At 69.2% G+C, this 57671-nt stretch carries 49 protein-coding genes (2 of these 49 only partly in view); 33 read left to right on the top strand and 16 right to left on the bottom strand.

What is annotated here, in order from left to right; translation table 11 throughout:
* The 3 genes from IM787_RS11665 to dapC form a co-directional block, all read right to left on the bottom strand.
* Nucleotides 1-262 carry the 5' end (the start) of a PilT/PilU family type 4a pilus ATPase gene (locus tag IM787_RS11665; protein ID WP_193677116.1) on the bottom strand. The gene continues 902 nt to the left of window position 1, outside the view, so 262 of the gene's 1164 nt are visible here — the first part of the coding sequence; the start codon lies at nt 260-262; its stop codon lies off the left edge, out of view.
* Between the two features lie 90 nt (nt 263-352).
* Nucleotides 353-1177 (bottom strand): 2,3,4,5-tetrahydropyridine-2,6-dicarboxylate N-succinyltransferase, encoded by an 825-nt coding sequence (gene dapD / locus IM787_RS11670; RefSeq protein ID WP_193676811.1) that lies wholly within the window; start codon nt 1175-1177, stop codon nt 353-355.
* Entirely contained in the window at nt 1174-2385 is a 1212-nt protein-coding gene (gene dapC / locus IM787_RS11675; RefSeq protein ID WP_193676812.1) for a succinyldiaminopimelate transaminase, read from the bottom strand. Before dapC ends, dapD begins: the two co-directional genes overlap by 4 nt.
* Before the next feature lie 167 nt (nt 2386-2552).
* Between dapC and IM787_RS11680 the strand changes: the two genes are divergently transcribed.
* Nucleotides 2553-2978 carry a hypothetical protein gene (locus IM787_RS11680; RefSeq protein ID WP_193676813.1) on the top strand — a complete coding sequence of 142 codons (426 nt, stop codon included), beginning with the start codon at nt 2553-2555 and terminating at the stop codon, nt 2976-2978.
* Nucleotides 2979-2991: 13 nt separating this feature from the next.
* On the opposite strand, the gene IM787_RS11685 is transcribed toward IM787_RS11680, so the two are convergent.
* Genes IM787_RS11685 through IM787_RS11695 form a run of 3 tightly spaced genes read right to left on the bottom strand, consistent with a single transcriptional unit; the run spans nt 2992 to nt 5462 of the window.
* Nucleotides 2992-3750 carry a C40 family peptidase gene (locus IM787_RS11685; protein WP_193676814.1) on the bottom strand — a complete coding sequence of 253 codons (759 nt, stop codon included), beginning with the start codon at nt 3748-3750 and terminating at the stop codon, nt 2992-2994.
* Between the two features lie 9 nt (nt 3751-3759).
* Entirely contained in the window at nt 3760-4650 is an 891-nt protein-coding gene (locus tag IM787_RS11690) for a DUF72 domain-containing protein (protein WP_193676815.1), read from the bottom strand.
* Nucleotides 4651-4691: 41 nt separating this feature from the next.
* The gene (locus IM787_RS11695; RefSeq protein ID WP_193676816.1) at nt 4692-5462 is read right to left on the bottom strand and encodes an MHYT domain-containing protein; all 771 of its coding nucleotides are present in this window, start codon (nt 5460-5462) and stop codon (nt 4692-4694) included.
* 266 nt (nt 5463-5728) lie between these two features.
* Between IM787_RS11695 and smc the strand changes: the two genes are divergently transcribed.
* From smc to IM787_RS11720, 5 genes are all read left to right on the top strand, one after another.
* A complete protein-coding gene (gene smc, locus IM787_RS11700; protein WP_193676817.1) occupies nt 5729-9244 on the top strand; it encodes a chromosome segregation protein SMC in 3516 nt (1171 codons plus the stop codon).
* Between the two features lie 12 nt (nt 9245-9256).
* Entirely contained in the window at nt 9257-10276 is a 1020-nt protein-coding gene (locus tag IM787_RS11705) for a cell division protein ZipA C-terminal FtsZ-binding domain-containing protein (protein ID WP_193676818.1), read from the top strand.
* Entirely contained in the window at nt 10273-12318 is a 2046-nt protein-coding gene (gene ligA / locus IM787_RS11710; RefSeq protein ID WP_193676819.1) for an NAD-dependent DNA ligase LigA, read from the top strand. The genes IM787_RS11705 and ligA overlap by 4 nt, the downstream gene beginning before the upstream one ends.
* 124 nt (nt 12319-12442) lie before the next feature.
* Nucleotides 12443-13552, top strand: a complete 1110-nt coding sequence (locus IM787_RS11715) for an ABC transporter substrate-binding protein (RefSeq protein ID WP_193676820.1) — start codon at nt 12443-12445, stop codon at nt 13550-13552.
* A gap of 38 nt (nt 13553-13590) precedes the next feature.
* Nucleotides 13591-14592 carry a cytochrome-c peroxidase gene (locus IM787_RS11720; protein ID WP_193676821.1) on the top strand — a complete coding sequence of 334 codons (1002 nt, stop codon included), beginning with the start codon at nt 13591-13593 and terminating at the stop codon, nt 14590-14592.
* Nucleotides 14593-14623: 31 nt separating this feature from the next.
* On the opposite strand, the gene IM787_RS11725 is transcribed toward IM787_RS11720, so the two are convergent.
* Nucleotides 14624-15043 (bottom strand): YbaN family protein, encoded by a 420-nt coding sequence (locus IM787_RS11725; protein WP_193676822.1) that lies wholly within the window; start codon nt 15041-15043, stop codon nt 14624-14626.
* Between the two features lie 51 nt (nt 15044-15094).
* Here IM787_RS11725 and def point away from each other — a divergent pair, with 51 nt between their 5' ends.
* Together def and IM787_RS11735 are read left to right on the top strand one after the other, a co-directional pair.
* Nucleotides 15095-15634: a peptide deformylase gene (def, locus tag IM787_RS11730; RefSeq protein WP_193676823.1), complete on the top strand. Its 540-nt coding sequence runs from the start codon at nt 15095-15097 to the stop codon at nt 15632-15634.
* Between the two features lie 102 nt (nt 15635-15736).
* Nucleotides 15737-16036 carry a GlsB/YeaQ/YmgE family stress response membrane protein gene (locus tag IM787_RS11735; protein WP_227494278.1) on the top strand — a complete coding sequence of 100 codons (300 nt, stop codon included), beginning with the start codon at nt 15737-15739 and terminating at the stop codon, nt 16034-16036.
* 7 nt (nt 16037-16043) lie between these two features.
* Here IM787_RS11735 and IM787_RS11740 read toward each other — a convergent pair whose 3' ends face one another.
* Nucleotides 16044-18719: a [protein-PII] uridylyltransferase gene (locus tag IM787_RS11740; RefSeq protein WP_193676824.1), complete on the bottom strand. Its 2676-nt coding sequence runs from the start codon at nt 18717-18719 to the stop codon at nt 16044-16046.
* On the bottom strand, nt 18716-19519 hold the full coding sequence (gene map / locus IM787_RS11745) for a type I methionyl aminopeptidase (RefSeq protein WP_193676825.1): 804 nt from the start codon (nt 19517-19519) through the stop codon (nt 18716-18718). Before map ends, IM787_RS11740 begins: the two co-directional genes overlap by 4 nt.
* A 105-nt stretch (nt 19520-19624) precedes the next feature.
* Here map and purL point away from each other — a divergent pair, with 105 nt between their 5' ends.
* Genes purL through IM787_RS11760 form a run of 3 tightly spaced genes read left to right on the top strand, consistent with a single transcriptional unit; the run spans nt 19625 to nt 24986 of the window.
* Nucleotides 19625-23584, top strand: a complete 3960-nt coding sequence (gene purL, locus IM787_RS11750) for a phosphoribosylformylglycinamidine synthase (protein WP_193676826.1) — start codon at nt 19625-19627, stop codon at nt 23582-23584.
* Nucleotides 23584-24003 carry a chorismate mutase gene (locus tag IM787_RS11755; protein ID WP_193676827.1) on the top strand — a complete coding sequence of 140 codons (420 nt, stop codon included), beginning with the start codon at nt 23584-23586 and terminating at the stop codon, nt 24001-24003. Before purL ends, IM787_RS11755 begins: the two co-directional genes overlap by 1 nt.
* Complete coding sequence (locus IM787_RS11760; protein ID WP_354004401.1) at nt 24000-24986, top strand: Bug family tripartite tricarboxylate transporter substrate binding protein; 987 nt, start codon at nt 24000-24002, stop codon at nt 24984-24986. Before IM787_RS11755 ends, IM787_RS11760 begins: the two co-directional genes overlap by 4 nt.
* A 43-nt stretch (nt 24987-25029) precedes the next feature.
* Here IM787_RS11760 and IM787_RS11765 read toward each other — a convergent pair whose 3' ends face one another.
* Together IM787_RS11765 and IM787_RS11770 are read right to left on the bottom strand one after the other, a co-directional pair.
* Nucleotides 25030-27222 carry a gamma-glutamyltransferase family protein gene (locus tag IM787_RS11765; protein ID WP_193676828.1) on the bottom strand — a complete coding sequence of 731 codons (2193 nt, stop codon included), beginning with the start codon at nt 27220-27222 and terminating at the stop codon, nt 25030-25032.
* A 117-nt stretch (nt 27223-27339) separates the two neighbouring features.
* Nucleotides 27340-28227 (bottom strand): metal-dependent hydrolase, encoded by an 888-nt coding sequence (locus IM787_RS11770; protein WP_193676829.1) that lies wholly within the window; start codon nt 28225-28227, stop codon nt 27340-27342.
* A gap of 174 nt (nt 28228-28401) precedes the next feature.
* On the opposite strand from IM787_RS11770, the gene IM787_RS11775 reads away from it, so the two are divergent.
* The 3 genes from IM787_RS11775 (at nt 28402) to IM787_RS11785 (ending at nt 32094) form a co-directional block, all read left to right on the top strand.
* Nucleotides 28402-29076 (top strand): heparan-alpha-glucosaminide N-acetyltransferase, encoded by a 675-nt coding sequence (locus tag IM787_RS11775; protein ID WP_193677119.1) that lies wholly within the window; start codon nt 28402-28404, stop codon nt 29074-29076.
* A gap of 90 nt (nt 29077-29166) precedes the next feature.
* Nucleotides 29167-31608 (top strand): catalase, encoded by a 2442-nt coding sequence (locus IM787_RS11780; protein WP_193676830.1) that lies wholly within the window; start codon nt 29167-29169, stop codon nt 31606-31608.
* A 21-nt stretch (nt 31609-31629) separates the two neighbouring features.
* Entirely contained in the window at nt 31630-32094 is a 465-nt protein-coding gene (locus tag IM787_RS11785) for a hemerythrin domain-containing protein (protein ID WP_193676831.1), read from the top strand.
* 55 nt (nt 32095-32149) lie between these two features.
* Here the strand turns inward: IM787_RS11785 and IM787_RS11790 are convergent, their stop codons facing one another.
* The 5 genes from IM787_RS11790 to IM787_RS11810 are packed head-to-tail and all read right to left on the bottom strand — an operon-like array spanning nt 32150 to nt 35715.
* Complete coding sequence (locus tag IM787_RS11790; RefSeq protein WP_193676832.1) at nt 32150-32929, bottom strand: peptidylprolyl isomerase; 780 nt, start codon at nt 32927-32929, stop codon at nt 32150-32152.
* A 38-nt stretch (nt 32930-32967) separates the two neighbouring features.
* Entirely contained in the window at nt 32968-33252 is a 285-nt protein-coding gene (locus IM787_RS11795) for a BolA family protein (RefSeq protein ID WP_193676833.1), read from the bottom strand.
* Nucleotides 33249-33803, bottom strand: a complete 555-nt coding sequence (locus tag IM787_RS11800) for a septation protein A (protein WP_193676834.1) — start codon at nt 33801-33803, stop codon at nt 33249-33251. Before IM787_RS11800 ends, IM787_RS11795 begins: the two co-directional genes overlap by 4 nt.
* The gene (msrB, locus tag IM787_RS11805) at nt 33803-34228 is read right to left on the bottom strand and encodes a peptide-methionine (R)-S-oxide reductase MsrB (protein ID WP_193676835.1); all 426 of its coding nucleotides are present in this window, start codon (nt 34226-34228) and stop codon (nt 33803-33805) included. Before msrB ends, IM787_RS11800 begins: the two co-directional genes overlap by 1 nt.
* Nucleotides 34225-35715, bottom strand: coding sequence for a protein adenylyltransferase SelO (locus tag IM787_RS11810; RefSeq protein WP_193676836.1), 1491 nt, complete (start codon nt 35713-35715; stop codon nt 34225-34227). Before IM787_RS11810 ends, msrB begins: the two co-directional genes overlap by 4 nt.
* Nucleotides 35716-35847: 132 nt before the next feature.
* Here IM787_RS11810 and IM787_RS11815 point away from each other — a divergent pair, with 132 nt between their 5' ends.
* The 19 genes from IM787_RS11815 to IM787_RS11905 all read left to right on the top strand — a co-directional run.
* The gene (locus IM787_RS11815; protein WP_193676837.1) at nt 35848-36150 is read left to right on the top strand and encodes a hypothetical protein; all 303 of its coding nucleotides are present in this window, start codon (nt 35848-35850) and stop codon (nt 36148-36150) included.
* Between the two features lie 53 nt (nt 36151-36203).
* A complete protein-coding gene (locus IM787_RS11820; RefSeq protein ID WP_193676838.1) occupies nt 36204-36551 on the top strand; it encodes an N-acetyltransferase in 348 nt (115 codons plus the stop codon).
* Nucleotides 36545-39037, top strand: a complete 2493-nt coding sequence (locus tag IM787_RS11825; protein WP_193676839.1) for an ATP-binding response regulator — start codon at nt 36545-36547, stop codon at nt 39035-39037. Before IM787_RS11820 ends, IM787_RS11825 begins: the two co-directional genes overlap by 7 nt.
* A 9-nt stretch (nt 39038-39046) precedes the next feature.
* Nucleotides 39047-40219 carry a hybrid sensor histidine kinase/response regulator gene (locus IM787_RS11830; RefSeq protein WP_193676840.1) on the top strand — a complete coding sequence of 391 codons (1173 nt, stop codon included), beginning with the start codon at nt 39047-39049 and terminating at the stop codon, nt 40217-40219.
* Between the two features lie 66 nt (nt 40220-40285).
* Nucleotides 40286-41914, top strand: a complete 1629-nt coding sequence (locus IM787_RS11835) for a 3-(methylthio)propionyl-CoA ligase (protein ID WP_193676841.1) — start codon at nt 40286-40288, stop codon at nt 41912-41914.
* 108 nt (nt 41915-42022) lie between these two features.
* A complete protein-coding gene (locus tag IM787_RS11840; RefSeq protein WP_193676842.1) occupies nt 42023-43297 on the top strand; it encodes a branched-chain amino acid ABC transporter substrate-binding protein in 1275 nt (424 codons plus the stop codon).
* 99 nt (nt 43298-43396) lie between these two features.
* The gene (locus IM787_RS11845; protein ID WP_193676843.1) at nt 43397-44431 is read left to right on the top strand and encodes a branched-chain amino acid ABC transporter permease; all 1035 of its coding nucleotides are present in this window, start codon (nt 43397-43399) and stop codon (nt 44429-44431) included.
* Between the two features lie 70 nt (nt 44432-44501).
* Entirely contained in the window at nt 44502-45842 is a 1341-nt protein-coding gene (locus IM787_RS11850; RefSeq protein WP_193677120.1) for a branched-chain amino acid ABC transporter permease, read from the top strand.
* Nucleotides 45839-46612, top strand: coding sequence for an ABC transporter ATP-binding protein (locus IM787_RS11855; RefSeq protein ID WP_193676844.1), 774 nt, complete (start codon nt 45839-45841; stop codon nt 46610-46612). The genes IM787_RS11850 and IM787_RS11855 overlap by 4 nt, the downstream gene beginning before the upstream one ends.
* Entirely contained in the window at nt 46612-47307 is a 696-nt protein-coding gene (locus IM787_RS11860; protein ID WP_193676845.1) for an ABC transporter ATP-binding protein, read from the top strand. The genes IM787_RS11855 and IM787_RS11860 overlap by 1 nt, the downstream gene beginning before the upstream one ends.
* A 115-nt stretch (nt 47308-47422) precedes the next feature.
* A complete protein-coding gene (locus IM787_RS11865; RefSeq protein WP_193676846.1) occupies nt 47423-49522 on the top strand; it encodes a 3-hydroxyacyl-CoA dehydrogenase NAD-binding domain-containing protein in 2100 nt (699 codons plus the stop codon).
* A gap of 67 nt (nt 49523-49589) precedes the next feature.
* The gene (locus tag IM787_RS11870) at nt 49590-51065 is read left to right on the top strand and encodes a M20 family peptidase (protein WP_193676847.1); all 1476 of its coding nucleotides are present in this window, start codon (nt 49590-49592) and stop codon (nt 51063-51065) included.
* A gap of 28 nt (nt 51066-51093) precedes the next feature.
* Nucleotides 51094-52269 (top strand): acetyl-CoA C-acyltransferase, encoded by a 1176-nt coding sequence (locus IM787_RS11875; protein WP_193676848.1) that lies wholly within the window; start codon nt 51094-51096, stop codon nt 52267-52269.
* A 13-nt stretch (nt 52270-52282) separates the two neighbouring features.
* Nucleotides 52283-54109, top strand: a complete 1827-nt coding sequence (locus IM787_RS11880; RefSeq protein WP_193676849.1) for an acyl-CoA dehydrogenase — start codon at nt 52283-52285, stop codon at nt 54107-54109.
* Entirely contained in the window at nt 54109-54357 is a 249-nt protein-coding gene (locus IM787_RS11885) for a hypothetical protein (RefSeq protein WP_193676850.1), read from the top strand. Before IM787_RS11880 ends, IM787_RS11885 begins: the two co-directional genes overlap by 1 nt.
* Nucleotides 54354-55142 (top strand): SDR family oxidoreductase, encoded by a 789-nt coding sequence (locus IM787_RS11890; protein ID WP_193676851.1) that lies wholly within the window; start codon nt 54354-54356, stop codon nt 55140-55142. Before IM787_RS11885 ends, IM787_RS11890 begins: the two co-directional genes overlap by 4 nt.
* 5 nt (nt 55143-55147) lie before the next feature.
* On the top strand, nt 55148-55576 hold the full coding sequence (locus IM787_RS11895) for a PaaI family thioesterase (protein ID WP_193676852.1): 429 nt from the start codon (nt 55148-55150) through the stop codon (nt 55574-55576).
* A 9-nt stretch (nt 55577-55585) separates the two neighbouring features.
* A complete protein-coding gene (locus IM787_RS11900) occupies nt 55586-56602 on the top strand; it encodes an NADP-dependent oxidoreductase (RefSeq protein WP_193676853.1) in 1017 nt (338 codons plus the stop codon).
* 5 nt (nt 56603-56607) lie between these two features.
* Nucleotides 56608-57671, top strand: the 5' portion of a protein-coding gene (locus IM787_RS11905; protein WP_193676854.1) for an isovaleryl-CoA dehydrogenase. Its footprint extends 592 nt past the window's final position; 1064 of the gene's 1656 nt are visible here — the first part of the coding sequence; the start codon lies at nt 56608-56610; its stop codon lies beyond the right edge, outside the window.

The raw sequence follows: 57671 nt of genomic DNA on the forward strand, positions 1-57671 counted from the left end.
GCATGGCGGAGAAGCGGAAGTTGCCCGCGCCTTCCACCGCATGGGCCATGTTCAGCTCGCCGCTGGCATCGAGTTCGTCCATGCGGTGCGCCGGCAGCACTTCGGCCAGCAGCGTGCGCGTGGCGTCCGGCGGCAGCAGCTGGTTGTTGATCGGCAGCGTCTGCCCGTTGATCTTGATCATCGCCGGCGCGTGCGCCGACAGGTACACGTCCGATGCCTTCTTCTCGGCCATCAGGCGCAGGATCCGCTCCATCGTTCCCATTGCCATCCTCTACTCCTCGTTTCGTGTCATCCCCGCGGCGGCGGGGACCCGGGGCGTCCCGGATTTCCCCTGCGCCGGAACGACGGAATCTCAGTCCCGCAGCAGGTCGTTCAGGCTCGTCGTCGAGCGCGTCTTCGCGTCGACCTTCTTCACGATGATCGCCGCGTACAGGTTGTAGCGGCCGCCGTCCTTGGGCAGGCTGCCCGAGATCACCACCGAGCCCGCCGGCACGCGGCCGTAATGCGTCTCGCCCGTGGCGCGGTCGTAGATCGGCGTGCTCTGGCCGATGTACACGCCCATCGAGACGACCGAGTTCTCCTCGACGATCACGCCCTCGACGATCTCGGAGCGGGCGCCGATGAAGCAGTTGTCCTCGATGATCGTCGGGTTCGCCTGCAGCGGCTCCAGCACCCCGCCCAGGCCCACGCCGCCGGACAGGTGCACGTTCTTGCCGACCTGCGCGCAGGATCCCACGGTGGCCCAGGTGTCGACCATGGTCCCTTCGTCCACGTAGGCGCCGATGTTGACGTAGCTGGGCATCAGGATCGCGCCCTTGGCGACGAAGCTGCCGCGGCGCGCCACGGCAGGGGGCACGACGCGCACGCCGGTCGCGGCCATTTCCTCGGGCGTGAGGTGCGAGAACTTGGTGGGGACCTTGTCGAAGAAGGCGAGGTCCCCCGCCTTCATGACGACGTTGTCGTTCAGGCGGAACGACAGCAGCACCGCCTTCTTGATCCACTGGTGCACCGTCCACCGGCCCACGCCTTCGCGGCTGGCCACGCGCAGCTTGCCCGCGTTCAGTTCGGCGATCACGTGTTCCACCGCCTCGCGCACCTCTTTCGGCGCGGAGGTGGCGGAAAGGCTGGCGCGGTTGTCCCACGCGGTGTCGATGGTCTGCTGGAGCTGCTGGGTCATGGGGTCTGTTTCTGGTTGTCTCGAACGAACTGCACGATGCGCCGGGCCGCCTCGAGGCATTCGGCGGTGTCGGCCACGAGGGCCATGCGCACGCGCCCGGCGCCGGGATTCACGCCCTGCGCTTCGCGCGCGAGGTAGCTGCCCGGCAGCACCGTCACATTGTATTGAGCGAGCAGGTCGCGGGCGAACGCGGTGTCGCTTCCGCGCACGCCGGCCCACAGGTAGAAACTGGCGTCGGGCAGGCGAACGTCCAGGACGTCCCGCAGCAGCGGCGTGACTTCGGCGAACTTGCGACGGTACTGCTCGCGGTTCTCGACGACGTGCTGCTCGTCGTTCCACGCCGCCACGCTGGCCGCCTGGACGATCGGGCTCATCGCGCTGCCGTGGTAGGTGCGATAGAGCAGGAACTGCTTGAGCAGCCGCGCATCGCCGGCCACGAAGCCGCTGCGCATCCCCGGCACGTTGCTGCGCTTCGAAAGGCTGGTGAAGGCCACCAGGCCGGGAAAGCCGCTGCGTCCCAGCTTCACCGCCGCCTCCAGGCCGCCCAGCGGCGGCTCGTCGCGGAAGTAGATCTCGCTGTAGCACTCGTCCGAGGCGATCACGAAACCGTGGCGGTCCTGCAGCGCGAACAGCTTCTTCCACTCCTCCAGCGGCATCACGGCGCCCGTGGGGTTGCCCGGCGAGCAGACGAAGATCAACTGGGTCTTCGCCCACACCGCTGCCGGAACGCTGTCCCAGTCGACGGCGAAATTGCGCGCCGGATCACTGGGCGCGTACCAGGGCTCGGCCCCGGCCAGGAGGGCCGCGCCCTCGTAGATCTGGTAGAACGGATTGGGGCACACCACGACCGCCGGGCGCGTGGGGTCGATCACCGTCTGCGTGAAGGAGAACAGGGCTTCGCGCGAGCCCGTGACCGGGAGCACCTGCGTGGCCGGGTCCACCGGGAAGCCGTAGCGCCGCTCCAGCCAGCCCGCGCAGGCCTGCCGCAGTTCCGGCGTGCCCGCGGTGGGCGGATAGCCCGCCAGGTCGCTTCCCGGCGTCTCCATGGCCTGCGCGAGGGCTTGCTTGATGAAGGCCGGGGTGGGGTGCTTGGGTTCGCCGATGCCGAGGCTGATCGGGCGCATCTGCGGGTTCGGCGTGACGCCCGCGAACAGTTGCCGCAAGCGCTCGAAGGGGTAGGGTTGCAGCCGGGACAGCAGGGGATTCATGCGGCAATTATCGGGGCGACTTTTTCCCTCCTCTTCCGGGCTTGAAGTATCGTTTGGGTGAACCGACCGTACAGGGATTCGGCATTCGCGCAATAGATCGATACTGCGCGACCCCCCATGGGCACAGTCCGTCGCACAAGCATGTGCTTGGGCCTCCACCGATCTCCATGAAGATCTCTTCGCTTTCCGCCATCGCCTTCGCCACCTTTGCCTTGGCCGGCTGCTACGTCGTCCCGATGCAGCCCGCGCCGGCGACGACGACGGTCGTCGTGCCGTCCGCGCCTGCCGGGCCGGTGACCTTCAGTGCCAGGCTGTATCCGGCCAACGAACTCGCCAGCGGCTACGGCATGGTGGCGGCGGTGGTGACCAACGACCTGAACGGCCGCGGCCATTTCTCCACCGCCATCCAGGGCGAAAGCTTCACGGGCGAGGCCACGCGGGTGGCCGGTTCGGCGCGGGACGGCGTGGCCAACGGCGCCGGCAACCGCGGGAGCTACATCAGCTGCCGCTACACGATGAACAGCGCGACGCTGGGCACCGGCAGCTGCCGCATGTCCAACGGCGCCACCTTCACGATGCACGTGGGCAGCTGACGGAGCTGCCAGGTCACAGCACAACCGGCTGGAACTTGAGGTGCCCGACGTACTGCAGCGCCTGGTGGCTGCGGACGGAGGGCACGTCGCCTTCGCGCATGTGGAGCAGGTCCCCGGGCGTCAGCAGCCGCGGGTCCGCGGAAGTCAGCGGCAGGCCAGCCCGGTTGTACGCCTCGAGCACGAACTGCGAGCAGAAGAACCGGTCGTTGCGGCCCAGCCCCAGGTGCACGGCGCCCAGGCCCTGGACGCAGAAGTCGCGCACGAGCGAAGGCGCCAGCGGCAGCTCGCACAGCTTGCGGTCGATGGCGAAGGGCGCCTGCAGCATCACGCCGACCAGGTTGTATTTCTGCCCCACCGTTTCCTGCACGAAGGCCTGCATGCGCTCGACGTGCGCGCTTTCGACGCGGGGATGACGGAACGCCACCACGGTGGACTCTTCCTCCAGCACGCGGTCCATGCCGCGGCGCCGGATGCCTTCGCCGACCGCTTCGGCGACCTGCGCGTCGCCCACGTACAGCGCGGCGTGGCTGACCGGGGTCATCGTCGCCAGCCGGATGCCCAGGGAGGCCATGCCGTTGGTGGCGGACAGGATGATGTCGCCGGGCAGGAGCGCGCCGGCACCGACGGCCAGGCCACCGTTGTGCGGGTGGAGGCCGGGGTTCTGCACCTGCAGGCGCGGCGCGGAGGGCGGGCTGCCCTCGTCGTAGAAGCGGGTGGCGCACCCGGCCAGCAGGGCCAGCGGTGCGGCGGCAAGGAGTTGTCGGCGGTTCACGCGCCGATTCTAGGAGCCCGCCCCGGCGGCCACGCCCAGCATCGCCATCAGTTCGCGCGCGTTGTCGGGCGCATGCCGCTTGTCCGTGTTGTCGAAGTAACAGTAGACGTCGCGGCTGCCGCGGGGCCGCGCGCGCGTCGGGCAGATCAGGCGGGCGTCCGCCGGCTCGCGGCCGTGGCGCCAGTCGTCGATGAAGCGCGCCCAGCGTTCGAGCTCTTCCTGCGAGTAGCGGCTGTTGTACAGCTCGGTCGAGCCGTGCAGGCGCATGTAGATGAAGTCGGACGTGACGTCCTCGTACAGCGGCCACGGCTTGGGGGTGTCCGCCACCACCCACGCAATGCGGTACTTGCGCAGCAGCCGGATGAAGTCCGGGTCGACGAAGCTGTCGTGCCGCACTTCCACCGCGTGCCGGATCCGCCGGTTGCGGCCCGGCCGCAGCGCGGCCCGCCCTTCCAGCCGCTGGTCGTGCCGCTGGGCGATCTTCGCGGCCTCGTGCGTGCTGGAAGGCAGCATGCGGAAGAAGGCCTCGAACACTTCGGGGTGGAACCGCAGCATCGGCGGGAACTGCCACAGCACCGGCCCCAGCTTGTCGCCCAGTTCGAACAGCCCCGAGGCAAAGAAGTTGGCCAGCGCCACGTCGACGTTGCGCAGCTTCAGCATGTGCGTGATGTAGCGGCTGCCCTTGATCGCGAACACGAAGCCGGGCGGCGTGTCGCGGGCCCACATGGCGTAGCTGCTCGGGTGCTGCAGCGAATAGAAGGAGCCATTGAGTTCCAGCGAAGGGAACACCCGGGAAGCGTGCTGGAGCTCGCGCGCCTGCGCGAGCCCCGGCGGATAGAAGTGTCCGCGCCACGGGGTGTAGCGCCAGCCGGACACGCCGATCAGGACCTTGCCGCTCATGGCACCTTTGTGCCACGGGCGCAGCCGGCCGGGGTGCGCGTTCAGCGCATCCCGGTGCGGGAAGGCGCCGCACGGCCGGTCACCGCGCGCTGGAAGACCTGGTCGATCGAGATCACCGCGGCCATGCCGAGCGCGGCGACCGCGACCACGGCGGACAGGTCCATGGCGCTCACCAGGCCGAAACCGCTGGGCGGCACCACCCGGTTGGCGGTCGTGCAGATGAACTCGGCGGCGTTCATGCCCGTGTAGTGCATGGCGCAGACCGCCACGGCCATCAGCACCGACGCCACGGCGCGGAAGCCGAACGACCCGGTGTGGAAGGCGAGCCAGAGGGCGGCGGTGGCGGCGCCGATCGCGATCGCCGCCGAGAGGGCGACCACGCCCATGTCCCAACGGATGAAGCCGCCGAAGCGGAGCCCGAACATGCCCAGGTAGTGCATCACCACGACGCCGAAGCCGAGGAGGACGCCGGCCAGCAGCACCCGCCCGCGCTGCTCGGGAGCGCGGGCGACGTAGCCGAGGGCCACGGAGCTGGCCCCGATGGCGGCCACCAGCGAGACGAGCGTTTCCGGCATCGAGTAGCTGCTGGCCACGTCCATCTGCAGTGCCAGCATTCCGATGAAATGCATGGACCAGACGCCGATGCCGCCCAGCGCGACGCCGGCGGCGATCGTGTTGAACAGGCTGAAGACGCCGGCACCCCGGCGGATCCGGGTGGCGGCGGTCAGCGCGACAAAGGCGCCGAGGACGGAGATGGCGAAGGAGACGGCAACGTACGAGGGCTGCCAGGACGTGACGACGGTGGGGTTCATTGCGGTTCCGTTGGGTGCTTGAACCGGCCATACGCAGGCTCTGCAGCCGCGGATGCAAATGGTTACGAGCCATGTCCGCTTCCGTGAAATCGATCACGCGGCAGCCGCGATGCCTCCCGTTTCAGCGGTAACGGCCGGGCTCCCGGGCCCGCTCTCCCCTGCGGTTATCATTTCCGCCACACCGACGCCGGCTCGGCAGCGCCGCGCGACACCGTCGCGCAGGCTGCCACGCCGGCGTCCTCATTCGCGACAGAGGGCGAGGGGCCGTGCGTCTCACATCGATCAAGCTTTCCGGGTTCAAATCGTTCGCCGAACCCACGAACTTCCTGCTGCCCGGGCAGCTGGTGGGCGTGGTGGGGCCCAACGGGTGCGGCAAGTCCAACATCATGGATGCGGTGCGCTGGGTGCTGGGCGAGTCCAAGGCCAGCGAGCTGCGCGGCGAGTCGATGCAGGACGTGATCTTCAACGGCACGACCACGCGCAAGCCGGCCTCGCGCTCCTCCGTCGAACTGATCTTCGACAACGCCGACCATCGCGCCGGCGGCCAGTGGTCCCAGTTCGCCGAGATCGCGGTCAAGCGCGTGCTGACGCGCGACGGCACCTCCAGCTACTACATCAACAACCAGCCGGTGCGCCGGCGCGACGTGCAGGACGTGTTCCTCGGCACCGGCCTGGGCCCGCGCGCCTACGCCATCATCGGCCAGGGCACGATCAGCCGGATCATCGAGTCCAAGCCCGAGGAGCTGCGCCTGTTCCTCGAGGAGGCCGCGGGGGTCTCCAAGTACAAGGAACGCCGCCGCGAGACCGAGAACCGGCTGCACGACACGCGCGAGAACCTCACGCGCGTCGAGGACATCCTGCGCGAGCTGAACGCCAACCTCGAGAAGCTGGAGAAGCAGGCCGAGGTCGCGGAACGCTACAACCGCCTGCAGGCCGACGTCACGCTCAAGCAGCACCAGCTGTGGTTCCTCAAGCGCTCGGAAGCCGAGGTCGACCAGGGGCGCATCAAGGCCGACGCGGACAAGGCGGTCGTCGACCTGGAAGCCCGCGTCGCGGACCTGCGCCACATCGAAAGCGAGCTGGAGACGGTGCGCCAGGCCCACTACGCGGCCGGGGACCAGGTCAACCAGGCGCAGGGCCAGCTCTACGAAGCCAGCGCCGAAGTCGGCCGGCTCGAGGCCGAGATCCGCTTCGTCGTCGAGGGCCGGCAGCGCGTCGAACAGCGCCTGCTGCAGCTGAAGGAGCAGACCGCCCAGTGGGCCACGCGCAAGGAAGAGGCCGAGGCCGAGACCGAGAACCTCGCCGCCCAGACCCTGGAGGCCGAGGAGCGCGCCGCGCTGCTGGCCGCGCAGGTCGAGGAACAAGGCCTGCAGCTGCCCGACCTGGAGGAGGCGCTGCGCCAGGCGCAATCGCGCTCTTCCGAGCAGCGCGGCGCCGTCGCGCAGGTGCAGCAGCAGATCCAGGTGCTGGCCGCCGACCAGCGCAACATCGAGGAACAGTCGCGCCAGTTGAACCAGCGGCGGGAGCGCCTGGCGGCCGACCGCAATGCGCTGGCCGCGCCGGACGAGGCCAGGCTGGTCAAACTGCAGGCGCAGCTCGCCGCCGCCCAGGAAGCGGCCGAGACGGCCGATGCGCGCCTGCACGAACTGCAGGACCAGGTGCCGCAGCTCGACGAGGAGCGACGGGCCCGGCAACAGGACGTGAACACGCAGGGCGCGCGCCAGTCCGACCTCTCGGCCCGCATGGAAGCGCTCAAGGCGCTGCAGGAGAAGGTGCGCACGGACGGCAAGCTGCAACCGTGGCTCGCCAAGCACGGGCTCGGCGGGCTGCAGGGCCTGTGGAGCCGCATCCACGTCGAGCAGGGCTGGGAGAACGCGCTGGAGGCAGCGCTGCGCGAGCGCCTCAACTCGCTGGAGGTGTCGCGGCTGGACATGGTGCGGGCCTTCGCGGGCGACGCGCCGCCGGCCAAGCTGGCCTTCTATCACGCACCCGCCGCCGCGGCGCCGGAGACCGCCTCGGCGCTGCCGCGCCTGGCCGACCTGCTGCGGCTGAACGACGCCGGCCAGAAGGCGCTGCTGTCCGACTGGCTGCACGGCTGCTATACGGCGCCGTCGCTCGAGGAAGCGCTCGCCGCCCGCACCCAGTTGCAGGCCGGCGAAGCGATCTACGTGAAGTCCGGCCATGCCGTCACCGCGCACAGCGTCAGCTTCTATGCGCAGGACTCCGAGCAGGCCGGCCTGCTGGCCCGCCAGCAGGAGATCGAGAACCTCGAAAAGCAGCTGCGCGCGCAGGCCCTCATCACCGAGGAATCGCGTACGGCGCTGGTCCGCGCCGAAGCCGCCTATTCGGACGCCTCGCAACGCCTGGTGACGGCGCGGCGCGAAGCCGCCGAAACACAGGGCCGCGCCCACGAACTGCAGGTGGAGACGCTGCGCCTGACGCAGCTGGCCGAACAGACGCGGGCCCGCAGCGAGCAGATCGCCGGCGACCTGGCCGAAGTGGACGCGCTGCTGGAGGAACTGCAGGAGCGGCGCGTGTCGGCCGAAGGCCGCTTCGAGGAACTGGACATGCAGCTGGCCGACAGCCAGGAACGCCATGCCCAGCTGGACGAACGCGTCATCGAGGCCGAGCGCAAGCTGGCGGAGGCGCGCGAGCAGCATCGCAGCCTGGAGCGCCAGGCGCAGGAAGCGCAGTTCTCGCAGCGCGCGCTGGAAGCGCGCCGCGGGGAGCTGCAGCGCGCCATCGAGACGGCGACGCAGCAGGCCACGTCCATCACGCAGGAAGAGGAACGCGCGCGCAGCGAGCTCGCGCGGCTGACCGATGCCGCGGCGCAAGCCGGCCTGCAATCGGCGCTGCAGCTGAAGTCCGAACGCGAGCAGGCGCTGGGCGCCAAGCGCAGCGAGTACGACGACCTCACCGCGAAGCTGCGCGCTTCCGACGAGCGCCGGCTGCAGCTCGAGCGCGAGCTCGACCCGCTGCGCCAGCGCATCACCGACCTGCAGCTGAAGGAGCAGGCCGCGCGCCTCGGCCTCGAGCAGTACACGCAACTGCTCGCCGACGCGCAGGCGGATCTCGAAGCCGTGGCCCGGTCGATCCAGGACGGCAACGTGCGCTTGTCCGGCATGCAGTCCGAGATCGACCGGCTGCATCGCGAGATCGCGGCGCTCGGCGCCGTGAACCTGGCCGCCCTGGAGGAACTGAGCACGGCGCGCGAGCGCAAGCAGTTCCTGGACGCCCAGTCCAAGGACCTGAACGAGGCGATGACGACGCTGGAAGACGCCATCAAGAAGATCGACGGCGAGACGCGCGAACTGCTGGGCAGCACCTTCCAGACCGTCAACGAGCACTTCGGCCGCATGTTCCCGGAGCTGTTCGGCGGAGGCAACGCCAAGCTGGTGATGACCGGCGAGGAGATCCTCGACTCCGGCGTGCAGGTGATGGCGCAGCCGCCCGGCAAGAAGAACCAGACCATCCACCTGCTGTCCGGCGGCGAGAAGGCGCTGACCGCCATCGCGCTGGTGTTCGCCATCTTCCAGCTCAACCCGGCGCCCTTCTGCCTGCTGGACGAGGTGGATGCGCCGCTGGACGACGCCAACACCGAGCGCTACGCCAAGCTGGTGAGCAGCATGAGCAAGGAAACCCAGTTCCTCTTCATCAGCCACAACAAGATCGCGATGGAGATGGCCGAGCAGCTGATCGGCGTCACCATGCAGGAGCAGGGCGTGTCGCGCATCGTGGCCGTGGACATGGAATCCGCGGTCTCGATGGCCGAGGCCGTCTAGGGAACCCGCCGCGTGTCGGGTTTCACCCTCGGACTCGTGATCCTGGGCGGGCTGGTGCTCGCCGCGCTGGTCGCCTGGAACGCCTGGACCACGCGGCGCAACATGCCGCGCCAGGCGCAGGCACCCGTCGTGGCCGAAGCGGCCGTGCAGCCGGAGGAACGCAGCGAACCGGTCTTCGACGTTCCGCTGTCGCCGCCGCCCCCGGAGAAGAAGCCGGGTCTCGACGCCCTCATCGACGTGATCGCACCGATCGCCGTCGATGCGGCGGTGTCCGGCGAGGCCGCACTGGCGGCGCTGCCGCCGACCCGCCGCGCCGGCAGCAAGCCCTTCGCCATCGAGGGCCGCAACGAAGCCACGCAGGACTGGGAGACGCCGCGCGCCGGCCAGCGCTACACCGCGTTCCAGGCCGGCGTGCAGCTCGCCAACCGCAGCGGCGCGCTGAACGACATCGAGTACTCGGAATTCGTAATGAAGGCGCAGGCCTTCGCCGACGCGGTCAACGGCGCCGCCGAGTTCCCGGAGATGCGCGACGAGGTCGCCCGCGCGCGCGAGCTCGACCAGTTCGCCAGCACGCACGACGCCCAGCTCGGATTCACGCTGCGCGCGCGCAATGCGGCCTGGAGCCCCGGTTACGTGCAGCAGAGCGCGGCGCGGCTGGGGTTCGTGGCCGGCGCCATGCCGGGCCGGCTGGTGCTGCCCGCCGGCGTGCAGGGCGGGCCGCCCGTGCTGGTGCTGGCCTTTTCGACCCAGGCGGCGCTGGCGGAGGATCCGGCGCACTCCGCCATCCGCGACGTGACCCTGAGCCTCGACGTTCCGCACGTGCCGCGCAGCGAGCAGCCCTTCATGCGCATGCGCGACGCGGCGATCGCGCTGGCGGCCTCCATGGACGGCCTGATCACGGACGACGACGGCCGGGTGATCCCGGCCGAGGCGCTGGATGCGATCGGCTCCGACCTGGAGCAGCTGTACGACACCCTGGATGCGCGTGACCTCTCGGCGGGCTCGGTCCAGGCGCGCCGGCTGTTCTCATGAGCGCGCCGGCCAAGGTGCAGGAGCGCGTCGACGCGCTGCGGGAACTGCTGCACCACCACGCCCACCAGTACTACGTGCTGGATGCGCCCGAGATCCCGGACGCCGAGTACGACCGGCTGTTCCGCGAACTGCAGGCGCTGGAAGCGCAGCATCCGGAGCTGCTGACGCCCGACTCGCCGACCCAGCGCGTGGGCGGCAAGGCGCTGGAGGGCTTCGCGAAGGTGCGGCACAAGGTGCCCATGCTGTCGATCCGCACCGAGACGGACATCGAGGCGAGCGGCGCCCGCAACTTCGACGCCCGCGTGCGCCGTGAACTGGCCCTCAAGGAGGGCGATCCGCCGCTCGAGTACGTCGCCGAACTCAAGTTCGACGGCCTCGCCATCAGCCTGCGTTACGAGGCGGGCGTCCTGGTCCAGGCGGCCACGCGCGGCGACGGGGAGATCGGCGAAGACGTCACGCAGAACATCCGCACCATCGGGCAGATCCCGCTGCGGCTGCGCGCCGCGCCGCCGGTGCTGGAGGTGCGCGGCGAGGTCTACATCCGCCGCGACGATTTCGAGCGGCTGAACGAGCTCCAGCGCGACAAGATCGCCAAGGGCGCCAGGAACGAGAAGACCTTCGTCAACCCGCGCAATGCCGCCGCCGGCGCCGTGCGCCAGCTCGATCCGAACATCGCCCGCCAGCGTCCCCTGAGCTTCTACGCCTACGGCTGGGGCGAGATCGAAGGCGGGCCGGATTTCCGGACGCACCACGAGGTGCTGCAGGCGCTGAAGGCCTGGGGCTTCCCGGTCTCCGACCGCGTGGCCGTGGCGAGCGGCGCCGACGACCTGATCGCCTACCACCAGGCGGTCGGGCGCGACCGCGACAGCCTGCCCTTCGACATCGACGGCGTGGTCTACAAGGTGAACAGCCTGGCCCTGCAGAAGCAGCTGGGCTTCGTCACGCGCGAGCCGCGCTGGGCCGTCGCGCACAAGTTCCCGGCGCAGGAGCAGATGACCACCGTGGAGTCCATCGACGTCTACGTGGGCCGCACCGGCAAGCTGACGCCGGTGGCGCGCCTGCAGCCCGTGTTCGTCGGCGGCGTGACGGTGACCAACGCCACGCTGCACAACGAAGACGAGGCCCGGCGCAAGGACGTGCGGGTCGGCGACACGGTGATCGTGCGCCGGGCGGGCGACGTGATCCCGGAAGTGGTGGCGGTGGTGCCGGACCGGCGCGCCGCCGGCACCGAACCCTTCACGATGCCGCGCACCTGCCCGGTCTGCGGCGCCGCCGCCGTCCGCGAGGAGGGCGAGGCCGACTACCGCTGCACCGGCGGGCTGTTCTGCAGCGCGCAGCGCAAGTTCGCGATCCTGCATTTCGCCCAGCGCCGGGCACTGGACATCGAGGGCCTGGGGGAGAAGCTGGTCGACCAGATGGTCGAGGCCGGCGTGATCCGCACCTTGCCGGACCTGTACCGCCTGGGCCTGGCGAACCTGGTGGCGCTGGAGCGCATGGGCGAGAAGTCCGCGCACAACCTGCTGGCCGCGCTGGAGAAATCCCGGCAGACGACGCTGCCGCGCTTCCTGTACGGCCTGGGCATCCGCCACGTCGGCGAGACGACGGCGCGCGACCTGGCGCGCCACTTCGGCAAGCTGGACGCCATCATGGAAGCCGGGGTCGAGCAGCTGCTGCAGGTGCCCGACGTGGGCCCGATCGTGGCCGAGAGCGTGCACGCGTTCTTCCAGCAGCCCCACAACCGCGAAGTGATCGAGCAGCTGCGTGCCTGCGGCCTGCACTGGGAAGAGGGCGAACCGGCGGCGCAGGCGCCGAAGCCGCTGTCCGGAAAAACCTTCGTGCTCACGGGGACGCTGCCGAGTTTGTCACGCGACGAAGCGAAGGAACTGCTGGAGGCCGCGGGCGCGAAGGTCGCCGGCTCCGTCAGCAAGAAGACCGACTACGTCGTTGCCGGCGCCGAGGCCGGCAGCAAGCTCGAAAAAGCGCGGGAGCTCGGCGTGGCGGTGCTCGACGAAGACGGGCTGCGACAGCTGCTGTCGAGCTGAGCGTGAAGGTGTAAGCACGCTGTCTCGCTGCCGCGACAGGAGAAAAATTCGCTATTTGCAAGCGCTCGCGCAGTTCTTACATTTCAGCCTCTCCAATGAAGAGGTATCGATGCGCCGCCGTTTGTTGAAGTTGTTCTTGCTGGTCTCCGCGGCAACTGCTCTCCCCGTTCTCGCCCAGAAGGCCGCTCCCGGCCCCATCCTCGTCGGCCAGAGCGCCGGCATGAGCGGCGGCCAGGCCGCCTACAGCACCGACGTCAAGCAGGGCATCGAGGCCTACTTCGCCGCCGTCAACAAGGCCGGCGGCGTGAATGGCCGCCCGGTCAAGCTGGTCACCCTCGACGACCAGGGCAAGAAGGACAACGTCCTGGCCAACACCAAGAAGCTGGTCGAAGGCGAGAAGGTCACCTCGCTGATCGGCTACACCAGCGGCGCCGGCGTGGAAGCGACGCTGGCGTACCTCGATTCGCAGAGCGTCCCGATGCTGTCGCCCGTGACGGGCAACATGGGCATCCGGGCGCAGTTCCACCGCAACCTGTTCCACACGCGCGCCGGTTACGACGACGAGATGCGCAAGGTGGTGAGCCACCTCGCACTGACCGGGGTGAGCAAGTTCGCCATCGCCTATCTCGACGACGTCGGCCCCGCGAACCCGCAGGCCATGCACGGCGCGCTCGAACTCGCCAAGCTGAAGGCCGTGGCCGCCGTTCCGCTGAACCGCAACGCCACCGACTTCAATGCGCAGGTCGACAAGCTGCTCGAGGCGAAACCCGAGGTCGTGCTGTTCATCAGCAACGGCACGCCCATCGTCAAGATCGTGCAGGGCATGCGCGCGAAGGGGTACGGCGGTCAGTTCGCCACCAGTTCGTTCTCCGGGCTCAAGGTCATCGACGACCTAAAGGCCACGGGCGTGGGCCTGATCATGAGCCAGGTGCTGCCGCCGCCGACGCGCGTGCACCTCAAGCTGGTCAAGCAGTACCAGGACGACCTGAAGGCGTTCGCGCCCGACGCGAAGCCGAACTACACCAGCCTCGAAGGCTACGTGGCGGCGAAGGTGCTGGTGGAAGGCTACCGCCGCGCCGGCACCGACACCCCCGAACGGCTGGTCGCTGCGCTCGAGGAGATCCAGCGTCTCGACCTGGGCGGCTACGAGATCAACTTCTCGCGCAAGAGCCACGACGGCTCCCGCTTCGTCGACACCGGCGTGGTCGGGCGGGATGGTGGCCTGCGCTTCTGAAGGCAGTTGTTCCGGTTTTGAGAGAGGGAGAAGTAAAAATGTTTTCCAAACGTATCCTGTCCGCCGCCGTCCTGGTGGCCGCCGGCGGCGCCGCGCTGCTGGTCCATGCCCAAGGCACGGCGCGCAACGAACCCATCCTGCCGCTGCCCGATGCCGTGACCGACGTCGAACCGGCCAAGGTGAAGCTGGGTGGGAAGCTGTTCGCCGACCCGCGCTTCTCCGCGGACGGTTCCGTGTCCTGCCAGTCCTGCCACCTGCCGCACGCGGGCGGCGCCGACCCGCGCCGGCACTCGGTCAGCGCGTTCGGCAAGGTGCGCCCCCTCAATTCGCCGACCATCTTCAACGTCCGCTACAACACGGTGGGGCTGAACTGGACCGGCCGGACCAAGGACCTCGACGCCCAGATCAAGGGTTCGGTCGGCAATGCCGACACCATGGCCCACGACTGGGGCAAGGTGATCCAGGTCCTGGCGCAGGACCAGGCGATCGCGTCCGAGTTCAAGGCCGCCTTCGGCGGGGACAACCCGGTGAACCAGGCCAACGCGTCCGAAGCGATCGTCGCCTTCGAGAAATCCCTGGTCACGCCCTCGCGCTTCGACGACTGGCTCAAGGGCAAGGACAGCGCCATCACCGCGCAGGAAAAGGCCGGCTACGAGAAGTTCAAGGCCTACGGCTGCGTCGCCTGCCACAACGGCATCAACGTGGGCGGCAACAGCTTCATGAAGATGGGCCTCACCGGCAACTACTTCGCCGACCGCGAGAAGAAGGGCCGCGGCGCCGAGGTGGACGTCGACAAGGGCAAGTTCGCGGTGAGCAAGAAGGAGGAGGACATGTACGTCTTCCGCGTGCCTTCGCTCCGCAACGTCGCCCTCACGGCGCCTTACTTCCACGACGGCGCCGTGCCGACGCTGGACGAGGCCATCGACCTGATGGGCCGGTTCCAGCTGGGTCGCGAGATCCCGCCGGCCGACCGCCAGGACATTGCCGCCTTCCTGAACGCGCTGGGCGGCAAGCAGCTGGAGCAGTCGGCCAAGCGCTGATCCAGCAGGGCTTCGGCCCGCCGGCGACCGGCTAGCGGACGGCGTCCCCGGGACGCCGCTCCGGCCGGCGCCACAGCCACAGGAGGATCAGCGCCATGCAGGCGATGATCGCCCAGACCGCCGGCAGCCAGCGGTCCGGCGTGACGTACAGCATCATGCAGGTGCTGCCGGTCATCATGACGGACGTGATCCACTTGGCCCGGCGCGGCACCACGCCGGCTTCGTACCAGTCGCGCAGCAGGTGCCCGAACCGGGGATGCTGCAGCAGCCAGCGGTGCAGGCGCGGCGAGCTGCGCGAGGCGCACCAGGCCGCCACGATCAGGAACGGCACCGTCGGCATGACCGGCAGGAACAGGCCGATGAGGCCCAGCAGGACGAAGATGCCCGCCAGCGTCATCAGGAACCAGCGGGCAGGAGCCGACAGGGCGCTGCCCGGGACTTGGGTTTGCATGTCCCGCAAGATACCAGTTGCAGCGCTGCCGCGGGCGCTATCCTCGGCCCCATGGCTGTACGACAAATCCTGAAAATGGGCGATCCGCGCCTGCTGCGGACCGCCCAGCCGGTGCGTGAATTCGGCACGCCCGCCCTGCGCGAACTGGTGCGGGACATGGAAGAGACGATGAAGGCTGCCAACGGCGCCGGCCTCGCGGCACCGCAGATCGGCGTCGACCTGCAGCTCGTGATTTTCGGCACCGATGCCCCGAACCCGCGCTATCCCGATGCCCCGCCGGTCCCGCGCACCGTGCTCCTCAATCCCGAGATCACGCCGGTGGGCGACGCGGAAGAGGAGGGCTGGGAGGGCTGCCTGTCCGTTCCGGGCCTGCGGGCGGTGGTGCCGCGCTGGCAGCGCATCCGCTACACCGGCCGCGACCTCGAAGGAAGGGCCATCGAGCGGGAGGCCGACGGTTTCCACGCCCGGGTGGTGCAGCACGAGGTCGACCACCTGTTCGGCAAGCTGTATCCCATGCGCGTGCGCGATTTCACGAAGTTCGGCTTCACCGAGGTGTTGTTCCCCGGGCTCGACGCGGCGGACGACGACTGACCGTGGCCCGGCGTGCGACGGGCGCGCCCGGAAAATAAACCCGCGGCGCAGGGCAAATCCCTGTCACCATGGGCCTCCATGGATCCCATGGCGAGGGATCCCATGACTTTCTTTCTCTGGTGCGCCATCGGCGCCCTGGCCGGCGGGCTTGCCGGAGTCCTCATGGGCACGCGCGGGCTCATCCCACGCCTCGAGGAAGTCGCCGTCGGCGTCTTCGGTGCCTTCCTGGGAGGCGAGTTCCTGGCCACGATGGTCGCGGGCCCGGCACCGGAAGGCGGGTTCCGCATGGCTGCGTTCGTCACCGCCGTGGCCGGGGCCCTGGCGCTGCTGGCGCTGCTGAAGGTCATGCGCAAGGCCGTCGGACCGATGCGCAACGGCAAGAGCGCGCTGCGCAAGCGCTGAAGGCGCCTCAGCCGGCCGCGATCGCGTCCAGCAGCTCGGTCTCGATCTCGATCTGCTTGCGGTTCTGCTGCAGCTCGTTGCCGTTGATCAGGAACATGTCCTCGACCCGCTCGCCGAGCGTGCTCACCTTGGCGAGCTGCAGGTTCAACTTGTGCTGGGCGAGCACGCGGGCGATGGAATAGAGCAGGCCGACGCGGTCGCTGGCGGAGATGGACAGCAGCCAGTGCGTCGCCTTGTCGTCCGGGCGCAAGTCCACCCGCGGCGGGATCGGGAAGCTCTTGACCCGGCGGGACACCCGTCCGCGGCTGGGCGCCGGCAGCGGCCCCGCCGCCGCAATGGTCGCGCACAGCTCCGACTCCACCATGCTGCACAGTTCGCGGTAGTGGTCCGGCATCATCGCCGTCACCACCTGGAAGGTGTCCAGCGCATAGCCGTTGGTGGCGGTGTGGATCTTGGCTTCGAGGATGCTGAAGCCGGCCTGCTCGAAGTAGCCGCAGATGCGCGCGAACAGGTCGGTCTGGTCGGGCGTGTAGACCATGACCTGGAGGCCCTCGCCGACCGGCGAGATGCGGGCGCGCACGACGACCTTGCCGCTGCCGACGTGGCGCGACGCATGGCGCGTGTGCCAGGCGATGTCGGCCGCCTCGTGGCGCATGAAGTAGCCGACGTCCAGCGTGTCCCACAACTTCTTGTGCGCCTCGAAGGGCAGGGCGAACAGCTGCAGCTGCACCAGCGCCTCGCGCTTGCGCGCCTCGACGTCGGCCCTGGGGTCCGGCGTGCCGCCACCCAGCGCGCGCAGCGTGTAGCGGTACAGGTCCTCCAGCAGCTTGCCCTTCCAGGCGTTCCACACTTTCGGGCTGGTGCCGCGGATGTCGGCCACGGTCAGCAGGTACAGCGCGGTGAGGTAGCGCTCGTTGCCCACCCGCTTCGCGAACGCCTCGATCACCGCCGGGTCGCCCAGGTCTTCCTTCTGGGCCACCCGGCTCATGGCCAGGTGCTCTCGCACCAGGAACTCGATCAGCTTGCAGTCCTCGACGTCGATCGCGTGCTGGCGGCAGAAGCGCCGCACCTCGCGCGCGCCGAGGTCGGAGTGGTCGCCGCCCCGGCCCTTCGCGATGTCGTGGAACAGCGCCGCGGTGTAGAGGATGTACGGCTTGTCCCAGCCCGCCGCCAGCTGCGAGCAGAACGGATATTCATGCGCATGCTCCGCGATGAAGAAGCGGCGCACGTTGCGCAGCACCATCAGGATGTGCTGGTCCACCGTGTAGACGTGGAACAGGTCGTGCTGCATCTGGCCCACGATGCGGCGGAACACCCAGAGGTAGCGGCCCAGCACGGAAGTCTGGTTCATCAGCCGCATCGCGTGCGTGATGCCGCGCGGCTGCATGAGCATGGCGCGGAAGGTGGCGTGGTTGGCCGGGTCGTTGCGGAAGCGCGCGTCCATCACCTTGCGCGCGTTGTAAAGCGCGCGCAGCGTCCGCGCCGACAGGCCCTTCACCCCGGGCGTCGTCTGGTACAGCAGGAAGGTCTCGAGGATGGCCTGCGGGTTCTTCAGGTACAGGTCGTCGCTGGCGACCTCGATCATCCCGGCCTTCTCGGAGAAGCGCTCGTTGATCGCACGCGCTTCCGCGGCGGCGGGGTTCAGCCGCTCCTCGATGTTGAGCAGCAGGATCTGGTTCAGCTGCGCCACGGCCTTGGCGGCCCAGTAGTAGCGCTTCATCAGCCGCTCGCTGGGGCGCTGCAGCATGCGGCCATCGGGCCGGACGACGGCCTTGTAGCCGAAGGATTCCGCCACCGCGTTCTGCATGTCGAACACCAGCCGGTCCTCGCGCCGGCCGGCCACGACGTGCAGCCGTGCGCGGATCGTGCTCAGCAGCGCTTCGTTGCGCTTGATCTGGCGCGCCTCGAAGGCGGTGGCGAGCCCGCGCCGCGCCAGTTCGTCCCAGCTCTTGCCGAAGCCGGCCGCATTGGCCACCCACAGGATCACCTGCAGGTCCCGGAGGCCGCCGGGTGATTCCTTGCAGTTCGGCTCCAGCGCGTACGGCGTGTTCTCGAACTTGGTGTGCCGCTGGCGCATCTCCAGCGTCTTGGCCACGAAGAAGGCCCGGGAGTCGACCTGGGCGCGGAAGCGCTCCTGGAAGGCGAGGAACAGCTTGCGTGAGCCGGTGAGCAGGCGCGCCTCGAGCAGCGAGGTCTGCACGGTGACGTCGCCGGCCGCCTGCGCCACGCATTCCTCGACGGTCCGCACGCTGGAGCCGATCTCCAGGCCGGCGTCCCAGCAGCTGCCGATGAAGTTCTCCACCCTCTGCTTGAGCAGGGCGTCCTGCTCGCAGGAAATCCCGTCCGGCATCAGAAGCAGGACGTCGACGTCCGAGTGCGGGAACAGTTCGCCGCGGCCGAAGCCGCCGCAGGCCACGAGGGCGACGCCGGCGGGGAGGCCGGCGTGCTCCCAGAGCTTCTTCAGCGCCTCGTCCGCGGCCTGGCCCAGCGCCTGCAGCAGGCCCTTGATGCTGCGCACCGCGGCGGCATCCGCTTGCAGGGTGTGCAGCAGTTGGGCCTTGCGCGCCTTGTAGGCGTCGCGGACCAGGCCCACGTCATTCCCGCGCAGTCGCGAATCCAGGGCGCCCGAACCCGGGAAGCTCTGGATCCCCGCCGGGGCGGGGACGACGCCGGACTTGGTCATCCCTTCACGAAAGCAGGCGGCGGCGGGCTGCCGGCCGACAGGGTCAGCACCTCGTAGCCCGATTCGGTCACCAGCACGGTGTGCTCCCACTGCGCCGACAGCGAGTGGTCCTTGGTGACGATGGTCCAGCCGTCGTTGCCGAACTCCTTCACGTCGCGGCGGCCCGCGTTGATCATCGGCTCGATGGTGAAGGTCATGCCGGGGCGCAGTTCTTCCAGGGTGCCCGGCTTGCCGTAATGCAGGACCTGCGGCTCCTCGTGGAAGGTGCGGCCGATGCCATGGCCGCAGAACTCGCGCACCACGGAAAAGCCGTTGCTTTCGGCGAACTTCTGGATCGCCCAGCCGACGTCGCCCAGGCGCACGCCCGGCTTGACCTGCACGATGCCGTGCCACATCGCCTCGTAGGTGACCTGCACCAGGCGCCTGGCGGCGATGGAGGCCTCGCCGATGATGAACATGCGGCTGGTGTCGCCGTACCAGCCGTCCTTGATGACGGTGACGTCGACGTTGACGATGTCGCCCTTCTTCAGCGGCTTGTCGTTCGGGATGCCGTGGCACACCACGTTGTTGACCGACGTGCACAGGGAGGCCGGATAGGGCGGGTAGCCGGAGGGCTGGTAGCCCAGCGTGGCCGAGATGCTGCCCTGCTTCTTCATGAACTCGGCGGCCAGCCGGTCGATCTCGCGGGTGGTGATGCCCGGCTTGATGAAGGGCGTCAGGTGGTCCAGCACCTCCGCCGCCATCCGGCAGGCGACGCGCATTCCCTGCAGTTCTTGTTCGTCTTTGTACGTGATGCCCATGTCCGGGATTATCCCAGAGGGTCCAAACCCTCGCAGGTAGAATGCCGGGCTACCACGGCCCCAGTCAGCGGCCGTGGACGCCACTCCCCAGACAGGTTTCAGACAGTGTCCCTGCACATCACCGAGTTCGAGGGCGGCCAGGCCCTCAGCGGCTTCCGGATCCAGCAACTCCTGCCCCGCCTGCAAGCGGTGCACCCCAAGGTGAGCGGGCTGTCGGCCCGCTTCGTGCACCTGGTGGCGACCGACCACGTGCCGACGGCAGCCGAGCGTGAGCGCCTTGCCGCCTTGCTGACCTATGGCGAGCCCCACGCTGGTGCGGACGAAGGCCCGCTGCTGGTGGTGACGCCGCGCCTGGGCACCGTGTCGCCCTGGGCGTCCAAGGCCACCGACATCGCGCACAACTGCGGCCTGGCCGTCCGGCGCGTGGAACGCGTCGTCGAGTACCGCGTGCAGGTCCAGGGCGGCTGGCTGGGCCAGCCGCAGCTGCAGCCTGCGCAACTGCAGGCGATCGCGGCGCTGCTGCACGACCGCATGACGGAAAGCGTGGTCGCGCACCGCTCCGAAGCGGCCCGCCTGTTCACCGAGCTGCAGGCCCAGCCCATGGAGCACGTCGACGTGCTGGGCGGCGGCCGGGCCGCGCTGGAGGAGGCGAACCGGCGCTTCGGCCTGGCGCTTGCCGACGACGAGATCGACTACCTGGTGCAGGCTTTCACCGGGCTGGCGCGCAATCCCAGCGAGGTCGAGCTGATGATGTTCGCGCAGGCCAACAGCGAGCACTGCCGCCACAAGATCTTCAACGCGACCTTCGCCATCGACGGCGTGCCGCAGGAAAAGAGCCTGTTCGGCATGATCCGCAACACGCACCAGGCGCATCCGGAGCACACCGTCGTCGCCTATTCCGACAACGCGGCCGTGATGGAAGGGCACGCCGTCGAGCGCTTCCTGCCGGAGGCGGACGGCACGTGGCGGAAGTCGCAGGCGACGCACCACGTGCTGATGAAGGTGGAGACGCACAACCACCCGACCGCCATCTCGCCCTTCCCCGGCGCCTCCACGGGGGCCGGCGGCGAGATCCGCGACGAAGGCGCCACCGGCCGCGGCGCCCGGCCCAAGGCGGGCCTGACCGGCTTCACGGTGTCGAAGCTGTGGGACGGGAAGTTCGGCAAGCCGGAGCACATCGCCAGCCCGCTGCAGATCATGACCGAGGGCCCGCTGGGCGGCGCCGCCTTCAACAACGAATTCGGCCGGCCGAATCTGCTCGGGTACTTCCGCGAGTACGAGCAGGAGGTGGCGGGCGTCGCCCGCGGTTACCACAAGCCGATCATGATCGCGGGCGGCCTCGGCGCCATCGACGCGCGCCTGACGCACAAGATCCCGTTCCCGGCCGGCACGCTGCTGGTGCAGCTGGGCGGCCCGGGCATGCGCATCGGCATGGGCGGCGGTGCCGCCTCCTCGATGGCGACGGGCACCAACACCGCCGAACTCGACTTCGATTCCGTGCAGCGGGGCAACCCCGAGATCCAGCGCCGCGCACAGGAAGTCATCAACCAGTGCTGGGCGCTGGGCGACCGCAACCCCGTGCTCGCGATCCACGACGTGGGCGCCGGCGGGCTGTCGAATGCCTTCCCCGAGCTGTCGAACGACGCCGGGCGCGGCGCGCGGTTCGACCTGCGCAAGGTGCCGCTGGAGGAATCCGGCCTCGCGCCCAAGGAGATCTGGTGCAACGAGAGCCAGGAGCGCTACGTCCTGGCGATCGCGCCGGACGCGCTGGAGCAGTTCCGCGGCTTCTGCGAACGGGAGCGCTGCCCCTTCGCCGTGGTGGGCGTCGCCACCGAGCAGCGCCAGCTGGTGGTGGCGGACGAGGGCGCCGACACGCCGGTGGACATGCCCATGGACGTGCTGCTCGGCAAGCCGCCCAAGATGCACCGCGACGTGCAGGCGGTCCGTCGCACGGCGCCGGAACTGGACCTCACGGGCGTGAGCCTGCAGGACGCCGTGATCCGCGTCCTGAGCCATCCCACCGTCGCTTCCAAGCGTTTCCTGGTGACCATCGGCGACCGCACGGTGGGCGGCCTGTCGCACCGCGACCAGATGGTGGGCCCCTGGCAGGTGCCGGTGGCCGACTGCGCCGTGACGCTGGCGGACTACCGCGGCTTCGCCGGCGAGGCGATGAGCATGGGCGAACGCACGCCGCTCGCGTCGGTGGATGCGGCGGCCTCCGGACGCATGGCCGTCGCCGAGGCCATCACCAACCTGCTCGCTGCGCCGATTGCACTGCCCCGCGTCAAGCTTTCCGCCAACTGGATGGCCGCCTGCGGTGAACCCGGCGAGGACGCGGCGCTGTACGAGACCGTCCGGGCGGTCGGCATGGAGCTGTGCCCGCGGATCGGCGTCGCCATCCCCGTCGGCAAGGACAGCCTGTCCATGCGCACGCAGTGGAGCGAGGGCGGCGCCGTGAAGAAGGTGACGTCCCCCGTCAGCCTGATCGTCAGCGGCTTCGCCAGCATCGACGACGTGCGGCAAACCCTCACGCCGCAGCTGGAGGCGACCGAGGACACGACGCTGGTGCTGGTCGACCTGGGCCGTGGCCGCAACCGCATGGGCGGCAGCATCCTGGCGCAGGTGCTGGAGCAGCCCGGCGGCGCCGTGCCCGACCTGGACGACGCGCAGGACCTCGTGCGGCTGGTGGACGCGGTCAATGCGCTGCGCGCGCAGGGCCGCATCCTCGCGTACCACGACCGCAGCGACGGCGGCCTGCTGGCGGCCGCCTGCGAGATGGCCTTCGCCGGGCACGTCGGCGTGTCGCTGAACGTGGACCTGCTGGTCACCGAAGGCGACGGCATCAGCGACAGCCGCGCCGAGTACGGCGATGCCAAGAACTGGGCGAGCCAGGTCGGCGCCCGGCGGGAGGAACTGACGCTCAAGGCGCTTTTCAGCGAGGAGCTCGGCGTGCTGCTGCAGGTGCGCACCGCCGAGCGCGACGCCGTGATGCAGGTGCTGCGCGCCCATGGCCTGTCGAAGCACAGCCACTTCGTCGGCAAGACGCGGCCGGCCGGTTCCACCATCGAGGTCGGCAAGGGCGAGGTCCAGGTCTGGCGCGACACCAGGACCGTGTTCAGCGCGAAGCTCGCGGACCTGCACCAGGTGTGGGACAGCGTCAGCTGGAAGATCTGCCAGCAGCGGGACAACCCCGCCTGCGCGGACAGCGAACACGCGGCCGCGGGCGACCCGGCGGATCCGGGCCTGCACGTGTTCCTGCCGGAAGGTTTCCCGTCGCAGCAGGCTCCCGCCGTGAACCTGGCGCGCCCCCGCGTGGCGATCCTGCGCGAGCAGGGCGTGAACTCGCACGTCGAGATGGCCTATGCATTCACCGAGGCGGGATTCGAGGCGGTGGACGTACACATGACCGACCTGCAGTCCGGCCGCCACGACCTGGCCCGCTTCCAGGGCCTGGTCGCCTGCGGCGGCTTCAGCTACGGGGACACGCTGGGTGCCGGCATCGGCTGGGCCCGCAGCATCACCTTCAACGCGGTGCTGGCGCGCCAGTTCCAGGCCTTCTTCGGCCGCGCCGACACCTTCGGCCTCGGCGTGTGCAACGGCTGCCAGATGTTCGCGGAACTCGCGGACATCATCCCCGGCGCACAGGCGTGGCCGCGCTTCACGACCAACCGCAGCGAGCGCTTCGAGGCGCGGCTGGCGATGGTCGAGGTCCTGGAGTCGCCCAGCCTGTTCTTCCGCGGCATGGCGGGCGCGCGCTTGCCGATCGCGGTGGCGCACGGCGAGGGCTATCCCAACTTCGCGCAGCGCGGCGACGAAGCGTCGGTCGTGCGCACCCTGCGGTTCGTCGACAACCACGGCCAGCCCACCGAACGCTATCCCTTCAATCCCAACGGCGGCGCGGGCGGCCTGACCGGCGTGAGCACGCCGGACGGGCGCTTCACTGCCCTGATGCCGCACCCGGAACGCGTGTTCCGCAACGTGCAGATGTCGTGGACGTCCGGCGACCGCGCGGCGCACAGCCCGTGGATGCAGATCTGGCACAACGCGCGCCGGTGGGTCCGGTGATGCAGCAGGCGCCGTCACTGCGCGAACCGGACGCGCAGGGTGCGCCCGTGCGCCGTTTCAAGGACCCCGCGTACCGGCCGCTGGCCGCGGATCTCGCTGGCGTGCGCGCCGAGATCGATCGCCTGGACGACGCCATCGTGCGCCTGCTGGCCGAGCGCGCGATGTACGTGAAGGACGCCGCGCGCTTCAAGCGGGACGCCTTCCAGGTGAGTGCACCGGCGCGGCAGGCGCAGGTGTTCGCGCGCGTGCGCGCGCTGGCCGAAGCGCACGGACCGACGTTCAACGGCGGCTTCGAGGGCCTGCCGGACGTGGTCGAAGCGGCGTATCGCGCCCTCGTGGCCGGTTATATTGCCTGTGAACAAACGTACTTCGGGCAGACCGAGCCCGTGGATCCCCCTCCCAAGGAAGACCCGCAGTGAACAGAAGACGCCTCCTGAAAGCCATCGCCGCCGCCGCCTCCACCACGCTGCTGGCCAGCCCGTGGACGGCCGCCCTCGCGCAGGCCGACTACCCGAACAAGCCGATCCGCCTGCTGGTGCCCTTCGGCCCCGGCTCCACGCCCGACGTGTTCGCGCGCACCGTGAGCGAGCACGCCAGCCGCACGCTCGGCCAGTCGATCGTGATCGAGAACCGCGCCGGCGCCGGCGGCAACGTCGCCACCAACCAGATGGCCAAGGCGGCGCCGGACGGCTACACGATCGGGGTGTCGATCACGGGCCCGCTGGTGAACAACACGCTCATCTACGACAACCTGCCGTACGACCCGTTCAAGGACCTGCAGCCCATCACCTTCGGCGTGCACCAGGGCAACGTGCTCGCGGTGAGCAGCGCCCTGGGCGTGAACAGCATGAAGGAGCTGATGGCGCTGCTGCGTGCGAACCCGGGCAAGTACAACTACGCTTCCGTCGGCGTCGGCACGCTGTCGCAGCTGAGCGTGGAAGCGATCAAGGCGCTGACCAACAGCTACGTGGTGCAGGTGCCGTACGCCTCGTCGCCGGCCGCCGTCATGAGCGTGCTGCAGGGCGACACCCACATGGTCAGCCTGGCGCCGCTGGCGGTCATGCCGCAGGTGCAGGCCGGCAAGATGAAGGTGCTGGCGGTTTCCACCGCCAGACGGCTGCCGCAGCTGCCGGACGTGCCGACCTTCCGTGAGTCCGGCGTCGCGCTGGATGGCAGCGCGTGGATCGGCATCGTCGGGCCGGCCGGCATGCCGGCCCCGGTCGTGGCCAGGCTGAACCAGGCTTTCGTCGGCGCCATGCGCGACCCCGCGGTGCTGGCCAAGCTGCGCGCGCAGTACATGGAGCCGGAGCCCGGCACGCCGGAACAGTTCGCCGCCTACATGCGGGAGGAACGCGCGAAGTGGGGGCCGGTGATCAAGCGCGCCGGCATCAAGGCGGAATGAGAGAAGCGGCCCGCGGGCCGCTTTCTTCTTTGCCCTGCCGGCGTCAGTAGCCGACAGCGCCGCCGTGGCGGCGGTTGTCCGCGGCCCCCTTGTAGACCGGGAAGCCGTTGGCGTCGTACTCCACGGCGATGCCGCTCAGGCCGCTCGTGAGGCCGGTGGCCTGCGCATTGCCGGTCGTGCTGCCGAAGTCCGTGCGCAGCGTGTCGAGGAGCGTGGCGATCGGCTTGCCCGCCTCGAGTTCGGCGATGCCGTTCTGTCCGGTCCAGTTGTCCGCATTGATCGCCGCCTGCAGGTCCAGGCCCGCCACGTGGTAGCCGAGGAAGGCCTTGACGATGTAGTCGGGGATGGGGCCGCCGCCCGCCGCGCCCCAGACGAGGCGCATGCGCCCTTCGGCGTCGAAGGCGATGGCCGGCGCGATCGAGCTGCGCGGGCGCTTGTGTGCCGCATAGCCGTTCACGTCCAGGCCGGGGGTCGAGGCCGAGAAGTTCGACATCGCGTTGTTCACCATCATGCCGGCGGCCTCGATGTGCGCGCCCCAGTGCGTGTTGATCGTGGTGGTCATCGCCAGGCCGTTGCCGTAGCCGTCCACGATGGCCAGGTTGCTGGTGGTGTTCCAGTCCTCGCTGCGGCGTCCGGCCTCGGCGAGCATCGTGGCCGCGCGCTGCCGCACCGCCCGGCGCTGGGCCGCCGGCACGGTGAGCGCGGCCATGGTGTCGTAGCCCGCGGGGTCGGTAGCGGCGAAGGCCGGCACGCCGTCGGCGACGCCTCCGGCGGTGATCGTCCCGCGCGCGGTGCCCGTCATCAGCGCGGCCCGGGCATCGAGGTAGGCCGGCGACAACAGCGCCGCGACGCGCGCGTTGACGTTCGAGTAGGCGGGATCGCCGACCACGTTGCGGCGGTCGGCGTTGGCCAGGCGGCTGGCCTCCGTGGCGAGGTGCACGAACGTGGCCGCCCCGATCCCGCCCGCGGCATTGCGCGCGTCCTTGCGTTCCAGCAGCCCCAGCGTGTAGAGCGTCACGACCCCGCCGAAGGAGGGCGCGGGCTGCGTGTAGACGGTCATGCCGAAACGTTCGCCCACCAGCGGCCGGCGTTCCACGGCGCGGTAGGTGCCGAAGTCCGCGGTGGTCATCAGGCTGGGGATGGACGCGATGGTGGATGCGATGGCGGGGTTCGCCGCCGTGCCGGGCGAAGGCAGGATCGATCGGCAAGGCAGCTGCCCGCCGGCGATCTTCGCCACCACCGCCTGGACGATCGGGCCGGCGGGGTCGTAGAAGGCGGCCGCTCCACCGTCGCGCACCAGCTTCATCGTATCGGCCAGCGGCTGGTTGCGGATGGTGGTGCCGACCGGCAGCGGGCGCTGCTGCGTCGCATCGGTCGCGTCGCAGTAGCGCGCCTTGATGTCGGGATACTTGCAGCGCGGCGCGCCCTTCACCGTGCCCGCCGAGTTCGACCACGCCGACACGCCGGTGCCGACGCTCAGCGGATTGCCGTCCTCGTCGTACTCCTGGCCCACGGCGTAGAGGGTCTTGTACATGTAGGGCGTCATCGGGAAGCCGTTCTCGGCCAGCGCGATCGCGTCGTCCCACAGGGCGTTCCAGGGCTTGCGGCCATGGGACTGGTGCACCAGGTCGAGCACCTTCAGGGTGCCCGGCACGCCGACGGCGCGTCCGGAGAGGTTGGTGTTGCCCTGCTGCGAGGAGATGCTCGCGCCGGCGGTGAGGCCGCTCTTGCACAGGTTGAAGCCGCCCGTGGTGGACACGTCCTGGGCGACCGCCTTGTAGATGTCGGGCACGCCGCCGGTGGTCGCCGGCGCGGCCGAGAAGCCGTCGAAGGTGCGGACCTTCCGGGTCGCCGCGTCGTAGTAGGTGATGACGCTGCCGCCGGCGATGCCGGAGGCGAACGGCTCGGCGACCCCGAGCACGGCCTGCACGGCGACCGCGGCGTCGATGGCGGACCCGCCCTGGGCCAGCACCTTGCAACCGGCGGCCGACGCGCTCACGTCCGCCGAGGTCACCATCATGTTCGTGCCGGCGATCCCGACCGTCTGGCCATAGGGCGCGCCTTGCTGCGGCTGGCACAGCGACGGGTCGAACTTGACGGCGCGCACGGGCGGTTGCGGTACGGGGGCCGGCGCCGGCGCCTGCGCGACGGGAAAGCTCTGGGGATCGCCGCCGCCGCAGGCGGCGAGCGTGCACAGCAACGACAAGGCGAGCGCCTTGCGGGTTCCGGACTGCATGGGGGTACTTCTCCGTGGGGTTGAATTCGAATGCCCGCGGGCAAGCAAGCCGCGGGCCTGTCTCCTGCGGCCTGTCGCGCGCTCAGCGCGCGGGGCAGGCGCGACGGCGCGTCGGCATCAGAAGTCCATCTTCTGCCCGGGCTCCGGCACCAGCACGCGCGGGCCCGCGCCGCCGAGCGCCTGGATGAACTCGGCCGGCGTGCCGCGAAGCTGCGGCGTGGTGCCGTAGTGGATGGGGATCGCGTAGCGCGGGCGGATCATGTCGCGCACGGCCATCGCGGCGTCCTGCGGGTTCAGCACGAAGTGGCCGCCGATGGGGATCAGCACGACGTCGGGCCGGTACATCTCGCCGATCAGCTTCATGTCGCCAAAGATGCCCGTGTCGCCCATGTGCCAGACCTTGAAGCCGTTCTCCATCTCGATGATGAAGCCGACCGGCTCGCCGCCGACGTGCACCTCGTCCTTGCCCGTCGCCGGGTTCTTGTACGCCAGCTCCGACGAGTGCTCGGCGCGCACCGCGGTGATCTTCGGGCCGGTCGGCCCGAAGGGCGCGATGGTGCCGCCCTTGCCGAAGCGCGGCGCCAGGTCGGCCGGCAGGATGCCGAGCGTGGCCACCGTCTGGTTCATGCCCGCCGGCCCGTACATCGGCACCTTGTGCATCTGCGCCAGGGCGGGCGCGTCGGCGAAGTGGTCGAAGTGGCCGTGCGTGACCAGGATCAGGTCGACGCGGCCGAGCGCCGACAGCTGCTTGAAGGCGGCGGGCGTCTTCGGGTTGCTCGTGAGCCAGGGGTCGATCACGATCACCTTGCCGCCGGGCGTGGTGATGCGCGTCGTCGCCTGGCCGAGCCACAGGACTTCGGTCTTGCCGGCCGCCAGCGGCGTGCCCGCGGCCGTGACCTGCACGGCGGGAGCCGGTTGCATGGAGGACGGGGTGGGGCCGCCGGCGCAGCCGGCCAGCGCGATCGCTGCAGTCGTGGCAAGCAGCAGGGTGCGGAGTTTCGTCATGGGGGCGCTCCTTGTTGTTGGCATGCCAACCGGCGGCGGGCACCCGGCGGATTGGAACGCCCGTCCCGGACGGCGTCAACGGGGACAGCCACTACACTGCGGCGCGTGCTGGACCCCAACCCTCGCGGCCGCTACGACCGCATCGACGCGCTGCGCGGCGCCGCCATCGTCTGGATGACGGTGTTCCATTTCTGCTTCGACCTCGCATGGCTCGGCTGGACGCGCGAGGACTTCTACCGCGACCCGTTCTGGATCGTGCAGCGGACCTGCATCGTCAGCCTGTTCCTGTTCTGCGCCGGCCTGGGCCAGTCGGTGGCGGTCGCGCAGGCGCAGCGGTGGCCGCGGTTCTGGCGGCGCTGGGGACAGGTCGCCGGCTGCGCGCTGCTCGTCACGGCCGGCTCGTACGTCATGTTCCCGCGCAGCTTCATCTCCTTCGGCGTGCTGCACGGCATCGCGGTGATGCTGGTGCTCGTCCGGCTCACCGCCGGCTGGGGCCGCTGGCTGTGGCTCGCCGGCGCGGTGGCGATCGCCCTGCCTTTCCTCGCGCCCGCGGCGCACGCGGCGTGGCCGGAACTCGAGGCGCTGAACGCACGCTGGCTCAACTGGCTGGGCTTCGTCTCGCGCAAGCCGCGCACCGAGGATTTCGTGCCGGTCCTCCCCTGGCTCGGCGTGATGTGGTGGGGCATGGCCGCGGGACAGTGGCTGCTGCGGGAGCGCCGCGACTTCGTGCAGGGCAGGGTGCCGCGTGCCCTCGCACCGCTGGCCTGGCTCGGCCGTTGGAGCCTCAGCTGGTACATGCTGCACCAGCCCGTGCTCATCGGCATGCTGATGTTGCTGCGCGCGTCCTGACAGGGCTGTCGGCATCTGCCTACAAGGCGGGGCACACGGCGCACGTACCGTGGACGGACGGCAATTCCGCCGCCTCTCCGACGTTCCCCGATGCCCAAAACCCCCAAGGCGGCCGCGCCCGCCAAGAAGAGCGCTGCCAAGCCGGCCGCGAAGTCCGCAGCCCGCAACACCGACAGCGGCCCCAGCAAGGTCGATCCCGCCGCGCCGCACGACCTGCCCGCCCGCAAGATGCTCGAAGTGGAGGAACTTGCCGCCGCGATGGACAACTCGGCGAACAAGGCCGCCGAACATGGCTTCGCCAACGGCACGCGTCCGCTCGCGGGCACCACCGTCACGCCGCCTTCGAGGCTGCCCGGCGGCAGCACGCTGTCGGAAGAGAACAGCTCCGAAAAGACCGGCAGCGTCGCCCCCGAAGGAACCAACTCCACCATCGAGCCGCTGGACCGCGTGCGCGTCGACTCCACCGGCCGCGTGCTCACGACCAACCAGGGCGTCGCCGTCGCCGACAACCAGAACTCGCTGAAGTACGGCGTGCGCGGACCGGCGCTGCTGGAAGACTTCATCCTGCGCGAGAAGATCACGCACTTCGACCACGAGCGCATCCCGGAGCGCATCGTGCATGCGCGCGGCTCCGGCGCCCACGGCTTCTTCGAGTGCTACGAGCCGCTCACGGACATCACCCGGGCGGCGCCGTTCCAGGCCGCGGGCAAGGTGACGCCGGTCTTCGTCCGCTTCTCCACGGTGCAGGGCGAGCGCGGCTCCAAGGACACGGCACGCGACGTGCGCGGCTTCGCCGTCAAGTTCTACACCGACGAGGGCAACTGGGACCTGGTGGGCAACAACATCCCGGTGTTCTTCATCCAGGACGCGATGAAGTTCCCGGACCTGGTGCACGCCGTCAAGCCGGAGCCGCACCACCAGATGCCGCAGGCGGCGAGCGCGCACGACACCTTCTGGGATTTCGTGTCGCTGATGCCGGAGTCCACGCACATGCTGATGTGGGTGATGTCGGACCGCGCCATCCCGCGCAGCTACGCCACCATGCAGGGCTTCGGCGTGCACACCTTCCGGATGGTGAATGCCGAAGGCGCATCCGTGTTCGTCAAGTTCCACTGGAGCCCGGTGGCGGGCACGCACTCGCTGGTCTGGGACGAGGCCGTGAAGATCTCGGGCGCCGACCCGGATTTCCACCGGCGCGACCTCTGGGAGCGCATCGAGGCGGGCCACTACCCGGAGTACGAACTCGCGCTGCAGGTCTTCACCGAGGAGCAGGCGGAGCAGTTCAGCTTCGACATCCTGGACGCAACGAAGATCATCCCCGAGGAACTGGTGCCGCTGCGGCCCGTGGGGCGCATGGTCTTGAACCGCAACCCGGACAACTTCTTCGCCGAGACGGAGCAGGTTGCGTTCTGCACGGCGCACGTGGTGCCGGGCATCGATTTCTCCAACGACCCGCTGCTGGCCGGCCGCATCCACTCGTACGTGGACACGCAGATCTCGCGGCTGGGCGGACCGAACTTCCACGAGCTGCCGATCAATTCGCCGATCGCGCAGGTGCACAACAACCAGCGCGACGGCATGCACCGGCAGGCCATCCACCGCGGGCGCGTGAGCTACGAGCCCAATTCGCTGGCCGGCGGCTGCCCCTTCCAGGCCGGCGCGGCGCAGGGCTTCGTCTCGGTGCCGGCGCGCATCCGCGCCGACGAGGAGCAGGGCAAGGTGCGCGCCAAGCCGGAGAAGTTCGCGGACCACTACACGCAGGCGCGGCTGTTCTACGAAAGCCAGACGCCGGTGGAGCAGTGCCACATCGCCAATGCCTTCCGCTTCGAACTGAGCAAGGTCACCGTGCCGGCCGTGCGCGAGCGCACCGTCGCGATGCTCCGCAACGCCTCGGAGGAACTCGCGATGAAGGTCGCCGACGGACTGGGCATGGACCCCATGCCCGCACCGCTGCCGCTGGCGCTGCCCGACCCGGCCACGCCGGAAGTCACGAAGTCGCCCGCGCTGTCGCTGATGGCGCGGCCCGGCGACGGCACGCTGCGCGGCCGCAAGGTGGCGCTCATCGTGGCGCCGGGCGTGGAGGCGGAGCCGCTCAGCGCATTGCAGGCCGCCTTGCTGGAGCACGGCGCCGTCGGCCGCCTGGTCGGGCCGCGCATCGGCGCCATGGCCACGGCAGGCGGGGACGTCGTCAACGCGGATGCTTCCATGGAGAACGAGCCTGGTTTCCTGTTCGACGGCCTGGTGCTGCCGGACGGCGCCGAGGCCGTCGCCGCGCTGGCGCAGGACGGGCACACCGCCGAATTCATCAAGGACCAGTTCCGCCACTGCAAGCCGATGCTGGTGCTCGGCGCGTCGCGGGAACTGCTGACGCATGCCGGCGTGCCGCTGGCCATGGACAAGAGCCTGGTGCAGGGCGGCACCGGGCTGATCATCGCGGAGGAGGGCCAGGAGGCCGCCGCGATCGAGGCCTTCCTCGAGGCGATGGCGAAGCACCGCCACTTCGGCCGCGAGATGGACCCGCCGCTGATCTGAACACCACCGACTGGACACCCCATGAACGAACTTGCCCCCAAGGACGCCTGCGACCTGCTGGACGCGGACCACATCGCCGTCAAGCACCTCTTCGTCGAATACGCGCGGCTGGCGATGGCGGCGCCCGCCGCGGCCGCCGACCGCGAGCCCCTCGCCCGCAGGATCTGCAGCGAGCTCACGGTGCACGCGCAGATCGAGGAGGAGATCTTCTACCCCGCGCTGCGGGAGGTCGTGGACGACCCCTCGTTGCTGGACGAAGCGGAGGCGGAACACCAGCAGGCCAAGGACCTGATCGCGCAGATCGAGGCGGCGCCGCCCGGCCCGGCGAAGGACGATCTGGTCAGCGAGCTGGCACGGGCGATCGAGCACCACGTGAAGGAGGAACGGGACGACCTGTTCCCCAAGGCGCGCACGTCGCTGGACCTGGATGCGCTGGGCGCGCAGCTGCGCGAGCGGCAGCAGGAGCTGGAAGGGGCCGCGGCCTAGGCGAAAAAAAGGCGGCCTCGCGGGCCGCCTTCCTTGCCGGGTGCCGCGTGCCCGCTTATTCGACCTTCGCGCTCTTGCGCAGGTTTTCCTGGAAGGCGGCGAGCTTCTGCTGCTGCAGCTGCTGGGCGATCTGCGGGCGCACTTCTTCCAGCTTGGGCAGCTGCGCCTCGCGGATGTCGTCGACGCGGATCACGTGCCAGCCGAACTGCGACTTCACCGGTGCGGCCGTGGTCTCGCCCTTCTTCAGCTTGATCATGGCCTCGGCGAACTCCGGCACGTAGCTGGCCGCGGTCGCCCAGTCGAGGTCGCCGCCGTTGGTGCCCGACCCCGGGTCCTTGGACTGCTTCTTGGCGAGGTCCTCGAACTTCTGGCCCTTCTTCAGGTTGGCGATGACGGCCTTGGCCTCGTCTTCCTTCTCCACCAGGATGTGGCGGGCCTTGTATTCCTTGCCGCCGTTGGCCGCCACGAACTTGTCGTACTCGCCCTTGATCTCCGCGTCCGTCACCGGGTTGTTCTTCTGGTAGTCCGCGAACAGCTCTCGGATCAGGATGGTCTGGCGGGCCAGTTCCATCTGGTTCTTGAAGTCGTCGGAGGCGTCGAGCCCGCGCTTGGAGGCTTCCTGCATGAAGATCTCGCGCGCGATCACTTCGTCCTTCAGCTGCGCCTGCATCTCGGGCGGCACCTGGCGGCCGGCCTTGGCCAGCTGCTGCGACAGCAGGTCGACGCGGGCCTTGGGCACCGGCTTGCCGTTGACGATGGCGACGTTCTGGGCGGCGGCGGGCAGGGCGATGCCGATGGCGGCCGCGGCGGCCGCGGCCAGGAGGACTTTCTTCATGGGGTTTCCCTTGGGAGCGAGATGAGCGAGATCAGGTTTCAGAGCGTTTCGATCGCCAGCGCGTGGACCCCGCGGTCGCGGTCGATATAGTCGCGCAGGGCATCATACACAAGGCGATGGCACGCGACTTTCGGCCGGCCGGCGAACAGCGGCGAGGCGATCCGCACCCGGAAATGGGTGCCCTGGCCCGTGCCGTCCTGCCCGGCGTGACCCAGGTGCGCAGCGCTTTCGTCCAGCACTTCGACCCGCGTGGGCGACAAACGTTCCGCCAGCCGCCGGCGCAGGTCGTCGGCGGTGATCCCCGTGCCCGTGGAGGAATTCACGAGTCGCCGGCTCCCGCTTCCTTCGGGTCCTTCATGTGCCGGCCGAGATAGAAGGCCTGGCCGACGACGAACAGGGCCATCAGCCCCAGGCCGCCGAACAGCTTGTAGTTCACCCAGGTGTCGGTGTCGAAGTTGAAGGCCACCCACAGGTTGAGCACGCCCATCAGGGCGAAGAAGCCGACCCAGCTCCAGTTCATCGCGCGCCAGGCGTGGTCCGGCAGTTCCATCTGCGCGCCCATCAGCGACTTCAGCAGGTTCTTGCGGAAGAACAGCATGCCGCCCGCGAGCGCGCCGCCCATCAGCCAGTACAGGACCGTCGGCTTCCACTTGATGAAGGTCTCGTCGTGCGCCAGGATGGTCGCGCCGCCGAACACCACGATGATGCCGAGGCTCAGCCACTGCATCGGCTCGATCTTCCCGGTCGAATACTTCAGCCAGGCGATCTGGGCGACGGTCGCCACGATCGCCACCCCGGTCGCCACGTAGATGTCCCACAGCTTGAAGGCCGCGAAGAAGAGGACGATCGGAAAGAAGTCGAGCAGCAGTTTCATCAGTTCGGGTTCCCTTCGGGCTGGAAGTCCAGCGAGGCGGAGTTCATGCAGTAGCGCAGCCCGGTCTCGGTCGGGCCGTCCGGGAACACGTGGCCGAGGTGCGCGCCGCATTGTGCACAAACCGTCTCCGTCCGGACCATGCCGTGGCTGGTGTCGCGGATCTCCTTGATGGCTCCCGGCACCGCCAGCGAGAAGCTGGGCCATCCGCAGCCGGCATCGAACTTGGTGCCGGAGTCGAACAGCTTGTTGCCGCAGCAGATGCAGTGGTAGCTGCCGTCGGCCCACACACGCTCGTACTTGCCGGTGAAGGGCCGCTCCGTCGCGGCGTGGCGGGTCACCTGGAAGGCGCCCGGCTCGGCGCCTTTCTGGGCGAGGAGGGCCTTCCATTCGGCCTCGGATTTGCGGATCGGGAAATCGTCGTTCATGAGGAGCAGCTGATCTCGATGTGGGTCGCCCAGTCGGGCGGGAAGCCGGCCTTCGCCTCGTGGGCCGGATGTTCGTCGAACGGCGACTGCACCAGCGCCAGCAGGTCGTCGACGCCGGAGAAGTCGCCGAGTTTCGCCTGCCGGATGGCCAGTTCGCACAGGTGGTTGCGCAGGACGTACTTGGGGTTGGTCCGCAGCATCGCAACACCCGCCGCCGCGCGGTCCGCCGGCAGGCGTGCTTCGTAGGTCGCGAGCCAGGCGTCGAAGCCGGGGCGGTCGAGGAACAGGTCGCGCACGGGCGCGGCGTCGCCGCCCGCCACGAAGTGGGAGAGCCGGCGCCAGAAGATCGGGTAGTCCACGCGGTCCGCGGCGAGCAGCTGCAGGGTCGCTTCCAGCAGCTCGCGGTCGCCCTCGCGCGCATCCGCCAGACCCAGCTTGGCGCGCATGCGCGTCTCCAGCTCGCGCGGGAACACCGCCTTGTACGACTCCAGCGCCGCCAGCGCGAGCTCCTGGTCGCCGATCAGCGGCAGCAGCGCCTGGCCCAGGCAGAACAGGTTCCAGTAGGCGACGTTCGGCTGCCGGTTGTACGCGTAGCGGCCGTTCTCGTCGCTGTGGTTGCAGACGTGGTTCGGCACGAACGCGTCGAGGAACTGGAACGGGCCATAGTCGACGGTCAGGCCCAGGATGCTCATGTTGTCCGTGTTCATCACGCCATGGCAGAAGCCCACGGCCTGCCAGTGCGCGGCCATGGCCGCGGTCCGCTCGCTGACCTGCTCCAGGAAGGCGGCGTACGCGTTGCCTGCGAAACGGTCGGTGGCGCGGCACTCCGGATAGAAGGTGTCGATGACGTAGTCGGCGAGGCGCGCGAGCTCCCCGAGCTGCTCGCGCGACGAGAAATGCTCGAAGTGGCCGAAGCGCACGAAGCTCGGCGCCACGCGCGTCACGACGGCGGCCGTCTCGACCTCCTCTCGCCGCACCGGTTGCGGCGATCCGGTCACGACCAGCGCCCGCGTGGTCGGGATGCCGAGGCCGTGCATCGCCTCGGAGCAGAGGTACTCGCGGATGCTCGAACGCAGCACGGCCCGGCCGTCGCCCATGCGGGAGTAGGGCGTGCGGCCCGCGCCCTTCAGCTGCAGTTCCTGCACGCCATGCGCGGGCGTCTCGATGCCGCCCAGCAGGATTGCCCGCCCATCCCCCAGCTGCCCGGCCCAGACGCCGAACTGGTGGCCGCTGTACACGCTGGCCAGGGGCCGCGCGCCCTCCGGCACGGCGTTGCCGGTGAAGGCTGCGATGCCGGAGGGGTCGGCGAGCAGCGCAGGGTCGAGGCCCAGTTGCGCCGCCAGATCGCCGTTCAGGGAGACGAGGTGCGGGGAGGGCAGCGGCGTCGGCCGCAGGTCGGTGAAGAAGGCGGGGCCCAGCGCCGCGAAGCCGTCCCGCCACGGCCGGCCCAGATCCAGCGCGGCGGGCGCGGCGACGGTGTCGGTCATGCGTTGCATTGTCCGATGCCGTGGCCGCAGGCGGGGCCCGTAGGGCTTTTGCCTAAGCTGAGCTGGCAGGCGACTCGTATCATTCCGTTGCCGAGTTCCGGTTCCAGGAAACGGCTTGGGAGGACAGAGGAAATGAGCGACTTATCGCCCCTGGAGCAATCGTTCGGCCTGATGCCGCAGGGCCTTCCGCCCGACTGCTACGAACCGCCGCCCCTGGTCACCGAACTCCAGCCCGAGGACGTCGCCTTCCGCCGCCTGCGCGGTGCCTCCGAGATCTCCCGCATCACGCACTTGCGCCGCGAAATCGCCCTGCCGGCTGCCGCCTTGGGCGACCCCGGCTTCGCCGCGCGCGAAAAAAAAGAGACGAGATCGGTCTGGTCGGCTCCTTCCTGCGCCACGGGGAATACATCGGCACGATCCGCCTGCTGCCGATGAACCAGGGCCTCGCGCCTTGCGAGCCGCTGGTTGCGCGTCACAATATCGATGAAATGCTTTGCTCCCGCGCCTGGGAGGTCGGGCGACTGGTGCTGGCCTCGCGCTACCGCAGCGGCCCCGACGCCCTCAAGCGCTGCCTGTACCTCACGCTCGTCTACCTGCTCGCCAACACCGACGTGGAAAACCTGTTCGCTTCCTGCACGCCGGTGCTCAGCCGCCTCTATCGCCGCTTCGGCTTCAGCGTCGCCGTGAAGGACGCGAGCTGCGACGCCGAGGGCAGCTACTCGCTGATCCACGGGACGGTGCCCAGCGTGCTGCGTGCGCTGGCCGGCACCGATGCCGAGAAGCGCGCCGCCGAGGACTTCCTCGCGCACCGCTACGGGGAGGCGCTCGCATGCTGAACGCGCTGCGCCGCGTCTTCAAGCACTACGAGGACTACCACGCGTACGGCCCGCCGCGCCTGAAGGCCATGGGTTACCTGGGCGCGTTCACCTACGTGGTGTTCTATTTCCTGCGCTTCACGCGGCCCAACCCGAACCTGTTCGACGACCTGCCGGCCCGTGCGCTGGCCGTGCTGCTGTTCCTGCTGATGGGGATGCGGGAGTTCTGGCCCGATCGGCTGAAGCCCTACTACATCCGCTATTCGTACTTCGTGCTGCTGTACTGCCTGCCGTGCTTCACCGTGCTGGTGGCGCTGCAGCGCGGCGGCGGCGTCGCGGCAATCTCCAACGCCTTCATCATCCTTTGCTTCCTGGTGCTGCTGACCGACTGGCGCAACACGCTGGTGATGCTGGTGGCGGGCACCGCGATGGCGGCGTTGATCTACGTGGCGACGACGGCGAACCCGAAGGTGCCGATGGACCTGATCGCGCAGCTGCCGGCCTTTGCCCTGATCGTGATCGGCGGCAACCTGTTCAAGGCGGACACCGAGCGCATCGACGCGGAGCGCAAGCTGCGCGCCACGCAGGCGCTGGCCGGTTCGATCGCCCACGAGATGCGGCATCCGCTGTCGCAGCTGAAGCACAGCCTGGAAGGCATGCAGGACCTGCTGCCCGCGCCCGGCGGCCCGCAGGCGGCGCTGGAGCCCGGCCAGCTGCAGGCGCTGTACCGCCACCTGGGGCACGGCGAACAGGCCGTCAAGCGCGGGCTGCAGGTCATCTCCATGACGCTGGACGAGGTGAGCGCGCGGCCGATCGACACCTCCGCCTTCCGCTACCTGTCGGCCGCCGAGGTCGTGCAGCAGGCGGTGGAGGAATATGGCTACGAGAGCGAGGAAGCCCGCGACAAGGTGCTGGTGAAGATCGAGAAGGACTTCACCTTCCGCGGCGACGAGACGGCCTACCTGTTCGTGCTGTTCAACCTGATCAAGAACGCGCTGTACTACCTGAAGCCGTTCCCCGACACGCGGGTGACCATCATCGTGGGCGACCACCAGGTGCGGGTGCGCGACAACGGCCCCGGCATCGCGCCGGAGGTGCTGCGCGGCCTGTTCGAGCCGTTCCGCTCGGTCGGCAAGTCGGGCGGCACCGGCCTCGGCCTGGCCTACTGCCAGCGCGTGATGCGCGCCTTCGGCGGCGAGATCGAATGCGATTCGGCGCCGGGCGAGTTCACCGAATTCAGCATGCGCTTCCCCGCCATCAGCGACGAGGAGCGCGAACAGCATCGCCTGGCCGCCGTGGCGGACGCGCGCACCATGCTGGCCGGCAAGCGCGTGCTGATCGTCGAGGACGACCCGATCCAGCGCATGGCCACCCGGCAGAAGCTCGGCCCCCTGGCGCTCACCACCGAGCTCGAGGAAGCGGCCGACGGCCAGGTCGCGTTGGGCATGCTCGCCCGGCGCGCCTACGACGTGGTGCTGCTGGATCTGCACATGCCCGGGCTCGACGGTTACGCCGTCGCCGAGAAGCTGCGCCGCGACCCGGGGCCGAACCAGGACGTGCGCATCGTCGCCTACACCAGCGAGCCGGCGCACCTGGCCCGCGCCAAGGCGCTCAAGTGCGGCATGGACGGCTTCGTCAGCAAGCCCTGCGCCCAGCTGCCGCTGCTGGCCGCCCTGCAGCAGGCCGTGCAGAACCAGCACGGCAAGGGCAGCACCGCGCGCCTGGCCGGCCGCCGCATCCTGGTGGCCGACGACAGCGCCTTCAACCGCAAGGCCGTCGCGGCCTACCTGCGCAACACCGCCGCCATCGTCATCGAGGTCGAACACGGGCAGGCGGTGCTGGAGCAGCTGCACGCGCAGGACGGCATCTCGGCGGTGATCGTCGACCTGCACATGCCCGGCATGGACGGCCTGGAGACCACCCGCGCGATCCGCGCCTCGCTCGAGGCGTGGTCCACGATCCCCGTGATCGCCCTGACGGCGCGCTCCGACGAACCCGCCGTGGCCGCCGCCACCGCGGCAGGCATGAACGCCTTCATCGTCAAGCCGGTGGACGCGCAGGTCCTGTACGACACGCTGGCCCGGCTCGTCGCCCCGGGCGCCGCGCAGACGCCGGTGACCGAAGCGGCCCTGCCGCCGGAGCCTCCGCCGCAGGAGGGGCTGCTGAACCTGCAGCGGCTGGAAAGCTACCGCCGCCTCGGCATGCTGGAGGAACTGATCGCCGACTACGTGCCGGAGATGGCGCGGCTGGTCGACAAGCTGCAGGGGGCCGTCGCCGGCGCCGACGTGCAGGGCAGCATCGATGCGCTGCATTCGCTGCTCGGCATGAGCGGCGAGGCCGGCGCGCAGGCGCTGTACCAGCAGGTGCGGCGGCTGTACGTGCCGCTGCTGGAGGAGGGCGAGTGGCCTGCCGGCAGCGCCTGGCTGCCGGAACTGCAGGCGCTGGCGCGCCGCACGGAGGAGGCCCTGCGGGCCTACTGCGACACCGCGTCGCGTTCCGCCGCCTGAAGGCGCGCCATGCAGGCCCACGAGCTTTCCGGCGAACCGCCGTGCATCCTGTTCGTCGACGACGAGCCGAGGTCGCGCAAGTGGTTCGCCCGCGAGTTCGGCGACGAATTCCGCGTGCTCACGGCCGGCGGCGCCGACGAAGCGCTGGCGATGCTCACGGAACGCCGGACGGAATTCGGCGTGCTCGTGACCGACTACCGCATGCCGGACCGCGACGGCATGAAGCTGCTGCGCACCGCGCAGCGGGATTTCCGCCACGTCGTGCGCCTGCTCGCCACCGCCTACGCGGAGAAGGATGTCGCCATCGCGGCGGTCAACCAGGGCAAGGTGCTGCGCATCCTGGAGAAGCCGCTGGACGGCGATGCCACCCGGGAGGCCCTGCGCGAAGCGCTGGCCCTCTACCGCGCACAGGCACTGGAGCGCGCGGTCAACGAAGGCCGCGTGGCGGCGCTGCGCGAGGCGCTGGGCTTCCTGGCCCATGAACTGAACACGCCGCTCGCCACGGTGCGCGGCTACGTCGGCTCCGTGGCTTCGCGCTACCTGCCGCCGGGGCCGGACAGCCCGCCGGGCATCGCGCAGTTCACCGAGGAACATCCGGGCGAGCTGCGGCTGGCGCTGGAGCGGGCCGAGCGGCGCGCCCTGTATTGCCAGTCGCTGGTGTCCACCTTCGTGCAGTCCGCCCGCGATGCCTATCCCGACGCGGTGCCGCAGTCGATCCGTGCCAGCAGCCTGGTGGAGGCGCTGCTCGACGAATTCCCCTTCGAGGAGAACGAGCGCGCCTTCGTGACGCTGGACGTGCGGCGTGACTTCCGCCTGCCCGGCCGGCGCGACCTGCTGTACCTGGTGCTGTGCACCCTCGCGAAGAATGCGCTGCAGGCACTTCGCGGACGCCCCGAGGCCCGGCTGGTGCTGGAGGTGGGTTGCGCGGCCGATGCACCGGCCGGCCAGCGGGCCTGGCTGCGCGTGCGCGACAACGGCCCCGGCATCGCGCCCGACGTGCTGGCCAAGCTCACGCGCGAGCCCGTGACGACGCGCGCCGCGGCCGGCGGCAGCGGCATGGGCTTGATGTTCTGCCAGCGCGTGATGCAGGCGATCAACGGTTCGATCCAGGTGGAGTCCACCCTCGGCGAAGGCACCGTCGTGACGCTCTACTTCCAGCCCGCCGGCCTGCCGCCCGCCTGAGCGCCCGCGCGCCGGTTTAGGATTCGTCTCCGGATCCACCAAAGCACTTCCCGAGGAGACACGACGATGCTGGGCCTCATGCAGAGCCAACCGCTGCAGATTTCCGCGCTGATCGAGCATGCCGAGCGGCACCATGGCGACACCGAGATCGTCTCGCGCCGCGTCGAGGGCGACATCCACCGCTACCAATGGAAGGACGTCGCCCGCCGCGCCCGCCAGGTGGCGAACGCGCTGGACGGCATGCAGCTGCTGTTCTCCGACCGCGTGGCGACGCTGGCCTGGAACGGCTACCGCCACCTGGAGCTGTACTTCGGGGTGAGCGGCTCGGGCCGCGTGCTGCACACCATCAACCCCCGCCTGCATCCCGAGCAGGTCGCCTGGATCGCCAACCATGCCGAGGACCAGGTGCTGTGCTTCGACCTGAGCTTCCTGCCCATCGTGCAGGCCGTGCACGCGAAGTGCACCACCATCCGGCAGTACGTCGCGCTGTGCGACCCCGACAAGCTGCCGAAGGACACGGGCATCCCCAACCTCGTGAGCTACGAGTCGTGGATCGGCGGCCAGCCGCTCACGTACCAGTGGCCGGTGTTCGACGAGAACTCCGCCTCCAGCATGTGCTACACGAGCGGCACCACCGGCAACCCCAAGGCGGCGCTCTACAGCCACCGTTCGACCGTGCTGCACGCCTATGCGGCTGCGCTGCCGGACGTGATGAACCTGTCGGCGCGCGACGCCGTGCTGCCCGTCGTGCCCATGTTCCACGTCAATGCGTGGGGCATCCCGTACTCCGCCGCCCTCACGGGCTGCAAGCTGGTGTTCCCCGGCGGTGCGCTGGACGGCAAGTCGGTGTACGAACTGGTCGAGGCGGAACAGGTGACCTTCGCCGCCGGCGTGCCGACGGTCTGGCAGATGCTCCTGGGGCACATGAAGCCGGGCGGCCTGCGCTTCTCCTCCCTCAAGCGCACCGTGATCGGCGGCTCCGCCTGCCCGCCGGCGATGATCCATGCCTTCCGCGAGGAGTACGGGGTCGACGTCCTGCACGCCTGGGGCATGACCGAGATGAGCCCGCTGGGCACGCTCTGCACGCTGAAGAACAAGCACCTGGCGCTGCCGCCCGACGAGCAGATGAAGATCCGCCTGAAGCAGGGGCGCGCGATCTTCGGCGTGGACCTGAAGATCGTCGGCGACGACGGCCAGGAGCTGCCGTGGGACGGCAAGACCTACGGCGACCTGTACGTGCGGGGCCCCTGGGTGGTGCGCGAGTACTTCAAGGGGGAGGGCGGCGACCCGCTGGTGGACGGCTGGTTCCCCACCGGCGACGTCGCCACGATGGACCCGGACGGCTACATGCAGATCACCGACCGCAGCAAGGACGTGATCAAGTCCGGTGGCGAGTGGATCAGCTCGATCGACATCGAGAACATCGCGATGGCGCACCCGGCCGTCCAGATGGCCGCCTGCGTGGGCATGCGGCACCCGAAGTGGGACGAACGGCCGATCGTCGCCGTGGTCAAGAAGCCGGGCGCCGAAGTCACCCGCGAGGAGCTGCTGAAGTTCTACGAGGGCAAGATCGCCAAGTGGCAGGTGCCGGACGACGTGGTGTTCGTCGAGAGCATCCCGCTCGGCGCCACCGGCAAGATGCTCAAGACGCGCCTGCGCGAGCAATTGAAGGACTACCGGCTGCCCACGGCGTGAGAGGGGTGTCGCCAGAGCGATAGAAACGGGGGGGATTAGGGGCAATCCCTGAGCGGGAGGCCCCTGCGGAAAAGCTACCCTGCGCCTGTCTTGCAAAGGAGCAATCCCGTGAAATTCGCCGTTACCGCCGTCGCACTGTCCACCCTGTTCGCCTGCGCCCTGGCGCAGGCCCAGACCGCGCCCCGCGCTGCCGCCGCTCCCGCCGCGGCATCGGCCACCAAGGGCCAGGTCGTGAAGATGATGTGGATCGACCCGCTCACCGGCCTCATGGGCCCGGTCGGGACGAACCAGCTCAAGAGCCTGCAGTTCCTGGCCGAGAAGTTCAACGCCAGCAACCCCGCCGGCGTGAAGTTCGAGGTGCAGGGCGTCGACAACAAGCTGAGCCCGGCCGAAAGCCTCAACGCGCTGAAGGCCGCCATCGACCAGGGCGTGCGCTACGTGCTGCAGGGCAACGGCTCGTCCGTGGCCGGCGCGCTGATCGACGCGATCGACAAGCACAACGCGCGCAACCCCGGCAAGGAGGTGATCTACCTCAACTATGCCGCGGTGGACCCGGACTTCACCAACAGCAAGTGCAACTACTGGCACTTCCGCTTCGACGCCGACACGTCCATGAAGATGGAGGCCATGACCACCTTCATGAAGGACAAGCCGGACGTCAAGAAGGTCTACCTGCTCAACCAGAACTACTCGCACGGCCACCAGGTCGCCAAGTACGCCAAGGAAACCCTGGCCCGCAAGCGCCCGGACGTGCAGATCGTCGGCGAGGACCTGCACCCGCTGGCGCAGGTACGTGACTTCGCGCCCTACGTCGCCAAGATCAAGGCTTCCGGCGCCGATACCGTCATCACGGGCAACTGGGGCTCCGACCTCTCCCTGCTGATCAAGGCCGCCAACGAAGCCGGCTTCAACGGCAAGTTCTTCACCTACTACACCAGCGTCACGGGCACCCCCAGCGCGCTGGGCACCGGCGGCGAAGGCCGCGTGTTCCAGGTCGGCTACGGCCACCCGAACATGACGGGCCAGATCCAGACCTGGGCCAACGAGTTCAACACGCGCTTCAAGGACGACCTGTACACGCTGGCCTTCTCGCACGCGTTCTCCGCCCTGAGCAACGCCATGGCCAAGGCCGGCTCCACCGACCCGGTGAAGGTCGCGGCCGCGCTGGAAGGCCTGAAGTTCAACAGCTTCAACGGCGAAGTCGAGATGCGCAAGTCCGACCACCAGCTGCAGCAGCCGCTGTACATGACGGTGTGGCAGAAGGCCGGCGGCAAGTTCGCGTACAGCCCGGAGAAGACCGGCATGACCCTCGTGCCGGTGAAGGAGTATCCGAGCTACGTGTCCAGCACGCCGACGACTTGCCAGATGCAGCGCCCGAGTTAAGCTCCCGCTTCGCCGGACCATCCGGGGGCCCCCTGCGGTGAACGTGGCGGGCCCCTTGCCTTGCCTGAGGCCGCCGCGGCGGCACCAACCAACGACCTCATGGAATTCTTCGTCATCTCGACGCTGAACGGGCTCAGCTACGGGCTGCTGCTGTTCATGCTCAGCTCGGGCCTCACGCTGATCTTCAGCATGATGGGCGTGCTCAATTTCGCGCACGCCAGCTTCTACATGGTGGGCGCGTACGTGGGCTACACGGTCGCGCGCCTGGTGGGCTTCTGGCCCGCGCTGGTCATCGCGCCGCTGGTCGTCGGCCTCCTGGGCGCGGCCTTCGAGCGGACCTGCCTGCGCAAGGTGCACAAGTACGGCCATGTGCCGGAACTGCTGATCACCTTCGGTCTGTCGTACGTGCTGCTCGAACTCGTCCAGCTGGTGTGGGGCCGCACGGCCGTCGAATTCACGCCGCCCGCCGCGTTGCAAGGGGCGGCCTTCACGCTCGTGCAGCATTCGACCGAAGGCTTCCGCCTGGTCTGGGGCACCGCGCCGGCAGCGCTCTGCAACGCCGCCGACGCCACGGTGCGGGTGGTCTGCTCGCCGTTCCCGGCCACGCGCGGCTTCATGATGCTGACGGCGGTGTTCATGCTGGCGGCCCTCGGCCTGTTGCTGGCGAAGACGCGCATCGGCATGGTGATCCAGGCGGCGCTGACGCACCCCGACACGGTGGAGGCGCTGGGCCACAACGTGCCGCGCGTGTTCATGCTGGTGTTCGGCGCCGGTGCCGCGCTGGCGGGCCTGGCCGGCGTCATCGGCGGCAGCACCTTCGTGACCGAGCCGAACATGGCCCTCACGGTGGGCTCCATCATCTTCGTGGTGGTGGTGGTCGGCGGCATGGGCTCGCTGGCGGGCGCCTTCGTCGCGTCGCTGCTGATCGGGCTGATCCAGACCTTCGCGGTCGCGCTGGATCACTCGGTGGGCTCGCTGCTGCAGGGGGCGGGCGTCGCGCTCAGCCCGGCCGCGCAGGGCAACACCTTCCTCAAGCTGACGATCTCCCAGGTGGCGCCGATCCTGCCCTACCTGTTCCTCGTCCTCATCCTGATCTTCAGGCCGCGCGGCCTGCTCGGAACGCGGGAGGGCTGAGATGGCGACGCTTTCAGACACCGGCATCGGCTCCGAAGCCGAACGCGAGAACCGGCGCGTGGGCGTGCCCATGGACCTGCCAGGCAACGGCGCGGGGCGTGTCCCCGCCGGGCGCGCCGCCCGGGGCCAGTACTACGAGTTCCGCCCCTACAACGTGGCCCGCATCGTGATCTGGACCGCCTTCGCGCTGGTCCTCGCGGTGGCGCCCATGCTGTTCACGAGTGGGCTTGGCATCACCATCCTGTCGCAGATCGGCATCGCGATCATCGCCTGCCTCTCGTACAACATGCTCCTGGGGCAGGGCGGCATGCTCAGCTTCGGCCACGCCGTCTACACCGGACTTGGCACGTACTTCGCCATCCACGCGCTGAACGCCGCCACCAAGGGTCAGCTGCCCATCCCCGTGAGCCTGCTCCCGCTGGTGGGCGGGCTGGGCGGCATGGCGATCGCCATCCTGTTCGGGTACGTGACCACCAAGAAGTCGGGCACGCCGTTCGCCATGATCACGCTGGGCATCGCCGAACTGATCTTCGCGATGTCGCTGATGTTCTCGGAGTTCTTCGGCGGCGAAGCGGGCATCTCGGCCAACCGCGTGGTGGGCAAGCCGTTCTTCGGCATCACCTTCGGGCCGGCGATCCAGGTCTACTACCTGATCGCGGTGTACACGTTCATCTGCGTGGCCGCCATGTACGCGCTGACGCGCACGCCCCTGGGTCGCATCCTGAACGCCGTGCGCGACAACCCCGAACGCGTGGAGTTCATCGGCTACGACACGCAGCGCGTGCGCTACCTGGTGTTCATCCTGGCGGGCTTCTTCGCCGGCATCTCGGGGGGCCTGTCGGCGCTGAACTTCGAGATCGCCACGGCGGAAGTGGTGGGACCGGCGCGCTCCGGCGGCTACCTGCTCTTCACCTTCCTCGGCGGCGCCACCTTCTTCTTCGGGCCGATCATCGGCGGCATCCTGATGGTGCTGGCCTTCGTGCTGTTCTCCGAGTTCACCAAGGCGTGGCTGCTGTACCTGGGCCTGATCTTCATGTTCATGGTGATGTACGCCCCTGGCGGCATCGCCAGCCTGATCATGATGAACCTGCGGGTGGCGGCGTTCGGCCGGCTGAAGGAGCTCTGGGTCAGCTACCTGGCGCTGGGCGTGACCGCGCTGCTGGTGCTCCTGGGCGCGGCGGCGATGATCGAGATGGTGTACCACCTGCAGCTGAACGTGGCCCTGGGCGACACCGTGCGCTTCCTCGGCGCCGACCTGAACGTCAAGAGCGTGGACAGCTGGTTCGGCGCGGTGTTCGTGCTGCTCACCGGCCTCGGGTTGTTCGAGCTGGTGCGGCGCCACTTCCTGCGCCAGTGGGGCGAGATCGAGGAGTTCATCGAGAAGGAAATGAAGCGGAGGGAAACGCTGTGAGCACGCCCGCCCTGGAACTGCGCGACCTGCGCAAGAGCTTCGGCAAGACCGAGATCATCCGCGGCTGCAGCCTGAAGGTGGAGCAGGGCGAGCGCGTCGCCGTGATCGGCCCCAACGGCGCCGGCAAGTCGACGCTGTTCAACCTGATCAGCGGCCGCTTCCCCGCCAGCAGCGGGGAAGTGCTGCTCAACGGCCACCGCATCGACGGCAAGAAGCCGTTCGAGATCAACCGCCTCGGCCTGTCCCGCAGCTTCCAGATCACCAACATCTTCCCCAAGCTGTCGGTGTTCGAGAACCTGCGCTGCGGCGTGCTGTGGAGCCTCGGCTACCGCTACACCTTCCTGAAGTTCCTGGCCGACCTGGACGACGCCAACGAGCGCGCCGAGCAGCTGATGGAACGCATCCGCCTGCACAAGAAACGCGACGTGCTCGCGGTGAACCTGACCTATGCGGAACAGCGCGCGCTGGAAGTCGGCATCACCATCGCGGGCGGCGCCAACGTGATCCTGCTGGACGAGCCCACCGCGGGCATGAGCCGCGAGGAAACCCGCCGCTTCATCGAGCTGATCAAGGAAGTCACCGTGGGCAAGACGCTCCTGACCGTCGAACACGACATGGGCGTGGTGTTCGGCCTCGCCGACAAGATCGCGGTGGTGGTCTACGGCGAGATCATCGCCTTCGACACGCCGGAGAACGTGCGGGCCAACCAGAAGGTGCAGGAAGCCTACCTGGGCTCCGTGGTCGCGCAGGCACAGGCGGGGGCGCACTGATGCTCACCGTCGGCAACCTCCACGCCTACTACGGCAAGAGCCACGTGCTGCACGGGGTGCAGTTCGACGTCGGCCAGGGCGAGATCGTCGCGCTGCTCGGCCGCAACGGCTCGGGCCGCTCCACCACGGCCAAGGCCATCATGGGCATGGTCGAAAGCACCGGCGACGTGGTCTGGAAGGGCCAGGCCATCGGGGGCCGCAAGCCCTACGAGATCGCCCACCTGGGCCTGGGCTACGTGCCCGAGAACCGCGACATCTTCCCCAAGCTCACGGTGCACCAGAACCTGATGCTGGGGCAGAAGAGCGCGCGTCAGAAGGGCCGCTGGGACTTCGACGACATGTACGGGATGTTCCCCCGCCTGAAGGAACGCCAGCACACCGAAGCGGGCGTGCTCTCCGGCGGCGAGCAGCAGATGCTGACCCTGTGCCGCACGCTCATGGGCGACCCGGAGCTCATCATCATCGACGAGCCGACCGAGGGCCTGGCGCCCAAGATCGTCGAGCTGGTCGGCGAATACCTGAAGACGCTCAAGACCCGTGGCGTGTCGGTGCTGCTGATCGAGCAGAAGCTGACCATCGCCATGGCGATCTCCGACCGCGCGCTGGTGATGGGCCACGGCAGCATCGTCTTCCAGGGCACCCCGGAATCGCTGCGCGCGGATGCGTACATCCGCAAGGAGTGGCTGGAGGTATAAGCTCCGGCCTGAAGGCCCATGTCCCCCAGCGGACATGGCGCCGTTGCACTGCAACAATGCCCCCCTACAATCGCAAAAAAGAACGACCGTTCTTTTCTCATCAAAGGAAAGCAGCATGACGGCTGAATACAAGGTGCACGGCGACGTCGCCGTGGTCACGATGAACAACCCGCCGGTCAACGGTCTCGGCTACGCCACGCGCACCGCGATCACCGACGGCCTGAACAAGGCGAACGCGGACCCGGCCGTCAAGGCGATCGTCATCACCGGCGCGGGCAAGGCCTTCTCCGGCGGCGCCGACATCAAGGAGTTCGGCTCGCCCAAGGCGACGGCCGAACCGAACCTGCTGTCCGTCATCCTCGCCTGCGAGAACTCCGCCAAGCCGATCGTGGCCGCGATCCACTCCGTCGCCATGGGCGGCGGCCTCGAGCTTTCGCTCGGCTGCCACTACCGCATCGCCGCGCCCGGCGCCAACATCGCGCTGCCCGAAGTGAAGCTGGGCCTGATCCCCGGCGCCGGCGGCACGATGCGCCTGCCGCGCGTGCTGGGCGTCGAGCCGGCGCTGAACATGATCGTCAGCGGCGAGCCGGTCAAGAGCGAGATGCTCGCCCAGCTGCCCGGCCAGAAGCTGTTCGACAAGATGGCGTCCTCGCCCGAGGCGCTGCTGGAGGAGGCGATCGCCTTTGCCCGCTCGGTCGCCGACACGCGCCCGCTGCCGCTGGTGCGCAACCTGCCCAGCAAGCACCCGATGGGCGACGCGTACTTCCAGTTCGCGCGCAACATGGTCAAGGGCATGGCCAAGAACTTCCCGGCACCCGCCAAGTGCGTCGACGCCGTCGAGGCGTCGACCAAGAAGAAGTTCGACGAAGGCATGGCCTACGAGCGCGAGATCTTCACCGCGCTGATGTTCACCCCCGAGTCGCGGGCGCTGCGCCACCTGTTCATGGCCGAGCGCGCCGCCAGCAAGATCGCCGACGTGCCGGACGACACGAAGCAGCGCGAGATTAAGAAGGTTGCGGTGATCGGCGCCGGCACCATGGGTGGCGGCATCTCGATGAACTTCCTGAACGCCGGCATCCCGGTGACCATCCTCGAGATGAAGCAGGAGGCCATCGACCGCGGCCTGGCGACCATCCGCAAGAACTACGAAGGCCAGGTCAAGAAGGGCAAGCTGAAGCAGGACAAGTACGAGCAGCGCATGGCGCTGCTCAAGCCGACGCTCTCCTATGAAGAGATCGGCGACGCCGACCTCGTGATCGAGGCAGTGTTCGAGGAGATGGGTGTCAAGGAGACGGTCTTCAAGAAGCTGGACGAAGTGATGAAGAAGGGCGCGATCCTGGCGTCCAACACCTCCACGCTGGACCTGGACAAGATTGCCTCCTTCACCAAGCGGCCGGAAGACGTGGTCGGCCTGCACTTCTTCAGCCCGGCCAACGTCATGAAGCTGCTGGAAGTCGTGCGCGGCAAGAAGACCGGCAAGGACGTGCTGGCCACAGTGATGGCGCTGGCCAAGAAGATCAAGAAGACCGCGGTCGTCTCCGGCGTCACCGACGGCTTCATCGGCAACCGCATGATCGAGCAGTACAGCCGCCAGGCCGGCTTCCTGCTGGACGAAGGCGCCACGCCGCAGCAGGTGGACCGCGCCATCGAGAGGTTCGGCTTCGCCATGGGCCCGTTCCGCATGGGCGACCTGGCCGGCAACGACATCGGCTGGGCGATCCGCAAGCGCCGCGCCGCCGAGCGCCCGGACATGAAGTACAGCCGCACCGCCGACAAGCTGTGCGAGCTGGGCCGGTTCGGCCAGAAGACCGGCGCCGGCTGGTACGACTACCAGGCCGGCAAGCGCGACGCCATCCCGTCCAAGCTGGTCGAGGACATGGTCGCCGAGCACCGCAAGTCGCTGGGCATCGAGCCGCGCAGGATCTCCGACGAGGAGATCGTGCAGCGCCTGGTGTTCGCGCTGGTCAACGAGGGCGCGCGCATCCTGGAAGAGGGCATCGCCGCCCGCGCCAGCGACATCGACATGGTCTACATCACGGGCTACGGCTTCCCGATCCACCGCGGCGGCCCCATGCTGTACGCGGACCAGGTCGGCCTTTTCAACGTGGTCCAGGCCATGAAGCGCTTCCAGGCCAACCCGCGCGACGACGCGAAGTTCTGGGAGCCGGCGCCGCTGCTGATGAAGCTGGCCAGCGAAGGCAAGACCTTCAGCTGACCCTCGGAAGGCCCCGGCGGGGCCGCCGAGGGTCATCCCCGCGCAGGCGGGGATCCAGCCCCCACCCATGATCAAGCGCCTGTTCCTCGTCCTCCTTGCCGCCGTGCTGTTGCTGGTGGCGGCCGTGGCCGCCAACACGCTGCGGCAGGGTTCGCGCCAGGTCACCGTCGCGCCCGCGCCGCCGCTGGCGGTGGACACCGCCGCCGTCGCCGACAAGCTGGCCGGCGCGATCCGCTTCCAGACGGTGCCCAGCCAGGACGACCCGGCGTTCAACGCCGGCGAGTTCCGCAAGCTGCACGCCTTCCTGGAGCAGCGCTTCCCGCAGGTGCACGCGAAGCTGCAGCGCGAGTTCATCGGCGAGCTGAGCCTGCTCTACACCTGGAAGGGCAGCGACGCCGCGGCCAAGCCGGTGATGCTGATGGCGCACAACGACGTCGCGCCGATCGCGCCCGGGACGGAGGCGAGCTGGGAAGTGCCGCCGTTCTCCGGCCAGGTGAAGGACGGCTTCGTCTGGGGCCGCGGTGCCTGGGACGACAAGGGCAACCTGATCGCGCAGCTGGAGGCGATCGAGCTGCTGCTCGCCTCCGGCTTCCAGCCGCGCCAGACCGTGTACCTGTTCTCCGGCGCCGACGAGGAAGTGGCGGGCCAGCGGGGCGCGAAGCAGGCGGTCAAGCTGCTGCAGGACCGCAAGGTGCGGCTGGACTGGGTCATCGACGAAGGCCTGGTGCTCACCGAAGGCGTGGTGCCCGGCCTGGCGGCGCCTGCGGCCCTGGTCGGCGTGGCGGAGAAGGGCTACACCTCGATCCAGCTGAAGGCGACAGCGAAGCCCGGGCATTCGTCCATGCCGCCGGTGCCGGAAGCCACTGCCGTCGGCCAGCTGGTGGCGGCGCTGCGCCGGCTGCAGGACGAGCAGTTCCCGGCCGAACTCAAGGGCGTGGCACGCGAGCTGTTCGCCACTCTCGCGCCCGAGATGAGCGGCATGCAGCGCGTGGCGCTGTCCAACCTCTGGCTGTTCGGCCCGGTGGTGGAAGGCCAGCTCGCGAAAGGCGCGAGCACCAACGCCATGATGCGCACGACCACGGCGCTCACCATCGTCAACGCCGGCAACAAGGAGAACGTGATCCCCGGCGTCGCCGAGGCCACGGTGAACTTCCGCATCCTGCCCGGCGACACGCGCGAGAGCGTGATGCAGCACGTGCGCAGCAAGGTGGGGGAGGGCTTCGAGCTGAAGGAGTGGCCGGGTGCGGTCGACCCCACGCCGGTCACGTCCACCGACGCCCCCGCCTACCGCCTGCTGGAGCGCACGCTGCGTTCCCTGTTCCCGGACACCATCGTCGCGCCGGGCCTCTACATCGCCGGTTCCGATTCGCAGCACTTCGTGCCGATCGCCGACAACATCTTCCGCTTCTCGCCGGTGCGCGCGAAGCCCGAGGACCTGCCGCGCCTGCACGGCACCAACGAGCGCATCGCCGTGGGCAACCTCGGCGAGCTCGTCCGCTTCTACCACCAGCTGCTGCGCAACCTGAACGCGCCGGCTCCCTGATCCGAACCCGTCTGAAAGGCAATCCACCATGACCAACGCCGTCATCGTCTCCACCGCCCGCACCCCCCTGACCAAGAGCTGGAAGGGCGCGTTCAACATGACGCACGGCGCCACGCTCGGCGGCCACGCCGTCAAGCACGCGCTGCAGCGCGCCGGTGTCGCGCCCGACGCCGTCGAGGACGTCATCATGGGCTGCGCCAACCCCGAAGGCGCCACCGGCGCCAACATCGCGCGCCAGATCGCGCTGATGGCGGACCTGCCCATCACCGTCTCCGGCATGACGGTCAACCGCTTCTGCTCCTCCGGCCTGCAGACCATCGCCATGGCGGCGCAGCGCGTGATCGCCGGCGAGGGCGACGTCTACGTCGCCGGCGGCGTGGAGAGCATCTCCTGCGTGCAGCAGGAGATGAACCAGCACATGCTGCGCGACCCGGCGCTGGACAAGAAGAAGCCCGAGATTTACTGGTCGATGCTGCAGACGGCCGAACAGGTCGCCAAGCGCTACAACATCAGCCGCGAGGACATGGACTTCTACGGCGCGCGCAGCCAGCAGCGCGCCTGCGCGGCCCAGGCCGAGGGCAAGTTCGTGGACGAGATCGCACCGATCACCGTCAAGGCCGGCGTGGCCGACGCCGTGATGGGCCTGATCACCAAGGAAGTCACCGTCAGCAAGGACGAGGGCCTGCGTGAGGGCACCACGGCCGAAGGCATCGCCGGCATCCGTCCCGCGCTGCCCGGCGGCGTGATCACCGCCGGCAACGCCAGCCAATTCTCCGACGGCGCCGGCGCCTGCGTGGTGGTGAGCGAGGAGTACGCCAGCCGCAACAACCTCAAGCCGATGGGCCGCTTCCTCGGCTTCGCGGTGGCCGGCTGCGAGCCCGACGAGATGGGCATCGGCCCCGTGTTCGCCGTGCCGAAGGTCTTGAAGAAGCTGGGCCTGACCGTGCAGGACATCGACCTGTGGGAACTGAACGAAGCCTTTGCCGTGCAGGTCATGTACTGCCGCGACAAGCTGGGCATCCCGGACGACCGACTCAACGTCAACGGCGGCGCCATCGCCGTCGGCCACCCGTACGGCGTGTCCGGCCAGCGCCTGACCGGCCATGCGCTGATCGAAGGCAAGCGCCGCGGCGCCAAGCGCGTGGTGGTGACCATGTGCATCGGCGGCGGCATGGGGGCGGCGGGCGTGTTCGAAGTCCTGTAAGGGAAGGGAAGGCATGTCTTCCCTTCGCCCCACCCTCGACTTCCTCCTCTACGACTGGCTGCAGGCCGAGCGCCTGAACGGCCGCGCCCGATTCGCCGACCATTCGCGCGAGACCTTCGACGCGGTGCTGGACACCTGCGAGCGGATCGCGCGCGAGAAGTACGCGCCTTTCAACCGGTTGATCGACACCGAGGAGCCGCGCTTCGACGGCGAGAAGGTGATCCTGCCGCAGGCGACGCACGAGGCGCACCGCGCCTACGTAGCCTCCGGCATGGTGAGCGCCGCCCAGGACTACGAGGAGGGCGGCATGCAGCTGCCCTACACGATCGAGGCCGCGGCGGGCACCTTCTTCGGCACGGCTTCGGTGAGCATGGGCTCCAGCCTTCTCACTAAGGGCAACGCCAACCTGCTGATGGTGCACGGCACCGAGATGCAGAAGGCCGTGTTCGCGCGCAACGAGTTCGGCGGGCGCTTCACCGGCACCATGTGCCTGTCGGAACCGCAGGCCGGTTCCTCGCTCTCCGACATCGTGACGCGAGCGACGCCCGACGGCGGCGATTTCGAGGCCGATCCGCTCGGCGCGCGGTACCGCCTCAAGGGCAACAAGATGTGGATCTCGGCCGGCGAGCACGAGCTGGCGGAGAACATCATCCACCTGGTGCTGGCGAAGATCCCGGGCCCGGACGGCAAGCTGGTGCCGGGCACGCGCGGCATCTCGCTGTTCATCGTGCCGAAGAAGCTGGTGGACAGCGACGGGCGGCTCACGGGCGAGCGCAACGACGTGGCGCTGGCCGGCCTGAACCACAAGCTCGGCTGGCGCGGCACGACCAACACGCTGCTCAACTTCGGCGAAGGCAAGTTCCCCGTGCGCGGCGGCGCGGGCGCCATCGGCTACCTCGTGGGCAAGCCAGGCGAAGGCCTGCGCTGCATGTTCCACATGATGAACGAGGCGCGCATCGGCATCGGCATGGCGGCGACCTCGCTGGGCCTGGCGGGCTACTACGCGTCGCTGGCCTATGCGAAGGACCGGCCGCAGGGCCGTCCGGTCGGCCCGGCCGGCAAGGACCCGGCGCAGCCGCAGGTCCGCATCATCGAGCACGCCGACATCAAGCGCATGCTGCTGGCGCAGAAGTCGTACTGCGAAGGCGCGCTGGCCCTGCTGCTGTACTGCGCCCGCCTGGTCGACGAGCAGCACACCGGCACGCCGGAGGCGGCCGACGAGGCGCGCCTGCTGCTGGAGGTGCTCACGCCGGTGGCCAAGAGCTGGCCCAGCGAGTTCTGCCTGGAGGCGAACTCGCTCGCGATCCAGGTGCACGGCGGCTACGGCTACACGCGCGACTTCCCCGTGGAGCAGTACTGGCGCGACAACCGCCTGAACATGATCCACGAAGGCACGCACGGCATCCAGGCGGCCGACCTGCTCGGGCGCAAGGTGGTGATGGAAGGCGGCAAGGGCCTCGCCCTGCTGGCCGGTCGCATCAACGCGACGATCGAGAAGGCCATCCAGCGCCCGGACCTCTCCGAGCATGCCAATGCCCTCGGCCAGGCGCTGCAGAAAGTTGGCGCCGCCACCAAGTCGGCGTGGGCGACGGGGAACCCCTCCGATGCGCTCGCCAATGCGGTCCCGTACATGCAGGCCTTCGGCCACCTGGTGATCGCGTGGACCTGGCTCGACGTGCTGCTGGCGCTGCCGGCAGGCAGCACGCGGTCCGCCGACGAGGGCCGCGTGCGCGCGACGCGCTACTTCTTCCACTACGAACTGCCGAAGATCCCGGCCTGGCTGCGGGCCGTGGAGACGCGCGACCCGACCTGCGCCACCATGCCCGAGGAGGCGTTCTGATGGCCAGCGCCCGCGCGCTCGCCCGCCTCGATGCCCTCGTGTGGACGCTGATCTTCGGCGGCCTCTTCATGGTGATCCTGGGGATCGCCTCGCACGACGAGGCCGCCATCGCCGGCTGGAGCCTCAGCGTGCTGGGGGGCATCGCCACCGCCGCGGGGGTCGTGCTGATCTTCGTGCGCTCCCGCCTGCCGGAGGCGCCGGCGCCGGGCGCACAATCCCCCCAACGACCCCCGGAGACCAAGAGATGACGCGCACGGTGCAGCAACTGTTCAACCTGGAGGGCAAGACGGCCCTCGTCACCGGAGGTTCGCGCGGCCTGGGCCTGCAGCTCGCCCATGCCCTCGGCGAGGCCGGCGCCCGCATCATGCTCAGCTCGCGCAAGGCCGACGACCTCGAGGAGGCGACGGCGGACCTGCAGGCCGCGGGCATCGACGCTCGCTGGATCGCCGCCGACTGTTCGCGGGAGGAAGACATCCGCCGCCTGGCCGACCAGACGCTGGAGCGGATGGGCGACGTGCACATCCTGGTGAACAACGCGGGTGCCGCCTGGGGCGCACCGGCCGAGGACCACCCGGTGGAAGCCTGGGACAAGGTGATGAACCTGAACCTGCGCGGCTACTTCATCCTGAGCCAGCACATCGCCAAGCGCAGCATGATCCCGCGGCAGCAGGGCCGCATCATCAACATCGCCTCCATCGCCGGCCTGGGCGGCAACCCGCCGGAGATGAACACGCTGGCCTACAACACGTCCAAGGGCGCGGTGATCACGTTCACGCAGGCCCTGGCCTGCGAATGGGGCAAGTACCGCATCAACGTCAACGCGATCTGCCCGGGCTTCTTCCCCAGCAAGATGACGAAGAACACGCTCGAGCGCATCGGCGACGAGCTCGCCGCGCGCGCGCCGCTGCGCCGGCTGGGCGACGACGAGGACCTGAAGGGCACGGCGGTCCTGTTCGCGTCCGACGCCGGCAAGCACATCACCGGCCAGTGGCTGGCGGTCGATGGCGGCGTCTCGGTGGTGACCGGAGGCTGAGGGCCGTGGCGACACCCAAGCTGTTCGGGGTGGAGATCCCCTTCGTCGACCATCTCGGCTTCGAACTGGTGCGGATGGAAGGCGGCGCCTCGGAACTCCGGTACCTGCCGAAGCGCGAGCACATGAATTCCTTCCTCGTCACGCACGGCGGCGCCATCATGACGCTGCTGGACGTGACCATGGCCACGGCGGCGCGCAGCGTCGACCTCGAGATCGGCGTCGTCACCATCGAGATGAAGACGACCTTCATGCAGCCCTGCCAGGGCCTGCTCACCGGCAGGGGCCGGCTGATGCACCGGACGAAATCCATGGCCTTCACCGAGGGCACCATCCACGACAGCGAAGGCCGGGCGTGCGCGCATGCCACCGGCACCTTCAAGTACGTCAAGCGGCCGGCGCCCAGCGCGCCGGCCAACGCGATCTCCACCGACTAAGGAACGGCCATGCCGCAGAACAAGCAGATCCTCCTGGACAACCGCCCGCAAGCCGAAGCCAGCGCCTCGAACTTCAAGCTGGTGACCACCGAGACGCCGCCGCTGCACGACGGCCAGGTGCTCGTGCGCCACCATTTCCTGAGCCTGGACCCTTACATGCGCGGCCGCATGAACGACGCCAAGAGCTACGCCGCGCCGCAGCCGCTGGGCGAGGTCATGCAGGGCGGGACGGTGGGCGAGGTCGTGGAAAGCCGCAGCCCGAAGTTCAAGGCCGGCGACAAGGTCGTCGGCATGGGCGGCTGGCAGGAGTACAGCGTCGTCGCCGCCGACCAGCCCGGCGCGCTGCGCAAGGTCGACACGACGCACGTGCCGTTGTCGCACTATCTCGGCGCGGTCGGCATGCCGGGGGTGACCGCCTGGTACGGCCTGGTGAAGATCATCCAGCCGAAGGAAGGCCAGACCATCGTGGTCAGCGCCGCGAGCGGCGCGGTGGGCAGCGCGCTGGGCGCGCTGGCCAAGGCGCGCGGCTGCCGCGCGGTCGGGATCGCCGGCGGACCGGACAAGTGCAAGTACGTCACCGACGAACTCGGCTTCGATGCCTGCATCGACTACAAGCAGCACGCGGACGCGGGTTCGTTGTCCAAGGCGCTGAAGCAGGCCTGCCCGGACGGTATCCACGGCTACTTCGAGAACGTCGGCGGCATGGTCATGGATGCCGTGATGCTGCGCATGAACGCCTTCGGCCGCATCGCGCTGTGCGGCATGATCGCCGGCTACGACGGCAAGCCGATCCCGATGGCCTACCCGCAGCTGATCCTGACCAACCGCCTGACGGTGGAAGGCTTCATCGTCAGCGAGCACATGGACGTCTGGCCGCAGGCGCTGCAGGAACTCGGCACGCTGGTCGGCACCGGCAAGCTGCGCCCGCGCGAATCCGTGGCGCAAGGCCTGGAGTCGGCGCCGGAAGCCTTCCTCGGCATGCTCAAGGGCCGCAACTTCGGGAAGCAGCTGGTGAAGCTGGCCTGAGCGCCATGGACGCGACGCACGAAGTCTTCAACCAGCCCGAGCCGCTGGTCGACACCAACCTGTTCGAGACGAACCGGGCGTTGCGCGACGCATTGCGTTTCAATGCACCGCAACTGGACACCGCGCCGCTGTCGCGCCTCGGTGCGCTGGCCGGCAGCGGCGCGATGCAGGTCCATGCGCGCCTGGCCAACACCCACACCCCCGAACTGCGCACGCACGACCGCTTCGGCCGCCGCATCGACGAGGTGGAGTTCCACCCCAGCTACCACGCGCTGATGGGCGCCGCCGTCGGGGCGGGCCTGCACGGCACGCCCTGGGCGGAGCAGGGCGCAGCGTCGCCGCACGTGCTGCGCGGCGCCGGCTTCATGCTCTTCACCGAGCTCGAGCCTTCGGTGCTGTGCCCGATCTCCATGACGTACGCGGTGACGCCGGCCTTGCGCAGCAATGCGGCGATCTATCGCGACTGGGCGCCCCGGCTCACCAGCCGCAGCTACGACCCCGCGTTGAAACCCTGGCGCGATAAGCCCGGCGTGACCATGGGCATGGGCATGACGGAAAAGCAGGGCGGATCGGATGTACGCGCCAACACGACCCACGCCGAACCCGATGGCAGCGACGACTGGGGCCAGCGCTTCCGCATCACCGGCCACAAGTGGTTCTTCTCGGCGCCGATGTGCGACGCCTTCCTGGTGCTGGCGCAGACCGCCAGCGGCCTGAGCTGCCTGTTCCTGCCGCGCGTGTTGCCGGATGGCAGCCGCAACGCCTTGCGCATCCAGCGCTTGAAGGACAAGCTGGGCAACAAGGCGAACGCGAGCTCCGAGGTGGAGTTCCATGGCGCCTTCGGCTGGCTGGTCGGCGACGAAGGCCGGGGGGTGCCGCAGATCCTGGAGATGGGCACCATGACGCGCCTCGATTGCGCGCTCGGCACCAGCGGCCTGATGCGGCAGGCCCTGGCCCTCGCCCTGAACCACACGGGCCAGCGCATGGCCTTCGGCAAACGCCTCGCCGAACAGCCGCTGATGCGCAACGTGCTGGCCGACCTGGCGCTGGAGAGCGAAGCATCGACGAT

This window comes from Ramlibacter pallidus (genome assembly GCF_015070875.1).
Lineage (GTDB): Bacteria > Pseudomonadota > Gammaproteobacteria > Burkholderiales > Burkholderiaceae_C > Ramlibacter > Ramlibacter pallidus.

Excerpts from the sequence above, each read along its gene's own strand:
- IM787_RS11825 (WP_193676839.1), top strand. The coding sequence starts at position 36,545 with ATGCTGAACGCGCTGCGCCGCGTCTTCAAGCACTACGAGGACTACCAC.
- IM787_RS11845 (WP_193676843.1), top strand. The coding sequence starts at position 43,397 with ATGGAATTCTTCGTCATCTCGACGCTGAACGGGCTCAGCTACGGGCTG.
- IM787_RS11780 (WP_193676830.1), top strand. The coding sequence starts at position 29,167 with ATGCCCAAAACCCCCAAGGCGGCCGCGCCCGCCAAGAAGAGCGCTGCC.
- dapC (WP_193676812.1), bottom strand. The coding sequence starts at position 2,385 with ATGAATCCCCTGCTGTCCCGGCTGCAACCCTACCCCTTCGAGCGCTTG.
- msrB (WP_193676835.1), bottom strand. The coding sequence starts at position 34,228 with ATGAACGACGATTTCCCGATCCGCAAATCCGAGGCCGAATGGAAGGCC.
- dapD (WP_193676811.1), bottom strand. The coding sequence starts at position 1,177 with ATGACCCAGCAGCTCCAGCAGACCATCGACACCGCGTGGGACAACCGC.
- IM787_RS11830 (WP_193676840.1), top strand. The coding sequence starts at position 39,047 with ATGCAGGCCCACGAGCTTTCCGGCGAACCGCCGTGCATCCTGTTCGTC.
- IM787_RS11720 (WP_193676821.1), top strand. The coding sequence starts at position 13,591 with ATGTTTTCCAAACGTATCCTGTCCGCCGCCGTCCTGGTGGCCGCCGGC.
- IM787_RS11785 (WP_193676831.1), top strand. The coding sequence starts at position 31,630 with ATGAACGAACTTGCCCCCAAGGACGCCTGCGACCTGCTGGACGCGGAC.
- def (WP_193676823.1), top strand. The coding sequence starts at position 15,095 with ATGGCTGTACGACAAATCCTGAAAATGGGCGATCCGCGCCTGCTGCGG.
- IM787_RS11890 (WP_193676851.1), top strand. The coding sequence starts at position 54,354 with ATGACGCGCACGGTGCAGCAACTGTTCAACCTGGAGGGCAAGACGGCC.
- IM787_RS11810 (WP_193676836.1), bottom strand. The coding sequence starts at position 35,715 with ATGACCGACACCGTCGCCGCGCCCGCCGCGCTGGATCTGGGCCGGCCG.
- IM787_RS11850 (WP_193677120.1), top strand. The coding sequence starts at position 44,502 with ATGGACCTGCCAGGCAACGGCGCGGGGCGTGTCCCCGCCGGGCGCGCC.
- IM787_RS11865 (WP_193676846.1), top strand. The coding sequence starts at position 47,423 with ATGACGGCTGAATACAAGGTGCACGGCGACGTCGCCGTGGTCACGATG.
- IM787_RS11765 (WP_193676828.1), bottom strand. The coding sequence starts at position 27,222 with ATGCAGTCCGGAACCCGCAAGGCGCTCGCCTTGTCGTTGCTGTGCACG.
- IM787_RS11885 (WP_193676850.1), top strand. The coding sequence starts at position 54,109 with ATGGCCAGCGCCCGCGCGCTCGCCCGCCTCGATGCCCTCGTGTGGACG.
- IM787_RS11735 (WP_227494278.1), top strand. The coding sequence starts at position 15,737 with ATGACTTTCTTTCTCTGGTGCGCCATCGGCGCCCTGGCCGGCGGGCTT.
- IM787_RS11875 (WP_193676848.1), top strand. The coding sequence starts at position 51,094 with ATGACCAACGCCGTCATCGTCTCCACCGCCCGCACCCCCCTGACCAAG.
- IM787_RS11820 (WP_193676838.1), top strand. The coding sequence starts at position 36,204 with ATGCTTTGCTCCCGCGCCTGGGAGGTCGGGCGACTGGTGCTGGCCTCG.
- IM787_RS11690 (WP_193676815.1), bottom strand. The coding sequence starts at position 4,650 with ATGAGCGGCAAGGTCCTGATCGGCGTGTCCGGCTGGCGCTACACCCCG.
- IM787_RS11755 (WP_193676827.1), top strand. The coding sequence starts at position 23,584 with ATGCAGCAGGCGCCGTCACTGCGCGAACCGGACGCGCAGGGTGCGCCC.
- IM787_RS11800 (WP_193676834.1), bottom strand. The coding sequence starts at position 33,803 with ATGAAACTGCTGCTCGACTTCTTTCCGATCGTCCTCTTCTTCGCGGCC.
- IM787_RS11695 (WP_193676816.1), bottom strand. The coding sequence starts at position 5,462 with ATGAACCCCACCGTCGTCACGTCCTGGCAGCCCTCGTACGTTGCCGTC.
- IM787_RS11775 (WP_193677119.1), top strand. The coding sequence starts at position 28,402 with ATGACGGTGTTCCATTTCTGCTTCGACCTCGCATGGCTCGGCTGGACG.
- IM787_RS11880 (WP_193676849.1), top strand. The coding sequence starts at position 52,283 with ATGTCTTCCCTTCGCCCCACCCTCGACTTCCTCCTCTACGACTGGCTG.
- IM787_RS11680 (WP_193676813.1), top strand. The coding sequence starts at position 2,553 with ATGAAGATCTCTTCGCTTTCCGCCATCGCCTTCGCCACCTTTGCCTTG.
- IM787_RS11725 (WP_193676822.1), bottom strand. The coding sequence starts at position 15,043 with ATGCAAACCCAAGTCCCGGGCAGCGCCCTGTCGGCTCCTGCCCGCTGG.
- IM787_RS11770 (WP_193676829.1), bottom strand. The coding sequence starts at position 28,227 with ATGACGAAACTCCGCACCCTGCTGCTTGCCACGACTGCAGCGATCGCG.
- IM787_RS11835 (WP_193676841.1), top strand. The coding sequence starts at position 40,286 with ATGCTGGGCCTCATGCAGAGCCAACCGCTGCAGATTTCCGCGCTGATC.
- IM787_RS11815 (WP_193676837.1), top strand. The coding sequence starts at position 35,848 with ATGAGCGACTTATCGCCCCTGGAGCAATCGTTCGGCCTGATGCCGCAG.
- map (WP_193676825.1), bottom strand. The coding sequence starts at position 19,519 with ATGGGCATCACGTACAAAGACGAACAAGAACTGCAGGGAATGCGCGTC.
- IM787_RS11740 (WP_193676824.1), bottom strand. The coding sequence starts at position 18,719 with ATGACCAAGTCCGGCGTCGTCCCCGCCCCGGCGGGGATCCAGAGCTTC.
- IM787_RS11790 (WP_193676832.1), bottom strand. The coding sequence starts at position 32,929 with ATGAAGAAAGTCCTCCTGGCCGCGGCCGCCGCGGCCGCCATCGGCATC.
- IM787_RS11870 (WP_193676847.1), top strand. The coding sequence starts at position 49,590 with ATGATCAAGCGCCTGTTCCTCGTCCTCCTTGCCGCCGTGCTGTTGCTG.
- IM787_RS11900 (WP_193676853.1), top strand. The coding sequence starts at position 55,586 with ATGCCGCAGAACAAGCAGATCCTCCTGGACAACCGCCCGCAAGCCGAA.
- IM787_RS11860 (WP_193676845.1), top strand. The coding sequence starts at position 46,612 with ATGCTCACCGTCGGCAACCTCCACGCCTACTACGGCAAGAGCCACGTG.
- ligA (WP_193676819.1), top strand. The coding sequence starts at position 10,273 with ATGAGCGCGCCGGCCAAGGTGCAGGAGCGCGTCGACGCGCTGCGGGAA.